Raw genomic sequence first — 56,523 nt, forward strand, 5'->3', positions numbered from 1 at the left:
CCACTCCTCGGCCAGCTCGCGCAGCAGCGCCTCGTCGCCACGGGCGTACGCGGTGTTCACGCGGGTGATGAACTCCTCACGCCGCTTGCGCTCGTCCTCCTCCTGCGCCAGGTCGGGGTGGGCCTTGCGGGCCAGCTCGCGATAGAGGCGGCGGGCCTCCTCGCTGGGGCGAACCCGCTGCGGGGGCCGAACCGGCTGGTCGGTGAGCATCGCGGCGGCCTCCGGGAACAGGCCGTCGCCGTCCATCCAGCCGTGGAACAGCTCCTCCACGCTGGGCATCGGCACCACCCGGGCCCGCAGTTCCTGCGCGCGCCGCAGATCCTCGGGGTCGCCGCTCCTCGCGGCCCTGGCCTCCGCTATCTGCGCGTCCAGCTCCTCGAGCCGGGCGTACATGGGACCGAGCTTCTGGTGGTGCAGCCGGGAGAAGTTCTCGACCTCGACACGGAACGTCTCGACCGCGATCTCGTACTCGATCAGCGCCTGCTCGGCCGCCCGCACCGCCCGCTCCAGCCGTTCCTCGGGCCGGGGCGCACCGTCCTCGGGCGTCGCCCGCTCATCACCGGCGACACCACCCTGCTCAGCTTCCGGGGTAGTCACCCGACCAGCGTAGGCCACGCCCTCACCCGCACCGCCGCCCGAGGATCGCCTCAGCGCCACCGACGCCACGGTCAGCCGACACCAAGCCTCGGTCAGCCGCCGCCGACCCGTCGGTCAGCCAACCACGTTCGGCCAAACCCCGTCGCAACCGAACCCCGCCCGAGCCCGACCCCTTACCGACCGTCGCCTTACCGACCGCCCCTTCCCGACCGGCGCCTCCCGACCGCCCCGCCGCCCGCCACCGTCCTTCGCTCTCCCCGAATCACCCTCACCCAGCCTTCACCGGCCCCTCACCAGCCCCACTAGCCCCCCATCTCCGCCGCGACCCGCCCCGCCCGGACCGCCGCCACCAGTTCGGCGTGATCGGCCTCGGTGCGGTCGGCGTAGGCGACGGCGAAGGCGGCCACGGCCTCGTCGAGTTCCTCGTTCTTGCCGCAGTAGCCGGCGATCAGGCGGGGGTCTGCGCTGTGGGAGTGGGCGCGGGCCAGGAGGGCGCCGGTCATGCGGGCGTAGTCGTCCAGCTGGTCGGTGGAGAGGGCGGCGGGGTCGACGCTGCCCTTGCGGTTGCGGAACTGCCGCACCTGGTAGGGCCGGCCGTCGACGGTCGTCCAGCCCAACAAGATGTCGCTGACGACCTGCATGCGCTTCTGCCCGAGGACGACCCGGCGGCCCTCGTGCCCGGCCGGGGGCGCGTCGAAGCCGGCGGTCAGCAGATGGGGGACGAGCGCGGACGGCCGGGCCTCCTTGACCTGGAGTATCAGCGCCTCGCCCCGGTGGTCCAGAAGGAGCACCACGTAGGAGCGCGTGCCCACGCTGCCGGTGCCGACGACGCGGAAGGCGACGTCGTGCACCGCGTAGCGGGCCAGCAGGGGGAGCCGGTCCTCGGAGACCGTCGTCAGATACTCGGCGAGGGACGCCGCCACGGCCGCCGCCTCCGCGTCCGGCACGCTCCGCAGCACCGGCGGGGCGTCGACGAAGCGCCGGCCGCCGTCCTCGGTGGGCTCCGTCGACTTGGCGGCGAAGCGCCCGCTGGTGTTGGCGCGGGCCTTCTCACTGACCCGCTCCAGCGTGCCGAGCAGGTCGTGCGCGTCGGTGTGGGAGACGAGTTCCTCGTCCGTGATGGCGTTCCACGCGTCCAGGACCGGCAGCCTGGCCAGCAGCCGCATGGTCCGGCGGTAGGCCCCCACCGTGTCGTGCGCCGCGGCCCGGCAGGTGTCCTCGTCCGCGCCCGTCTCCCGGCCCGCGAGAACGAGCGAGGTCGCGAGCCGCTTCAGGTCCCACTCCCAGGGGCCGTTCACCGTCTCGTCGAAGTCGTTGAGGTCGATGACCAGGCCGCCGCGGGCGTCGCCGTAGAGGCCGAAGTTGGCCGCGTGGGCGTCGCCGCATATCTGGGCGCGTATGCGCGTCATCGGGGTGCGGGCCAGGTCGTGGGCCATGAGGCCGGCCGAGCCGCGCAGGAAGGCGAACGGCGACGCCGCCATGCGCCCGATCCGCAGCGGCGCCAGCCCCGGGATGCGTCCTCGGCTCGACTCCTCGACGGCGGTCACCGCGTCCGGGCGGGAGCCGTCGAGGTCCAGGGTGGCGTGCTCGCGCCGTGGCACCCGGCCCCGCAGCGCCTTGCCCTCGTCCTTCGGCGACCGGGCCCCCTTGAAGGGCCACTCGGCGAAGCCCGGCACCGCCGGCAGCCGACGCGGCACGAGGCCGTGCCCGGCCTCCTGCCCGCCGCCCGCGGCCCGCGCCCGCGCACCCTCCACGCCGCCCTCAGCCATCCCTGCGCCGGTGTCCGTCACACCGATCGCCTCCCCCCGTACCAGCGGCACTCGCCGAACATCAAGCCGAACATCAATGCGTGCCGACCGTACAGCGACCGGCCGAAATGCGTCAGACCCTGTGGACAACTCCACACCTGTGGAAAACCGTCGTCGCCGAGAACGGGGACCTGCCATGAGTGCGGGGGTGGCGCGCCCGTTCGGCGGCCTGGCCGAACTTGCCGAACCGCCCCCGCCGGGGCCCTCGCCGCGTGAGGCTTGACCCGTGCGGTGAGGCGACGAGGGAGGAGGCACCGTGCTGCGCGTGCTGCTGCTCGGGCTCGGGGCGCTGTCGGTGGGGACCGACGCCTATGTGACGGCGGGTCTGCTGCCCGCGATCGGCGGGGACCTGCACGAACCGGCCTCGGTGACCGGTCAGCTCGCGACGGTCTTCATGCTCTGCTACGCGTTGCTCGCACCCCTGGCGGGCGCGGCGCTGGGACGTCTGGGCGTGCGGCAGGTGCTGATCGGGGCGCTGGGCCTGTTCTGTCTGGCCAACGCCGCCAGTGCCGTGGCGCCCTCCATGCCCGCGCTGCTCGTGGCGCGTGGTGTCGCCGGGGTGGCCGCCGGGGTGTTCGTCCCGGTCGCGGCGACCGCGGCGGCGGCGCTGGCCGCACCGGAGCGCCGCGGCCGGGCGCTGTCCGTGGTGCTGGGCGGGCTGAGTTCGGGCACCGTCGCCGGGGTGCCGGCCGGACTGTTCCTGTCCGGGCACTTCGGGTGGCGGGCGGCGCTGTGGCTGGTGACCGGGCTGGGCGTGGTGTCGCTGACCGGGATCCTGGCCCTGCTGCCGGACGTGCCCGGCGCCCGGATGCCCGGGCTGCGCGCGCGGGCCGCGGAGCTGGCGGACCGCAGGGTCGCCCTCGCGGTGCTCACCGCCTTCCTCCAGGCGGTGGCCAGCCTGGGTCTCTACACGTACCTGACGACGGTGCTCGACGCGGCGGAGTTCGCCGGACACCGGACGGGTCTGTGGCTGTGGGGCGCGGGCGGGGTCGCGGGCAGCTTCCTGATCGGACCCCTGCTGGACCGCACGGGCCGGCCCGGCGTGCAGGTGGCGGTGCTGCTGGCCGCGCTGTCCCTGTGCCTGGCCGCGCTCCCGCTGCCGACCGGCGCGGCCGTGCTTCCGCTGCTGGTGGTGTGGGGAGCGGTCGGCTGGGCGTTCGTGGTGCCCCAGCAGCACCGGCTGCTGGCCCTCGGGGCGTCCGGCGGCACGGCCGTCCTCGCGCTGAACAGCTCCGCCACCTATCTCGGCGGCTCGGCCGGCTCGGCGCTCGGCGGGGCCGGGCTGTCCGCCGGCGTCCCCGCGGACCACCTGCCGCTGCTGGCCTCGGCCGTCGCCGCGGTGGCCTGCGCGCTGCACCTCCTCGGCCATCGGCGCCGGCGAGGCGTGTCCCATCCGGCCCCGGACGCGACGCCGCGCCCGGGATCCGAGCAGAACGGAGAACTCGTATGAGGTTCGGGGCCGACCTGCCCGACTGCGGACCGGCGACCGCCCCCCGAGTCCCTGCCGCCGGCGTGCCGGTCACCGTCCCGGAATCCGCCCGGGACCTTGACCTGTCGACGGCCTCCCGCGCCTCCGCCTTCCACCCCGCGCCTTGGCCTGCTCGACGAACTGGGCGTCGCGGCGCCCCTGCGCGACTGGGGCGTCACCGCTGACCTCCGCCGCCCGGCGGCCTGAGACTCTCGTCACACCCGGCCCCGGACACAGCAGAACGGGCGGATCGTGAATCACGATCCGCCCGTTCCGGCGATGTGCGCGAGGGGGGAGTTGAACCCCCACGCCCTTGCGGGCACTGGAACCTGAATCCAGCGCGTCTGCCTATTCCGCCACCCGCGCATTGGGTGTGTCCTCGGGCTGTCCCCTGGGGGGCCTGCGCCTTCCGACACGCAGAACATTAGCACGCTGGCCGGGATGGATTCACATCCCTTTCCCCCGCGCGGGAGGGAGGCCGCCCCGACTGTCGCCGCCGCGCCCCCGGCACGTATCAACCTCGTACCGGTCCCCGCCCGCCTCCCGGGAGCGGACCCGGCGCACAGTCCGGTGCGGGACACTTGACCGCGCCCGCCTCTACGATCCATGGCAGGAGTTCGAAGGGCGGCCCGGCAGGGAACCTCGTCAGTCGTCGGCATCCGCCGACGGGGCCGACAGGGGGAACCAGCCGATCCACCGGCGCGTGGATACGATCAGTAAGCAGTACCTGTACACAGGACGGCAACGACGGAGGAGGTGCCCCATGGGAGTCCTGAAGAAGTTCGAGCAGCGTCTCGAAGGTCTGGTCAACGGCACCTTCGCCAAGGTGTTCAAGTCCGAGGTCCAGCCCGTGGAGATCGCCGGCGCGCTCCAGCGCGAGTGCGACAACAACGCCACCATCTGGAACCGCGACCGCACCGTGGTCCCCAACGACTTCATCGTGGAGCTGAGCACGCCCGACTTCGAGCGGCTCAGCCCCTACTCGGGCCAGCTCGGCGACGAGCTGGCCGGCATGGTCCGCGACTACGCCAGGCAGCAGCGCTACACCTTCATGGGACCGATCAAGGTCCACCTGGAGAAGGCGGACGACCTGGACACCGGCCTGTACCGGGTGCGCAGCCGCACCCTGGCCTCCTCCACCAACCAGCAGAGCCCCGAGGCCGCACCGCCGGCCGCCGGCGCCCGCCGTCCCGGCGGCTACGGCTACCCTCAGCCCGGCGCGCCCGCCGGCGCTCCTCCCATGCCCGCCGCGCCCCCGCCCGGCGGGCGCCCCGGCGGCTACGGCTATCCGCAGCCCGCCGCCCCCCACACCCCCCCGGCCGTCGCGCCCGGTGCGCGCACCAGGTACTGGATCGAGATCAACGGCACCCGCCATCAGATCTCCCGCCAGACGCTCGTACTCGGCCGCAGCACCGACGCCGACGTGCGGATCGACGACCCCGGCGTCTCCCGCCGGCACTGTGAGATCCGGACCGGAACGCCCTCGACGATCCAGGATCTCGGGTCCACCAACGGCATCGTGGTGGACGGGCAGCACACCACCCGCGCTACGCTCCGCGACGGCTCGCGGATCGTCGTGGGCAGTACCACCGTTATCTATAGGCAAGCCGAAGGGTGATCCGGGGGCAATGTCAGAGCTGACCCTCACGGTCATGCGGCTGGGTTTCCTGGCCGTACTGTGGCTGTTCGTGATCGTGGCCGTGCAGGTCATCCGCAGCGACCTGTTCGGAACGCGCGTCACTCAGCGCGGGTCCCGACGGGAAGCCGCCCGGCCGCAGCAGGCCGCGCGGCAGGCGCCCCCGCAGCAGCGCCAGCAGCAGCCGGCGGGCGGCGGTCGGGCGCGCCGCAACGCCCCCACCAAACTGGTGGTGACCGAGGGCACACTCACCGGCACCACCGTCGCGCTCCAGGGCCAGACCATCACGCTGGGCCGCGCGCACGACAGCACGATCGTGCTGGACGACGACTACGCCTCCAGCCGGCACGCCAGGATCTACCCGGACCGGGACGGCCAGTGGATCGTCGAGGACCTGGGGTCCACGAACGGCACGTTCCTCGACCGGACCCGCCTCACGACCGCGACGCCGATCCCGCTCGGAGCACCGATCCGCATCGGCAAGACCGTCATCGAGCTGCGGAAGTAGTGCTGCATCATGAATGAGCGCGAGCGGAGCGAGCACGCAGCGGCGGTCCACACCCGGGGCCCCGGCGCGCTCCCGACCGGAGGGTGGGCAGTGTGGCTCGACACGATCGGCTGTACCCGGAGCCGACGGGCGAGGTGCGCATGAGTCTGTCACTGCGCTTCGCCGCCGGTTCGCACAAGGGCATGATCCGCGAGGGCAACGAGGACTCCGGATACGCCGGTCCGCGCCTGCTCGCCATCGCCGACGGCATGGGCGGCGCCGCGGCCGGCGAGGTCGCCTCCTCCGAGGCGATCTCCACCATCGTCGCGCTCGACGACGACGTGCCCGGCTCCGACATCCTCACCTCGCTCGGCACGGCGGTCCAGCGGGCCAACGACCAGTTGCGCCAGATGGTCGAGGACGACCCGACCCTGGAGGGCATGGGCACCACGCTCACCGCCCTGCTGTGGACGGGCCGGCGCCTCGGCCTGGTGCACGTCGGCGACTCGCGCGCGTATCTGCTGCGCGACGGGGTGCTGACCCAGATCACGCAGGACCACACCTGGGTGCAGCGGCTGGTGGACGAGGGCCGCATCACCGAGGAGGAGGCCACCACCCACCCGCAGCGCTCCCTGCTGATGCGCGCGCTGGGCAGCGGCGACCACGTCGAGCCGGACCTGTCGATCCGCGAGGTGCGGGCCGGCGACCGCTATCTGATCTGCTCCGACGGGCTGTCCGGAGTCGTCTCGCACCAGACGATGGAGGACACCCTCGCCAGCTACCAGGGCCCCCAGGAGACCGTGCAGGAGCTGATCCAGCTCGCGCTGCGCGGCGGCGGCCCCGACAACATCACCGTGATCGTCGCCGACGTCCTCGACCTGGACACCGGGGACACCCTCGCCGGGCAGCTGTCCGACACCCCGGTGGTGGTCGGCGCGGTCGCCGAGAACCAGAACCAACTGCAGGACAACGGCATCATGCAGACCCCGGCCGGCCGAGCCGCGGGCCTCGGCCGCCAGGTGCCCGGTCAAAGCGGCGGCGGGGGCGGCGAGTTCGGCCCGCCCGGCTCCGGCGACACCACCGGCTTCATTCCGGCGGGCGGCTTCGGCGCGTACGACGAGGGCGACTTCGTCAAGCAGCGCGGCGGCCGCCGGTGGCTGAAGCGGTCCCTGTACGGCGCGCTGGCGCTGGCCGTGGTCGGCGGCGGCCTGTACGGCGGCTACCGCTGGACGCAGACGCAGTACTACGTCGGCACGAACGGCGAGCACGTCGCCCTGTACCGCGGCATCAGCCAGGACCTCGCCTGGGTGTCGCTCTCGAAGGTGGAGAAGGACCACCCCGAGATCGAACTCAAGTACCTGCCGCCGTACCAGCGCAAGCTGGTCGAGGCCACGATCGCGGAGGGCGACCGGAAGAACGCCCAGGCCAAGATCGACGAACTGTCGGTCCAGGCCTCCGCGTGCAAGAAGGAGGCCCAGCGACGGGCCGCCGAGAACCGGAACAGCGCGAAGCCGGGCGAGGACGAGGACGGCGGAACCAGCCGGACGTCCCTCGCGTCCAAGGCCACGCCTAGCCCCACGGCGTCCGCGTCCCCGAACCCGTCCAAGTCCCCGTCCGCGACCGCCACTCCCAGCCCCGGGCCCAGCCTCTCGGAGGAAGAGCAGAAGGTCGTCTCGATGTGCGGTAAGCAGTAGGCAAGCCGTGAGAGGCCCCGTCACACGATGAGCAGTTCTACGAACACGCCGACGCACCACACGTCCACCATCGGCTCCATCGGCGCGCCGAGCCGGCGCAACACCGAGCTGGCGCTGCTGGTGTTCGCGGTCGTCATCCCGGTCTTCGCCTACGCCAACGTGGGCCTCGCCCTCAACGACGAGGTCCCCACCGGACTGCTGGGCTACGGCCTGGGCCTCGGCCTGCTGGCCGGCGTCGGCCACCTCGTGGTCCGCAGGTTCGCGCCGTACGCCGACCCGCTGATGCTCCCGCTGGCCACGCTGCTCAACGGCCTCGGGCTGGTCGCCATCTGGCGGCTGGACCAGTCGCCGCTGCTCCAGGACATCGGCCAGGCAGGCGGCGCGGCCCCGCGTCAGCTGCTCTACACGGCGATGGGCATCGCGCTGTTCGTGGTGGTGCTGATCTTCCTCAAGGACCACCGCGTCCTGCAGCGCTACACGTACATCTCGATGGTCGGCGCGCTGATCCTGCTGCTGCTGCCGCTGGTGCCCGGCCTCGGCAAGGACCTTTACGGCGCGAAAATCTGGATCTCGGTCGCCGGATTCTCCATCCAGCCCGGCGAGTTCGCGAAAATCGTCCTCGCGGTGTTCTTCGCCGGCTATCTGATGGTCAAGCGGGACGCCCTCGCGCTGGCCAGCCGCCGCTTCATGGGCCTGTACCTGCCGCGCGGCCGGGATCTCGGCCCGATCCTCGTGGTGTGGGCGATCTCGATCCTGATCCTGGTCTTCGAGACCGACCTCGGCACGTCGCTGCTGTTCTTCGGAATGTTCGTCATCATGCTGTACGTCGCCACCGAGCGGACCAGCTGGATCGTCTTCGGTCTGCTGATGTCCGCGGTCGGCGCGGTCGGCGTGGCCAGCTTCGAGCCGCACATCCAGACGCGTGTGCAGGCCTGGCTGGACCCGATGCACGAGTACGAGCTGAGCCGCGCCGGCGTCCAGGACGGCATCGTCCACTCCGAGCAGGCCATGCAGGCCCTGTGGGCGTTCGGTTCCGGCGGCACCCTCGGCACCGGCTGGGGCCAGGGCCACTCCGACCTGATCCGGTTCGCCGCCAACTCCGACTTCATCCTCGCCACCTTCGGCGAGGAACTGGGCCTGGCCGGCGTGATGGCGCTGCTGCTGCTCTACGGCCTGATCATCGAGCGCGGCATCCGCACCGCCCTGGCGGCCCGCGACCCGTTCGGCAAGCTGCTCGCCGTCGGCCTGTCCGGCGCCTTCGCGCTGCAGGTCTTCGTGGTCGCGGGCGGCGTCATGGGGCTCATCCCGCTGACCGGTATGACGATGCCGTTCCTGGCCTCCGGCGGCAGCGCTGTCATCGCCAACTGGGCGCTGATCGGCATTCTGCTGAGAATCAGCGACACCGCGCGCCGTCCGGCGCCCGCCCCCGCCCCCAACCCCGACGCCGAGATGACCCAGGTGGTCCGACCGTCATGAACAAGCCCCTGCGCCGGATCGCGATCTTCTGCGGACTGCTCATCCTGACCCTGATGATCCGCAACAACTATCTCCAGTACGTCAAGGCGGACGAACTGGCCACCGACACCGAGAACCGCCGGGTCGCCATCGAGCGCTATGCCACCCCGCGCGGCAACATCATCGTCGAGGGCAAGGCGATCACCGGCTCCAAGCGGGCCACCAGCGGCGACTTCGACTACGTGCGCACCTACAAGAACGGCCCGATGTGGGCGCCGGTCACCGGCTACGCCTCGCAGGCGTTCGGCACCAACCAGTTGGAGAGCATCGAGGACGGCATCCTCACCGGCAACGACGACCGCCTCTTCTTCCGCAACACCCTCGACATGCTCACCGGCAAGGACAAGGAGGGCGGCAACGTCGTCACCACCCTCAACGCCGCGGCGCAGAAGGCCGCGTACGAGGGTCTGGCCCAGCGGGGCAAGGGGGCCGTCGCCGCCATCGAACCGTCCACCGGCAAGATCCTGGCCCTGGCCTCCTACCCGTCGTACGACCCGTCGACGTTCGCCGGGTACTCCGCCGAGGACCAGAAGGCCTGGAACAAGCTCCAGAAGAAGAACAACCCCGACGACCCGATGCTGAACCGGGCGCTGCGCGAGACCTACCCGCCGGGCTCCACGTTCAAGGTGGTCACCGCGGCGGCGGCCCTGGAGCACGGCCTGTACGAGGACGCGGACGAGAAGACCGACACCCCGCTCCCGTGGGTCATGACGGGCACCCGCACCGAGCTGAAGAACGACGGCAACCTGCCCTGCGAGAACGCCACCCTGCGCGTCGCCCTGCAGTGGTCCTGCAACACCGTCTTCGGCAAGGTCGGCGCGGACCTCGGCAACGACAAGATGCTGGAGACGGCGAAGGAGTTCGGCTTCACCAGCGAGCAGTTCACCCCGGTCCGCGCCAACGCCTCGGTGTTCTCCGACGACATGAACCCGTCGCAGACCGCGCTGTCCTCGATCGGCCAGTTCAACACCGCGGCGACCCCGCTGCAGATGGCCATGGTCGCCTCGGCCGTCGCCAACGACGGCACGCTGATGAAGCCGTACATGGTCGACAAGCTCCAGGCGTCCGACGTGGACACCATCGAGCAGACCGACCCGGAGGAGCTCAGCCGGCCGCTGTCCTCGGACAACGCCCAGATCCTGCAGTCGATGATGGAGACGGTCGTCGAGAAGGGCACCGGCTCCAACGCCAGGATCGACGGCGTCACCGTCGGCGGCAAGACCGGCACCGCGCAGCACGGCGTCGACAACAGCGAGAAGCCGTACGCCTGGTTCATCTCCTACGCCAAGCTGGACGACGGCAGTTCGCCGGTGGCGGTGGCCGTGGTGGTCGAGGACGAGAACGCCGACCGCGGCGACATCTCCGGCGGCGGCCTCGCCGCCCCCATCGCGAAGAGCGTGATGGAGGCGGTCATCAACAGCAAGGGGTGAGACGCCCGTCACGTCGCCTTCACATCGGTGCACGTTGCGATACCGGTCCTGTATCGGGTGACGGGCTTGGCCAGGTCCCACAAAGCGAGCCGGGTACGGTAGGCCCGGACGGGCAGCCTCCGACCGCACACACCGTGCCGGTCGGGACCGACGGAGAGGGCTGGTAGGAAGCTATGGAAGAGCCGCGTCGCCTCGGCGGCCGGTACGAGCTGGGCCCGGTGCTCGGCCGTGGTGGCATGGCGGAGGTCTATCACGCGCATGACACCCGGCTCGGTCGCCAGGTGGCGGTGAAGACGCTGCGCGCCGACCTCGCGCGCGACCCGTCCTTCCAGGCCCGGTTCCGCCGGGAGGCCCAGTCGGCCGCCTCGCTGAACCATCCCGCGATCGTGGCGGTCTACGACACGGGCGAGGACTACATCGACGGGGTCTCCATCCCGTACATCGTGATGGAGTACGTCGACGGCTCCACGCTCCGCGAGCTGCTGCACAGCGGCCGCAAGCTGCTGCCCGAGCGGGCCATGGAGATGACCATCGGCATCCTCCAGGGCCTGGAGTACGCCCACCGCAACGGCATCGTGCACCGGGACATCAAGCCGGCCAACGTCATGCTGACCCGCGGCGGCCAGGTCAAGGTGATGGACTTCGGCATCGCCCGCGCCATGGGCGACTCCGGGATGACGATGACCCAGACCGCGGCCGTCATCGGCACCGCCCAGTACCTCTCCCCGGAGCAGGCCAAGGGCGAGCAGGTGGACGCCCGTTCCGACCTGTACTCCACCGGCTGCCTGCTCTACGAACTGCTGACCGTGCGCCCCCCGTTCGTCGGCGACTCCCCGGTGGCGGTGGCCTACCAGCACGTCCGCGAGGAGCCCCAGCCGCCGTCGGTCTTCGACCCGGAGATCACGCCGGAGATGGACGCCATCGTCCTCAAGGCGCTGACCAAGGACCCGAACTACCGCTACCAGTCGGCCGACGAGATGCGCGCCGACATCGAGGCCTGCCTCGACGGCCAGCCGGTAGCCGCGACGGCCGCGATGGGCGCGGTCGGCTACGGCGGCTACCCCGACGACCAGCAGACGACGGCCCTGCGCGCCGACGCGGGCGGCGGCGCCACGACGATGCTGCCCCCGATGAACCCGGACGACGGCGGTTACGGCTACGACGAGCGCCCCGACCGGCGCCGCCAGAAGAAGTCCAACACCTCCACGATCCTGCTGGTCGTGGCGGCCGTGCTGGTGCTGGTGGGCGCGGTGCTGATCGGGCGGTGGGTCGTCGGCGGCGACGGCGTCGGCAGCGACAACGTGCCCGTTCCGAACTTCGTCGGCCTGTCCAAGGGCGACGCGGAGGCACAGGCCGTCAACAGCGACCTCAAGGTCACGTTCGACCCGAAGCCCTGCGAGGACCAGCAGAAGGACCACGTCTGCGACCAGGACGTCAAGGCCGACGAGAACGTGGCGAAGGGCTCCACGATCAACCTGGTGCTCTCCACGGGCGCTCCCAAGGTCGCCGTGCCCAGCGTGATCGGGCTCTCGCTGGACGAGGCCAAGTCCAAGCTGGAGGGCGACGACTACGAGTTCGTGGTCAAGACGGAGACGCGCGAGGCGTCGGAGGACCCGGGCACGGTCCTGGAGCAGGACCCGGTCTCCGGCAAGGAGCTCGAGAAGGGCTCCACGATCACCCTCACGGTCGCCAAGGCCGAGGAGAAGGCCACGGTCCCGGACGTGGTCGGCCAGACCTGTGAGGCGGCCCAGAAGCAGCTGGAGGCCAGCGACCTCACGGGCACGTGCACCGAGGTGCCGACCGAGGACCAGAACCAGAACGGCAAGGTCCTGGAGAGCACGCCGGGGGCCGGCACCGAGGTCGACAAGAACTCGACGGTCGCCCTCAAGGTCGGCAAGTTCGAGCAGAAGCAGAAGGTCAAGGTCCCGGACGTCCGCAACAAGCCGGTCGCCCAGGCCAAGGCCGAGCTGGCCGCGGCCGGCTTCACGAACATCCAGTTCGCGGGCGGCAGCGACCAGAGCGACACGGCCCTCGTGGTGAACCAGAACCCGGGTCCGAACCAGGAGGTCGACGACCCGGCCGCGACGCAGATCACGCTGCAGTCCATCGGCTTCGGCGGCGGCGGGAACAACAACGGCGGCGGCGGGAACGGCGGCGGCGGCGGCCTCTTCGGAGGCGGCGGCGACTAGCGCCGGGACATGAGCGCAGGACAAGAGCGGGGCCCCACCGGTGAGCACCGGCGGGGCCCCTCGTCCGTCGCGGACCGGCCGTTCAGCGGATCTCCTCCGGCGGCGTCCGCCGCTCGTCCACCTTCTCCACCCGGTCCAGCTCGCCCCAGACCACGTAACGGTGGCGGCTGGTGAAGACCGGCGTGCAGGTCGTCAGGGTGATGTAGCGGCCGGCCTTCGTGCGGCCCGACTCCTTCGGGACCGGGTCGAGCACCGCGACGTTGTACTTCGACGTCTCGGGGAGGACGGCGTACACCTTGTAGACGTACCACTCCTCCTTCGTCTCGAAGACGATCGGGTCGCCCTTGCCCAGCTTGTGGATGTTGTGGAACTTGGCGCCGTGGCCGTCGCGGTGGGCGGCGAGGGAGAAGTTGCCCTTCTTGCCGCTGGTCGGGAGGACGGCCTTGACGGGATCGGTGTAGTAGCCGGCGACGCCGTCGTCGAGCAGGCCCGCCGAGGTGCCCTTCTTGACGAGTATCTCGTCGCCGGTCATCGCGGGGACGTGCAGGAAGCCGATGCCGTCCCTGCTGTCGTACGCGGCCGGTCCCGAGCCGCCGTCCCGGGCCCAGCCGTCGCGGACCCGGTCGCCCTCGCGGTCGGCCTTGCGGTCCGCAACAACGTTCGTCCACCACAGGGAGTAGACGACGAACAGGCCGAGGACCAGGCCCGCGGTGATCAGGAGTTCGCCGAGGACGCTGACCGCCAGGGCCAGCCGGCCGGGGCGGCGCCGCCCGGGCTCCGGTACGGGCGGGGACGTCCCGGCGTCGTCCTCGCGCTCTTCACGATCGGTGGTCGCTGCCACGTTCATCCGCCCTTGCCACGTTCATCCGCCCCGACCGACGCCCTAGTCGACGAGCGCATCCGGCTTTCCCTTGCTGCGCGGCCGTTCCTCGGCCATCTTTCCCCAGACGATCATCCGGTACTTGCTGGTGAACTCCGGCGTGCACGTCGTCAGCGTGATGTAGCGGCCGGGCCGGGTGAAGCCCGATCCCCGTGGGACGGGATCCAGGACGCCGATGTTGCCGGGCGAGGTCACCGGGAGGATGGACGCCATCTTGTAGACGTAGTACCGGTCCTGCGTCTCCACGACGATCGGGTCGCCGGGTTCGAGGCGGTTGATGTAGCGGAACGGCTCGCCGTGCGTGTTGCGGTGGCCGGCGAGCCCGAAGTTGCCGGTCCTCGCGTCGGGCATCGCGGTCTTCAGCGCGCCCTCGGCGTAGTGGCCGACCATCCCGCGGTCCAGCACCTTCTCGCTGTCGATGCCCTCGGCGATCGGGACCACCACGTCCAGCCGCGGGATGTGCAGCAGGGCGAAGCCCTGGCCCGGCTCGAAGACGCCCGGGTTGCGCTTGCCGCTCGCCCAGTCCTCCTTGAGCTGGCTGGCCTCGCTGCCCGCCTGGGCGTGGGCGCGGATGTTGGTCCACCACAGTTGGTAGGTGACGAACAGCAGCATCAGCACGCCGGTCGTGATGAAGACCTCGCCGATGACCCGGCTGGCGATCACTCCGGGGCTGGGCCTGCGGGCGCGGGCGAGGCGGCGGGCCTCGACGCGGGAGAGGGGGGCTCGGGGCTCCTCGACGACGCCGGACGGTTCCGGGGGCAGGGCCGTGACGCCGCGGCGGCCGTGACGCCGCCTGGCCGCCCTTCTGCGGGCCGCTCGCCCGCCCGGCGCGGGTCCGTCGGCGGGGGAGCCCGCAGGGCCCTGGGAGGGCCGCTGAGGGCCGCCCGGCGGGTCGGGGACGCGCAGGGCCATCGTCTCGTCGTCGCGGAGCGTCCCGTACGACTGCGGTTGCGCCCGGTGCGGCTGAGGCTGTGCGCGGTGTGGCGGGGGCTGCGCGCCGTGTGGCTGCGGTGACTGGTGTGGCTGCGGTGACTGGTGCGGCTGCGGTGACTGGTGCGGCTGGGGAGACTGGTGCGGCTGCTGTGGCCGGTCCTGCTCCCCGAACGTGCCCGGGGCCCCGTACGGCTGCCCGTACGAGGTGCCCTGGTCGCGGGCGCCCGCGCCGGACTCACGCTCGGGGCGCAGCGCGGTCACGCCGTGGCCCTGCCCACCACCGGGGCGAGCCCCGTCGATCTCGCCACCGCGCCGTGGTCGCCGCACTCCGTGAGCCAGTTGGCCAGCATCCGGTGGCCGTGCTCGGTGAGCACCGACTCGGGGTGGAACTGGACGCCCTCGACGGGCAGCTCCCGGTGGCGCAGGCCCATCACGATGCCGTCCGGCGTGCGGGCGGTGACCTCCAGCTCGGCCGGGACGGTCAGGGGCTCGGCGGCCAGCGAGTGGTACCGGGTCGCCGTGAAGGGCGAGGGAAGGCCGGCGAAGACGCCCTTGCCCTCGTGTTCGACGGGTGAGGTCTTGCCGTGCAGCAGCTCGGGGGCGCGGTCGACGACGCCGCCGTAGGCGACCTGCATGGACTGCATGCCGAGGCAGACGCCGAAGACGGGGACGCCGGTGTCCGCGCAGTGGCGGACCATCTCGACGCAGACGCCGGCCTCCTCGGGGGTGCCGGGACCGGGCGACAGCAGCACGCCGTCGAAGCCGTCCTGGGCGTGCGCGGTCGACACCTCGTCGTTGCGCACGACCTCGCACTCGGCGCCCAGCTGGTACAGGTACTGGACGAGGTTGAAAACGAAGCTGTCGTAGTTGTCCACGACCAGAATGCGCGCGCTCACTGGTTGTCCACCGTCACATCGTTGAAGGGCAGCAGCGGTTCGGCCCACGGGAAGACGTACTGGAACAGGATGTAGACCACGGCCACGACCAGCACGAGCGAGAGCAGGGCCTTCACCCACGCGTTCCCCGGCAGATGCCGCCAGATCCAGCCGTACATGCCGTCCCTTCCGTCGCACCACGGCACCAGACACACGCCGTACGTCACCAGACTAACGGCGCTGCTCCAGGGGTTCGGCGTACTGCAGGTCGACGGTGCCCGAGTAACCCGGGAGGGTGACCTCGCCGTCGTCCTCGACCTTCCAGCCGAGGCCGTAGACGTTGACGTAGACCATGTAGTTCTTGATCGCCGGGGAGGCGGAGAGCGCCTTCTTGAGCTTCCCGGGGTCGCCGACGGCCTGGATCTTGTAGGGGGGCGAGTAGACGCGGCCCTGGAGGATCAGGGTGTTGCCCACGCAGCGGACGGCGCTGGTGGAGATGAGCCGCTGGTCCATCACCTTGATCCCCTTGGCGCCGCCCTGCCACAGGGCGTTCACCACGGCCTGGAGGTCCTGCTGGTGGATGACCAGGTAGTCGGGCTGCGGCTCGGGATAGCCGGGGAGCCTCGCTGTGGCGCCGGGCGGGGCGTCGTCCAGGGTGACGGTGATCGCCTCGCCGGTCAGCTCCTGGGTGCCGGCGCTCTTCTCCAGGGCGGCGAGCCGGTCGTCCTCCGCCCTGCTGCTGCCGTCGTCGCGTTCGGCGAGGGACTCCACGTCCTCGCGCAGGGCGGCGTTGGACTCGTCCAGGGCGGCGTTGTCGCGGCTGCGCTCGTGGATGAGGTCGGACAGCCGCAGCAGGGAGGCGTCCGTGCGGATGTCGGTGCCCCTGGCGGTGTCGAAGCTGAGGAAGAAGAGCAGCCCGGCGAGCGCGAAGACGCCCGCGGTGAGCACCCGTACCGGCCGGAACCGGACGGCGCGGACATTTCCGGGGGCAGGGCTGGATCCGGTCCCGGGAGAGTCGGCAGAATTGCTCAACGTACCCTTATCTCCTTCGGCGCCACGGAAGCACTACGCTAACGGACGCCCGGGGGAGCACTCAGTGTCCCCTTGTACGCTGCCCCGAGCCCGACCCAGTTACCTGCGCGGCCACGCAGCGCATCGACAGGAGAGACCCTCGTGCCGAAGTCACGTATCCGCAAGAAGGCAGATTTCACTCCGCCGCCGTCGAAGCAGGCGACCAGCATCAAGCTGAACAGCCGCTCCTGGGTCGCACCGGTCATGCTCGCCCTGTTCCTGATCGGGCTTGCCTGGATCGTCGTCTTCTATGTCACCGACGGTTCGCTTCCGATCGACTCGCTGGGCAACTGGAACATCGTGGTGGGCTTCGGCTTCATCGCGGCCGGGTTCGGCGTCTCCACGCAGTGGAAGTGAGTTATCCACAACCGTTGTCCACAGTGGGGAAAAAGAAAGACCATCTGTGGATAACCAATCGAGCGTTGACGCCGGTGTGACAGACACACCGGTGCCCGAAAGCTTGTTCGCCCCCTGCCTGACCTGCGCCAACACGGGTCGGTGGCAGGGGGCACAGCTGTTCCCGCACACTGTGCACAAGATCGGCCACCCGCTGTGGACAACGCCTGGTGAGCGGCCCGGCGCCCCCTTCAGCGGCCCTGCCGCCGACTTCAGGTGAGCTGGACCGTGCGCAGCAGGACCATGCCCGCCACCACCGCCAGGACCAGGGCACAGGCGCCGTACTGCACCAGCGCCCGCCGCTCGCGCGGGGCGTGCACCATGGCGTGGCCGACGACCACTCCGGCCACCAGTCCCCCGATGTGGGCCTGCCACGCGATGTTGAAACCGGGGGTGAAGGTGAAGATCAGGTTGATCGCCAGCAGAGCGATCACCGGCCGCATGTCGTAGTCGAGCCGCCGCATCAGCACGGCGGTCGCGCCGAACAGCCCGAAGACCGCGCCCGAGGCGCCGAGCGAGGCCGCCGAGGGCGCCGCCAGCAGATACGTCAGCGCGCTGCCGGCGAGCCCGGAGACCAGGTAGAGCGCGAGATAGCGGACCCGGCCGAGGGCGGCCTCCAGGGGTCCGCCGAGCCACCACAGGCTCAGCATGTTGAAGGCGATGTGCCAGATCTCCTCGTGCGTGAACATCGAGGTGACCAGGCGGTACCAGTCGCCGCCCGCGACGCCCTCCGTGGGAGTCCAGGGGGCGGGCGGCCAGGCGCCGATCAGGACCAGGTCGTTCAGCAGCGACGACGACGCGTGGACGGCGACGAACACCGCGAGGTTGATACCGATGAGGATCTTGGTGAGCAGCCGCGGGTCGGCCGTCACCGCGCCGCCCGCGAGGGTGCGGGGGCGGGCGGCGCCCGGTGCGTGGCCGGTGCCGGCGCCCTCCCGCACGCACTGCGGGCACTGGAAGCCGACGGAGGCGCTGACCATGCACTCGGGGCAGATCGGGCGCTCGCAGCGGGTGCAGCGCACGCCGGTCTCACGGTCCGGGTGCCGGTAGCAGACAGGGGTGCTCCGGGCGTCCTGCTGACTGTCGTGCGCCTGGTCCATGCGGTCCCCTCGGTCGTCACCCGGTCTTCCTCGACACTCCAACGCCCCGCTCATCTTTACGGACGAGCGGGGCGTTCGGTTCCCTGCGGGAGATGTCGGACCGGTCCGGCCGGCGCCGTCCGTCCCGGACCGGTCCGGCGGATCAGCCCTGGCGGCTCTCCACGACGACCGACTCGATGACGACGTCGTTGACCGGACGGTCGGTGCGCGGGTTGGTGTCCGTCGTCGCGATGGCGTCCACGACCTTCTGGCTGGGGCCCTCGACGACCTCGCCGAAGATGGTGTGCTTGCGGTTCAGCCACGCCGTCGGGGCGACGGTGATGAAGAACTGCGAGCCGTTGGTGCCCGGGCCGGCGTTGGCCATGGCCAGCAGGTACGGCTTGTCGAACCGCAGGTCCGGGTGGAACTCGTCCTTGAACTGGTAGCCGGGGCCGCCCGTGCCGTTGCCCAGCGGGTCGCCGCCCTGGATCATGAAGCCGCTGATGACCCGGTGGAAGACCGTGCCGTCGTACAGCTTGGCCGCGGCCTTCACGCCGGTGGCCGGGTGCGTCCACTCCCGCTCGCCCTTGGCGAGCTCGACGAAGTTCTTGACCGTCTCGGGCGCATGGTCCGGGAAGAGCCGGATCTCGATGTCGCCCTTGTTGGTCTTCAGGGTGGCGTAGAGCTGCTCAGCCACGATCTGCCTTCCGTTGTCTTCCTGTGACACCCCGATCCTCGCACGCCCCACGCCGTACGTCGCCCGGCACGGGCGCCGGGCGACGATCCGTGGCATTGTCGACGACAGGTTCGTCTTGTCCACGCTCACCCGGTTCGTTCTGTCGTCCCGTTCCGTCGTCGCAGGAGCCGTTTCGTTCCGTCGTCGCGCGATCCGTCCCATGTCCGCCGTCGCACGGTCCGTCCCGCTCCGTCGTCGCACGGTCCGTCCCGCTCCGTCGTCGCACGATCGCGTGACCCGGATGCCCGCTTCGCATGCCCGACCGCACACCGGGAGGCATGATCCGTAAAAGGGTGGAAAGTCGAAATACCGTACGCCACCGAGGAGGAGGAAACCCGTGACCCGCATCGACAGCGTGCGCGCCGCGACCGGCTCGGCGAAGGACAGCGTGCTGCACGCCGCGGAAGTGGTGGCGCCCTACGCCGACACGGCCAAGGACCGGGCCGCGCACTACACGAAGGAGGCGCGGGTACGGCTCGCGCCGAAGGTGTCCCAGGCCCGCGTCCAGTACGCGGCCCTTGTCGCCCCGCGGCTGGAGCAGGCCCGTTCGCATGTGCCGCCGAAGGTCGACATCGCCGCCCAGGAGGCCGCCGTCCGCGCCCAGGAAGCCGCTCTCCGCGCCCGTAAGGCAGCACTTCACGCCGCCGAGTTCTCCCGGCCCAGGATCGAGCAGGCGGTGGCCGTCGCCGGTCCCGTCAAGGACGAGGCCGCGTCGCGGGGTGCCGCCGCGCTGGCCGCGCTGCGCGGTCAGGTCTCGGCCGAGGAGATCCAGAAGCTGGTCCGCAGGCAGCAGCGGCGGGCCAGGCGGGGCAAGGCCGTGAAGACCCTCGTGCTGCTCGGCCTCGCCGCGGGCGGCGCCGTCGCCGCCTGGAAGTGGTGGGACAAGCAGGCCAACCCCGACTGGCTGGTCGAGCCGCCCGCCGCGACCGAGGTCCCCGAGGGCGGCCGGCTGACGTCCGTGGACGGCAGCGGCGCCACCTCGCTCGATCCCGAGGTGCAGGCCAAGGAGGCCGACGAACAGGCGACCGACCGCGAGGACCGCGGCTGAGCGGCCCTCACGGCCCTCGGGGTGCCGAGGACGGCGGGAGGCCGTGATCGCCGCCGAGCGTGATCACGGCTGACCGCGGCTGATTCCCGACGGCGCGCGGGCGCTCCGGAAAGACGGCGCGGGGCGGGAGACCCAAGGGTCTCCCGCCCCGCGGTCGTGTTCCGTTTGCAACGTCCGGATGTGGAGGTCGTGCGCAGATTTCGCCTACGGAACGTGTCGGTCCGGTTACCCTCATTCCGCTCGCGCAGCTCACACCCGCCCCGCACTCCCCGGCGCGCCGGCGCACCACCGCCGCGCCCGCAGCGCCCCGCCCTTCGCACACACCCCGTCACACCCGTTTGCGCAAACAATCGCAACGAGTCCCCCGCCGTCCGTCCGCCCTCGGGCGTGACACAGGTCATGGTCGACGAGGACGCCGGGACCCCGCGCACAAGAACGGCCGGACGCCCACGGAAGGACGTCCGGCCGGTCGCGATCCGGTGGAGCCTAGGGGAGTCGAACCCCTGACATCTGCCATGCAAAGACAGCGCTCTACCAACTGAGCTAAGGCCCCGGGAAGAGGAGCTGCCGGCCGGCTGAACCGCGTGCCGATCGGCGCCGCAGACCAGAGTAGCGGGTCGCCGCCCGGTTCTCGCAAAAGATTGGGGGGTCCCCGTGGACGACCACTCTCCGTAAGATGCTCGGCGTGGTTCGCTACAGCGAACCGCGGTTCTGGGGAAGCGATGGGGAGACGCAATGGACGCCGCACAGCAGGAAGCCACCGCAAGAGCGCGGGAACTGCAGCGGAACTGGTACGGGGAGCCGTTGGGGGCGCTCTTCCGTAAGCTGATCGACGATCTTGGACTCAACCAGGCTCGTCTCGCGGGGGTACTGGGACTGTCGGCGCCGATGCTGTCGCAGCTGATGAGCGGTCAGCGCGCGAAGATCGGCAACCCGGCCGTGGTCCAGCGGGTGCAGCTGCTCCAGGAGCTGGCCGCGCAGGTCGCGGACGGCAGCGTGAGCGCCGCCGAGGCCACCGACCGCATGGAGGAGATCAAGAGGTCCCAGGGGGGCTCGGTGCTCAGCAACGCCACGCAGACGACGAACAGTTCGGGCGCGCCCACGGTCAAGCGGGTGGTGCGCGAGATCCAGTCGCTGCTGCGCTCGGTCGCCGCCGCGGGCGACATCATCGAGGCCGCGGACACCCTCGCCCCGAGCCACCCCGAACTGGCAGAGTTCCTCCGGGTCTACGGCGCCGGCCGCACCTCCGACGCCGTCGCCCACTACCAGTCCCACCAGAGCTGACCCCCGTCGGCCCGGTCGCCGCGGGGGGACACGGCACACCGGGCCGACGGCCGAGCGGGGGAGGAGCGGCGCACAGCGATGGGTGAGGTCTTCGCCGGACGGTACGAACTGGTCGACCCGATCGGGCGCGGAGGGGTCGGCGCGGTCTGGCGCGCCTGGGACCACCGGCGCCGCCGCTACGTGGCCGCCAAGGTCCTCCAGCAGAGCGACGCGCACTCGCTGCTGCGGTTCGTCCGCGAGCAGGCCCTGCGGATCGACCACCCGCATGTCCTGGCGCCCGCCAGCTGGGCCGCCGACGACGACAAGGTCCTGTTCACCATGGACCTGGTCGCCGGGGGCTCACTGGTCCACCTCGTCAACGACTACGGCCCCCTGCCGTCCGCCTTCGTCTGCACGCTGCTCGACCAGCTGCTGTCCGGGCTGGCGGCCGTGCACGCCGAGGGCGTCGTCCACCGGGACATCAAGCCCGCCAACGTCCTCCTGGAGGCCACCGGCACCGGCCGGCCCCGGCTGCGCCTGTCCGACTTCGGCATCGCCATGCGGTTCGGCGAGCCGCGGCTGACCGAGACCAACCTCGTCGTGGGCACGCCCGGTTATCTCGCGCCCGAGCAGATGATGGGCGCCGAACCCGACTTCCCCGCCGACCTGTTCGCCGTGGGCCTGGTCGCGCTGTATCTGCTGGAGGGCGCGAAACCCGACGCCAAGGCGATCATCCAGTACTTCGCGGAGCACGGGACGCCCGGCGCTCCCCAGGGCATCCCCGAGCCCCTGTGGCAGGTCGTGGCGACCCTGCTGCAGCCCGACCCCGAGGCGCGGTTCCGCACGGCCACGGGGGCGCGCAAGGCCCTCGCCGCGGCCGTGGAGCTGCTGCCCGAGCCGGGGCCCGAGGACGACGACCGGATCGAGATCTTCGACCAGATCGGTCCGCTGCCTCCCGGGTTCGGTCCGCGGGGGCCGGAGCTGATCTCGGGCGCGGTGCGGGCGGAGGCCGCCGGGGCGTCGCGCGGGGACGGGCAGGGGGGTACGAGGACGGGCGGCGGTGCCGGGACGGGTGCGGGTGCCGGCGCCGGTGTTGCTGGCGGTGCGGGCACTGGTGCGGGTGGCGGTGCGGGCACTGGTGCGGGTGCCGGCGCCGGTGCGGGCGCTGGTGGCGGCACGGGAGCCCAGGCGGCGGGCACGTCCCGTGCGCCGGCGATGTCGGACACGGGCAGCTTCCCCTTACCGCCTCCGCAGCCGGCGTTCACCCCGCCCGGCGCCCGGGACCAGCGGCCCACGCCGTCTCCGGCGCCCGCCCCCGCGTTCGGCCATGAGCCGACGTACGCCCCGCCGCCGTACCCCCCTCGGCTCCCGGCACCTCCGGCCCCGGTCCCGACCTCCGCACCCGCGCCGCCCCCGGCGCCGGCGTCCCGGCGCGCCGGCACGTCCACGGCCTCGTCCACAGCGTCGTACACCGCCCAGGACCCGCAGCCCCCCGCGACCGCCCGCCCGTCCCGGCACCGCCGCCGCGCCGCCCGACGCACCGGCCCGCCCGCCAAGGTCACGGTCCCGCTCCTCCTGCTGGCCCTGGCCTGCTACGCCGTGGGCTTCTGGGCGCTGACGCGCGTATGACGAGGGACGTGGGAGGGCGGCCCCGCCCCTACCGCGGAACCGCGCCCTTCCTCCGCGCGACGGCCGTCCACACCCCGAGCCCGGCGAGGATCACGGTCCCGCCTCCGATGCCGCCCACGGCGAGCATCCGCATCACCCCGTCGTCGCCCCCGGCCGCGCCCCGGACCGCCGTCCCCCCGTCGTCGCCGCTCCCCGCGGTTCCGAACGGTCCGCCGTCCTCCGCGGCCTCGAACACCCCCTCGGGCACGGACTCCCCCGCGTACTCCGGTCCCGCCTCGGCCTCCCCCGTGACCCGCACGCGCAGCGTCACGGCGAAGGGCCCCTGTCCGAACGTCCCGGCCACCTGCCCGGCGAGGTGCACGGCCAGGTAGTAGGAGCCGGCGAACCGCGTCCCGGACACGCGCCCGGTGAAGGAGCGGCGGTTGTCGTGGGCGACCGGCGGCAGGGGAGCGGGGGCGGCCGAGCGCGGCCTGCCGCCGTAGCCGACGCTCACGTCCTCGACGTATCCGCGCACGGGGTTGTAGACGGCGAGTTCCAGGGCTCCGACGACGTATCCCGAGCCCTCGCCGCCACCGCCGAGTTCGGCCGTGGCGTACAGCTGCCGGCCCCAGTCGACCGGCACCTCGTAGAAGAGGGTCTGTCCGGGGCGCAGGTCGGCGGTCCAGACGCCGTCGCCGATGCGGGCGGCGGAGGAGAAGCCGGTGCCGCCGGGTCGCCGTCGCGGGCTGTCGGTGGGCGGCCGGGGCGTGGCCGAGTCCCAGTCGTCGGGCGGGGGCGTGGAGCCGGCCCGGGCTGAGGCGAGGGGCGGCTCCTCGGTCACGGCGAGTTCGAGGTCCCAGGCGTCGGGTGCGGGGGCGTTCGCGCCGACGCGCTCGACGACGACGTAGTGGACGCCCGGCGCCCGGCACCGCCTGGTCCCGGCCTCGCGCGCGGCCCACGCGGCGATCGGGTGGGGGCTTCGGCCGCTGCCGAACGTCGTGCTGCCGGAGTCGCACAGCCCGCCCTCGGCGTCCCGCACGGTCACCTTGATCCCCTCGACGGCGGCGACGGCGGCGTCCGGCGCGGGCACGGCGGTGGCCGAGACGTAGGCGCTGGAGTCGGCGCCGAGGTCGAGGCGGTAGTACGCGGCGCCGCCGGCCGGAAGGCTGCTGCGGTACGGCGTGCCGGGCTCCAGCGGGGCGGCGTCCGCGGTGCCGGCGCCCGCCTCGACGGTCCGGGCGTCCTCGGCGAAGCCGTACGCACCGGGCGCCTCGTCGGCGGCGGCGGGCGGCGCGGCCGACGCCGAGCACATCACCGCCCCCACCGCAACCGCACGCACGACGCCCGCCCACCGCCTCATCACGCGCCACCCCTGCAAGTCCCGGCGTTCCGCTGCCCGTGCCCGCGCCCATCCTGCCCCGCCGCCCGCCCCCGTCAACAGCGCGTCCCCGCCCGTCCCGCGCCGCGCGGCCCCGGACACACGAAACCCCGACCGCGAGGGGCGGCCGGGGCCTGTCGCGCCCGGTGCGGGACCGGGCGTCACCACCGGGTGTCAGTGGATCGGTGGCTGTCTGTGGATGTCAGGACTCACGAACCCGTGGGCACGGAGTCGGTCGCCTCCGTCCACAGATCCTGCTCGGCGCGATCCGCCTGGATCTGGCGGTACACGAGGAGCCCGCCGATGGCGGCCAGTGCGACCAGGAGGAGCTTCTTCACCGCGCGACCTCGTCTTTCCTTGACGTTGGGGACCTCTGCCGCCCGACTATACACACCGACCGATACCGATCGGTGACCTGCGCCGGGCCCTCAACTCACCATCCAGGCAGCCCAGAAGGTCCGCAATCCGCCCCGCCCCCTCTCCTCCGGTTCACCCCTCCTCTCGCCTTTTGTGCCTTTTTCTCCCTCTTGCGGCCATCCGAGTGGTGTTCATCGGAACATCGACGCGCCATGGGCGTCGGTCCACCACTTCGCGAGCCGCATACACATCATGAGGAAAGTACGCAAATCGCCCAACCCGAAAGTGAGGGGCCATGGCCCGGAACACGGTCATGAAGCTGTGGAACGTCCTCGTCACCGCCTTCCTCGCGCTGTTCACGGCGCTCGGACTCGTCACGACGACGGCCGCCGCGGCGGTACCGCAGACCGAGACGACGCGCAACAGCGCCGGGGAACGCACCGCACCCGCGACGGCGCCGACGACGTTGTCCCCCTGGTCCTGGTCCCACGCCAGGTCACTGCCCCCCACGATGAAGCAGCGCATCCACGCGGAAGCCCACGGAAAGTCCCCCAGCTGCCGCCACCTCCCCCTGGACGACGCGGAGCCGGCACCCGCCGAGTGCTCGCCGGCGACCTCCGCCCCGTCGGCGCCGGTCGCCGAGGCCCCGCTCCAGCGCTGAGGGCCCCGGGCCCTGCGGTCGGCAACGCACGTTACGGCGAATGCGAAGTCGCGTACGCCGCCATACCCCTCCAGCAGCACCGACGCACCGACCGAAGGCGGGCGCCTCCCTCTGGGAACGCGTCCGCCTTGCCATGCCCACCGCGGCTCCCGCGCGGCCATGATCTCCGTCTCGTACCGGTCGATGTCCTGCTCGGCGGTGCGGCCGGTGTGCCGGGCGACGTCGTCGACGGCCGCGACGGCCCAGTTCGCCGGCGACAGCGCGAAGGCCATCAGGCCGTCGTCACCATGGGCGCGCTCGACCCCCAGCAGGCAGGCCGTGTTCAGGTAGGGCGCGAGGTGGGGCTCGGAGATCTGGTTCGTGCTCGTCCTGAGCATCGCGATCGTGGTCCGCGTCGCCCCCTCCCGAGCGTCGGTTAGCGCTCCCCCCGAGCGCCGTGCCGCTGTACGCAGCCATGGACGCCAAAGACCCCCAGCCGGTACCGGCTGGGGGTCTTTACGCTGGTGGGGCTAACAGGATTTGAACCTGTGGCCTCATCCTTATCAGGTCGATCACATTGGCACTGCAACGCCCATCAACCAGTCCTGCGCCTCGGTCGATCGTCCACCATGGTCCGCCCCCAATCGCGGCTGTTCGCCCCTGTTGGTGTCAGGCGTTGGTGTCAGAAACCTAGGCGCCCTTGACAGATCAGCTAGAGGGGGGCTCAGGCTCCACGGTTCCAACCCCGGTCAGTCGACGAAGCTCTTGGCCGGCCCACTCAAGTCCGCTAGCAAGCAACGCCATCTCCATGTCGCCCCCGGCCTTGACGATAAGGCGTTCCTTGTTGCCCGACTCATCTCCTAGGTCCATCATCGCGAGGTTTGTCAGCACGATTTCGACCCAACCACCGTTCCCTGCGTCTCCTCCTTGAGGGCCGTTGGTCGACACCTCGACCCCGAGGATGGCTCCGTGGTGGAATTCAGCACCCGTACGCCGCACTTCACTCATAATTTCAATGTAACCACAAAGCGGACATCATAGAGTGGCCTGCCCCATCACCTCAACCCATCACCCTCCCCAGCTCCCATCCCGTCCGCCGTCGACCCACACACCGTGGAGCGGGCGTGGTCCATGGCGTCCAGGTGGAGCGCGCCACTGTACGAACGACCTGGACGCCATGGGCCGCGTCTGCTCGGCTTTGCCTGGGTCGACGGTGGACGGGATGGGAGCTCCCCGCGCACGCCACCTACGGGCCCGCGGTCGGCGACGGCGCCCCCTCCATCCCGGTGCCGGCCGATCCCCCGCCGGAGGCATCGTCTCTGACCGTGCGCTGCGCTTTGCGGTGATCGCTTCATGGCCTCGGCCCTATCCACGTGTGGGCGCGCGTCGGCGCAGCGCGGGCGGAGCGGGCCGAAGGCAGGAGCGTCGCCCGCGGCGGAGCCGGGAAGCGCGCCCGGCGGAGCGGAGCGCAGCCGGGGCTTGATGAGGTAGAGAAACCTGTAACAGCTCTCGTTTCGCTGGTCAGGTCGAAGATGTCGCGGCGGTCGTGAGTCGGCTCGTGTACCCGGCTTGGCACAGGCGCTCGTATGCCTCGGCTACGTCGCCGGGTACTGGCTGGCGGATCATGAATCCCTGATCCGGATAGATCATCAGCCGTTGCAGGGCGCCGACAAGCATGTCGATCACCAAGCGGGCGTCGCCGATGGAGTCGACGTACTCGGCGAGGGTCATGGGCGTGGAAGCGCTGACGACTTCGACCTCAGGCCAAAGCTTGCGTGCCGTGGCGTACGCGCGCCGCTCCTCGTACGGCTTGCTGATCAGCAGTACAGAGGAGACTGCCACCCCCTCCCCCTCCAACAGTTGCCGGGAGAAGCGGATGTTCTCCCCGGTGTTCCGGGCGTGCGGCTCCACGAGAATGGCCGTGCTGGGAACCTCCAGCTTCAATGCCCGCTCGCGGTAGTGGACGGCTTCGCCGCGAGGCATTCGCTCCCGTGTCGTCGGGCTCGTGGCTCCGGTGAAAACGAGCAGAGGGGCCATGCCGCGCTTGTACAGGTCCACGGCGGTGTCAGCCACTCCCAGGTCGTGACTGCCGAGTCCGATGGCCACCGAGCACGGCCGAGGCGCATGGCCCATCTGGTGGTAGTCCCATACGCGCCGGGCGTCGGCCCAATCCTGCGTCGAGATCACTGCTGTCCTTCTCCGTCCCTTGCCGAGTCGGGCACCTTGAAGTCGTACTCCCACGCGAAGCGTGATGCCGCGTGCACCCCGATGGCGAACTCCACGACGGTGCCGTCCGCCGTGTAGGTCGTCCGATGCAGTTCGACCACCGGTTCGCCCGGCGGCAACTGGAGTTGCTTCACCTCGTCCGGTGTGGCGGCGCGAGCGAACAACTGCTCCTTCATGTGGTCGATCTCGTAACCCGCGTCGTACAGCACGCGGAATCCGCCGCCTCGGCCGGCGGGGCCCGGGGTGGGATCGACCAGTCGCGTCCCTTCCACGTGCTCGGGCCGGTAGTAGCTGGTCAGCGTGTGTGTCGGTTGGTCGCCTTCTTTGACCAGGCGGGCGCGTGCGTAGACCTCCGCGCCTTCCGGCAGCCCGTGTGCGGCTGCGACCTCCGGCGGTGCCACGACACGGCTCACCGTCTGGGTCTGCTCGTTCCGGCGGTAGGTGCGGCCCGATGCCACGCGGTCCGCGATGAACGCGACCTCGTCGCCGTCTCGCCACTTGGCCTTGTCGTAGCGGGCAATGCCCAAGCGCTTGAGGGGGACCTGCTGGCGCACGACAGTGCCGTGGCCGCGTGAAGAGGTGACCAGACCCTCGGCCTCCAGTGCTTTGTAGGCGGCGTGCACGGTTGCCTTGGAGCCTTCGCCGGCGTCGACGAGTTCTCGGATGTGAGGCAAACGCTGGCCAGGGGCGTAGTCACCCCTTCTGATCTGCTCGGCCAGCTTGTCCGCCAGCTCCCGCCACTTGGACGCCATCTCGAACCCCTCTCAACGAGGTCTAGTGAAACATAGTCCTAGGACTGTTGACAGTCCTAGGACTGCGGTGCACTATCTCTACCAGCGGCTCGCAGTCCTAGGACAGCGAGCGTCATGCAGTCCGGTTTGGGCTGCCACGTCTTCAACGCTGGGAGAACTGATGCCGTCCTTCAAGATCGACACTTCGACCGCTGTGGTGTTCGTGGCGACCGCGCCGGTACCGAAGCTGGCCAACGCCAAGACCGGGGAGCGGGCGATGGACCGGGAGACCGGGGCTCCGCTGTCGACGGTGGGCCTGCTGGTCTCGGACGAGGGGGAGGGGAACCTCTACCAGGTGACCATCCCGGAGACGGGCCTGCCGGAAGGGCTCCAGCCGGGCATGCCGGTGCGAGTCGTCGGGCTCAAGGCGCGGGACTGGGAGAACGAGTTCAACGGCCAGAAGCGGCACGGGATCTCCTTCCGCGCGGTCGCGATCACCCCGGCGGCCTGACCATGAGCGACTGGACGTTGTGGCTGGAGGCCACGGGGGCGTTAGCGGGGGCCGGCGGTGTCGGCTACGCCAAGGCTCGGGCTCCGCGCGTGTACTGGTCGACGGTGGGTCTGCCGCTGACGTGGGGCCGCTTCGCCTGGTCCTACCGGTCCACGATGGAGGTGTGCGGGCTGACCGTGCAGCCGACGAGGCTGCGGGCGTTCATGACCCGCAACCTGGCCCGGCGTGAGGTCCGGCCCGTCGCGCCGAAGGTCCGCCGCATCCGCCCGACCTCGACGGGCCTGCGGGTGACGCTGCGGCTGCCGGCCGGTCTGGAGCCGGTCGACGTGGCGGCGTCCTCGGAGCGGCTGCGGCACGCCTTCGGGGTGCAGTCGGTGACCGTGGCGGAGACCAAGCCGGGCTATGTCGAGCTGCGGATGACGGGCTACGACGTGCTGCGCCGGGTGCGTCTGCCGCGCAAGGCCCGGCCGCGTGACCTGGTGGTGCCGGTGGCGCTGCGGGAGGACGGCACGGTCTTCGAGCGGGACTACCGCAAGATGCCGCACGCCCTGACCCTGGGGGCGAACTCGTCGGGGAAGTCCATGTACCAGCGCAACCTGGTGATGGGCCTGGCGAAGCTCCCGGTCGGCCTGGTGGGGATCGACTGCAAGCGCGGTGTCGAGCACAGCCGGTACCTGCCCCGCCTGTCGGCGCTGGCCACCGATCCGGACATGGCCGGCCGTCTGATAGACGCGCTGGTGCTGGAGATGAGCGAACGGTTCGATCTCCTCGCCCTGCACGGGGTCTCCGACCTGTGGGACCTGCCCGAGAAGCTGCGGCCGGTGCCGCTGGTCGTCCTGGTCGACGAGGTGGCGGAGCTGTTCTTCGTCACCTCCAAGAAGGACGAAGCGGCGCGGGACCGGACCGTCATGCAGCTCGTGCGGCTGGGGCAGATGGCCCGCGCGGTCGGGATCTACCTGGAGGTGTGCGGACAGCGCTTCGGCTCCGACCTCGGCCGCGGTGCGACCGCGCTGCGGGCTCAGCTCACCGGCCGTGTGGTGCACCGCGTCAACGACAAGCAGACCGCCGAGATGGGCCTGGGCGACATCGCCCCTGAGGCGGTGATGTCCGCGACCTCCATCCGGGTGGACCGTCCCGGTGTCGCGGTGGCCGGTGACACCTCCGGTGGCTGGTCGCGCATCCGCACCCCGGAGACCACGCCGGCGCAAGCGGCGGCCGTCTGCCGGGAGTACGCCCACCTGACCCCGGACCTGCCCTTCCTGGCCTCGTTCCGCCCGCCCGTGGCGGTCCCGCCGATGCCCACCACACCGCCGTCCGTCCCGCAGTCCTGACCACTGAGGGGAGGTGAGGACGTGTTCCGCTCGATCCGCATCGATGCCGTGCTCATCCAGGCCGTGATCGCCGGTGCCCTGTCCTTCGCCCACCTGCACGACCTCGCCGAAGCGGCCGGACAGTCCGGCTGGAAGGCGTGGGCCTACCCGGTCTCCGTAGACCTGCTGCTGGTAGCGGCCTGGCGTCGACTGCGCGGCGCCCGACGGGACCGCTCGGCCTGGACCTGGTTCGTCATCGCCCTGGTCGCCTCCCTCGGCGCGAACGTCGCGACCGCCGGACTCCTCGACCTGGCCAACGTTCCGGCCTGGCTGCGCATCCTCGTCGCGGGCTGGCCCGCGCTGGCCTTCCTCGGCGGAACCCTCCTCGTCCACCAGCCCACCGAACTCGCACCGTCACCCGCGCCCGCGGCTTCTGCCGATCCCGCGCCGGTCATCGACCGCCCCAACGTGGCGGACGAGGGACCGGAGATCGCCCCGGCCGAACCGGTCCCGGCTCTGCCGGAAGCCCCGGCCCCGGCCCCGGTGGTGCCCCCGGCTCTGGTCGACCACGCACGCAAGGTCGCCACCGAGCACCGCACCCGCACCGGGACCGACATCGACACCGCCACCCTGCGCGCTCGCCTCGGCATCCCGGAAGACCTCGCCGGCGCGATCGTCGCCCAACTCGCCTGAAAGGAGGTGACCAGGTGCGCCCGAACCGCTTCTACGACGTGATCCGCATCGGACCCGTGAGGGTCGGCACGTTCAACAACGGACGTGGCCAGACCCGTCACACCGCCGCCTGCACCGCCCCAGAGTGCGGCTTCTCCACCGAACACCGCGACCGCTCGGCGGCCGAACTCGCCGCCCGCACCCACCGCTGCATCTGAGAGGAGGGCACCGCCATGCAGCTCCCTGAGGACCAGCTCCGCGCCGGACACATCCCCGCTGACGTCTACCGGCGGCTCCCGCCCGGCACCGATGTGCGACGTGTCGTGATCGTGCAGGAAGCACCCCGCTCCTACACCGGGCCGATCGTGCTGACGCTCGTCGTCGTCACCGGGTCGATCGCGGTGCTGCTGGTCATCGCCTTCGTCGCCCAGGTCGTGGCCGGTGCCGCCGTCGCGGTCCTGTCGGCCACCAGCGGACTCACCTACTCGATCAACCGCGCGGCCAAGCGCCGCGCTGTCAGCAAGTAACGCCCTCCGGGGCGGCCTCGGTCGCCAAACTTCCGCCGCCCCGGACGGCTCCACCCATCCAGATCCAACGGACCCGAAGGGGAAGCCTCATCATGCCCCAGCACGCCCAGAACACGCGTGTCTGCCGCGACTGCGACGGCTTCGCCACCGCCGCGATCACCACTGGAGTCCCCCGCCCGGACGGCTCTCGCGCCACTCTCCGCGTCACCTGCCCGACCTGCAAGGGCACTGGCACCGCCCGCCGTGTGCGCCCGTTGGGGGCGGTGATCAAGTGACCGACACCGCCACGATGGCGGGCCTGGACCCGGCCACCCTCGCCGACGTGCTGAGGCTGGCCGGGTCTCCCGGCTTCGACCGCATCCAAGACCAGATCCGCCGTACCGGCGGCTGCACCGACCCGATCCGCCTGACCGGCCTGACCGTCACCCGCGACGCAGCCACGGGACAGGTGCTGCACTCCTACTCCACCGACACCGAGCCCGGTGGGGTCCTGCGCGTCGCCTGCGGCAACCGCCGCGCCTCTCGCTGCCCGGCCTGCGCCTGGACGTACGCGGGCGACACCTACCACCTGATCCGCGCCGGTCTCGTCGGCGACCCCGCCAAGGGCACCCCGGAGACGATCCGCGACCACCCGCGGGTGTTCGCCACGCTGACCGCGCCGTCCTTCGGACCGGTCCACAACCGGCCCGGCAACCGGCCCTGCCGCTGCGGTACCTGGCACGCCGAGGACGCCCCCGAGCTGGGCACTCCGCTCGACCCGGACGCCTACGACTACGCGGGCGCGGTGCTGTGGAACAACCACGCCTCCGAGCTGTGGCGCTACTTCACGATCTACCTGCGCCGGGAGATCGCCAAGCGGGCCGGACTCACGCAGAAGGCCGCACGCGAGCAGTCGCGGGTGTCGTTCGGGAAGGTCGCCGAATACCAAAAGCGCGGGGCCGTGCACTTCCATGCCGTGATCCGCTTCGACGGCCCGGCCGGCCCCGACGACCCGCCCCCGGCGTGGGCCACCCTCGACCTGCTCACCGACGCCATCCATGCCGCTGCCGCCCGCGTGGAAGTCGACGTACCCCCGTCCGGGGACCAACCGGCCCGGACCCTGCGATGGGGCACACAGCTCGACGTACGCCCGATCCGCGCCTTCGGCGACGGCGAGGACATCACCGAGCAGGCGGTCGCCTCCTACGTCGCCAAGTACGCCACCAAAGCCGCCGAGACCACCGGCACCGTCGACCGCCGCATCGGCAACAAGGAAGCTCTCGGCCTGCTCGGCGTCCCCGACCACACGGCCCGGCTCATCGCCGCATGCCTCGACCTGCACCCGCTCTACCCGGACCGGAAGCTGCGCGACTGGGCCCACATGCTCGGCTTCCGCGGCCACTTCTCCACCAAGTCCCGCCACTACTCCACCACTCTCGGCGCTCTCCGCCAGGTCCGCGCCGACTACCGCGCCGCCCAGCAACGCGCCGCCCTCGGCCTGCCCGACCCCGACGACGAGGAGGCAACCACGCTCACCCTCGCCCACTGGGCCTACGCCGGCCACGGCCACACGCCCGGCGAATCCTGGCTCGCCGCCAACATCCGCCGCGACATCCAGCACAACCGTGAGATCGCACGCGAGGAACTACCCGCCCTGCTCGACCTGGAAGGAGCCGCAACATGACCACCGCCACCCCCGAGCTGCTGACCGTGCCCGAGGTCATGGCGCGGCTGAAGGTGGGCCGAACCAAGGTCTACGACCTGATCCGTACGCACCGCCTCGTGTCCATCAAGGTCGACGGATGCCGCCGTATCCCGGACCACGCGCTCCGCGACTTTATCGCCGGCCAGATCGGGGAGGCTGCCTGATGGCGAAGCGTCGGCCCAACGGCGGCGGCACGATCACGAAGCGGTCCGACGGCCGGTACCAGGGTGCCGCATACGTGACCGACACGGACGGCAACCGAGTGCGCAAGTACGTGTACGGCCGGACATGGGACGAAGCCAACGAGAAGCTCGGCAAGCTCCAGGACCAAGAGCGCAACGGCATCCCGGTGCCGTCCCGGGCCTGGACGCTCGGCGAGTGGCTGGCCTACTGGCTGGAGCACATCGTCGCCCCGGAGCGCGAGCACAACACGTACGTCAAGTACGAGTCCAAGGTGCGGCTCTACCTGGTGCCCCACCTCGGTAAGAAGCCGCTGGTCAAGCTCACCCCGGCACAGATCCGCGTCTTCATGGCCACGCTGACGCGGGAGAAGGTCGGCGCCTCGGCCCGCTTCGAGGTGCTCCGCGTCCTCCGTAACGCGCTCAACCGGGCCATGCGCGAGGAGCTGGTCACGCGCAACGTCGCGCTGCTGGTTGACATGCCCAAGGTGACCAAGGACAAGGGCACGGCGTGGAACGCGCGGGAAGCGATCGCGTTCCTTCGCTCGGTCCGCGCTCACCGCCTCTACGCGGCCTGCGTCCTGGTCCTGGTCCTCGGCCTCCGCCGCAGCGAGGTGCTCGGGCTGCGCTGGCAGGACATCGACTTCGAGGCCGGCCGCTTCGTCCCGGTCAAGCAGGTGCAGCGGGTCAAGGGCGTGGGCCTGGTCCTCAAGGACCTCAAGACGGAGTCCTCCCAGGCGGTGCTCCCGCTCCCGGAGTTCTGCGCCCGCGTCCTCAAGGAGCGCCGGGAGCTCCAGGAGCTGGAACGGAAGATCGCCGGTGAGCGCTGGGCGCAGGAGCAGGGCCAGGACCTGATCTTCTCCTCCGAGCACGGCGGAATGATCGACCCGGTGGGTTTCTCCCGCACCTTCGACCGGCTCGTCAAGCGGGCCGGTGTGCGCCGGATCACGGTCCGTCTCGCCCGGCACACCTGTGGGACCCTGCTCGCCTTCCTGAAGGTGCACCCGAAGGTCGCCCAGGCGATCCTCCGGCACAGCCAGATCAGCATGACCATGGACGTCTACACGCACGTGGTCGGCGACAGTGAGCGAGAAGCAGTCGGCATGCTCGCCGAACTTCTGGAAGATCCACTCATCGGCTGATGTCAGCCATGGATGTCAAAGACCCCCAGCCGGTACCGGCTGGGGGTCTTCTCGCTGGTGGGGCTAACAGGATTTGAACCTGTGGCCTCATCCTTATCAGGGATGCGCTCTAACCAACTGAGCTATAGCCCCGCCGCGCTCTGCGGTGTGTGTCCCGCGCGCTGACTCCTGAAGATTAGCGCACCACAGCGGCAGTCCCAAAATCGATAGTCGGGAGAGCGCAGGTCACTCGTCCTCGGCCAGGGTCAGCTCCACGCCGCCGACGAAGCCGGCGGAGAGGTTGTAGATGAACGCGCCGAGCGTCGCCAGGGCCGTCGCCAGGACGACGTCGATGACGGCGATGATCGTCGTGAACATCAGGACGTTCGGGAGCGACAGGAAGGCCTGCAGGTCGAAGCCGTTCGACTCGTTGGAGCCGGTCGCCTCCGAGATGGTGCCGCCGACCGACGAGAAGACGCCCATCGCGTCCATGACCATCCACAGCACCGCCGACGCGACGATCGTGCAGATGCCCAGGGCGATGGAGAGCAGGAAGCTGACCTTCATCACCGACCACGGGTCGGCCTTGGCCACCCGCAGGCGCGCCTTGCGCACGCGCGGGGTGGTGCGTGCGCCGGTGCGAGGACGGCGTACGGCGCCCGCGGGCGTCTGGTAGGCCTGCGGCGGGTGGTAGGGCCCGGCGGGCTGCTGCGTGGGCCGCTCGCCGGGCAGCGGGGAGGCTCCCTGAGCGGCGGGGTCCGCTTCAGCCGCGTACTGCTGGGTCTGCGGGCCTCGGGTGTCCGTCACAGTTCCCCCCTGGGATCCATGCGTGTCGAAAGGGGTCGAGTGCGCGTCCGCTGCGTCGGTCGCGGCGGAGCCACGGCCGCCGCCCGTCTCCGAACCGGTCGTGGGACCGGTCGAGGTACCGGCAGATCCGGCGCCCGTGGCTCCGCTCACGCTGACTCACTCCTCGTGCTACTCGGAGGAGGGCGCCTCGCCCTCGTCCGTGCCGGTGGTCACGGCACCCTCGGCGGCCTCGTCGACGGCCACGTCGCCGTCGACCTCCTCCGCCTCGCGTCCCGCCTCGGCGTTACGTGCGATACCGACCACGGCATCGCGCTTGCCCAGATTGATCAGTTGGACGCCCATGGTGTCACGGCCCGTCTCCCTGACCTCGTTGACTCGCGTACGAATCACACCACCGGACAGCGTGATGGCGAGGATCTCGTCGGTCTCCTCGACCACCAGCGCGCCGACGAGCGATCCGCGGTCCTCGACGATCTTGGCGGCCTTGATGCCGAGGCCGCCGCGTCCCTGGACGCGGTACTCGTCGACGGGGGTCCGCTTCGCGTACCCGCCGTCTGTGGCAGTGAAGACGAACGTACCGGGTCGGACGACATTCATCGAGAGCAGTTCGTCGCCCTCGCGGAAACTCATGCCCTTCACACCCGAGGTGGCACGGCCCATCGGGCGCAGCGCGTCGTCCGTCGCGGTGAACCTGATCGACTGCGCCTTCTTGCTGATCAGCAGAAGATCGTCCTCGGACGAGACGAGTTCGGCGCCGATCAGTTCGTCGTCGGAGCCGTCCTCCCGCTCGCGCAGATTGATCGCGATGACGCCGCCCGAGCGCGGGGAGTCGTAGTCCTTCAGCGGCGTCTTCTTCACCAGGCCCGCCTTCGTGGCCAGCACCAGGTACGGCGCCGCCTCGTAGTCGCGGATGGCGAGGATCTCGGCGATCGCCTCGTCGGGCTGGAAGGCCAGCAGGTTGGCGACGTGCTGGCCGCGCGCGTCCCGGCCGGCGTCGGGCAGCTCGTAGGCCTTGGCGCGGTAGACGCGGCCCTTGTTGGTGAAGAAGAGCAGCCAGTGGTGGGTGGTGGAGACGAAGAAGTGGTCGACGATGTCGTCTTCCTTCAGCTTCGCGCCCCGCACGCCCTTGCCGCCGCGCTTCTGCGCCCGGTAGTCGACCGTCTTGGTGCGCTTGACGTAGCCGCCGCGCGTGACGGTGACGACGATGTCCTCCTCGGCGATGAGGTCCTCGATGGACATGTCGCCGTCGTAGGGGATCAGCTGGGTCTTGCGCTCGTCGCCGTACTTCTCGACGATCGCGGCCAGCTCCGCGCTGACGATGCCGCGCTGGCGGACCGGCGAGGCGAGGATCTCGTTGTACTCGTTGATCTTCGCCTGGAGCTCGTCGTGCTCCTGGACGATCTTCTGGCGCTCCAGGGCGGCGAGCCGGCGCAGCTGCATCTCGAGGATGGCGTTGGCCTGGATCTCGTCGATCTCCAGCAGCTCCATCAGGCCCGTGCGCGCGATGTCGACGGTGTCGCTGCGCCGGATCAGCGCGATGACCTCGTCGATGGCGTCCAGAGCCTTCAGCAGGCCGCGCAGGATGTGCGCCCGCTCCTCGGCCTTGCGCAGCCTGAAGCGCGTACGGCGGACGACGACCTCGATCTGGTGGGTCACCCAGTGGCGGATGAACGCGTCGAGGGAGAGGGTGCGCGGGACGCCGTCGACCAGGGCCAGCATGTTGGCGCCGAAGTTGGTCTGCAGGTCCGTGTGCTTGTAGAGGTTGTTCAGCACCACCTTGGCGACCGCGTCCCGCTTGAGCACGATGACCAGGCGCTGTCCGGTGCGCGAGGACGTCTCGTCGCGGACGTCGGCGATGCCGCCGACCTTGCCGTCCTTCACCAGGTCGGCGATCTTCTGCGCGAGGTTGTCGGGGTTGACCTGGTAGGGCAGCTCCGTGACCACCAGGCACTGGCGGTTCTGGATCTCCTCGACCTGGACGACCGCACGCATCGTGATGGAGCCGCGGCCGGTGCGGTACGCCTCCTCGATGCCCTTGCGGCCCACCACCAGCGCGCCGGTGGGGAAGTCGGGGCCCTTGATGCGCTCGATGAGGGCGTCGAGCAGTTCCTCGTGCGAGGCCTCGGGGTTCTGCAGGTACCACTGCGCGCCCTCGGCGACCTCGACCAGGTTGTGCGGCGGGATGTTGGTCGCCATGCCGACCGCGATGCCGGCCGAGCCGTTGATCAGCAGGTTCGGGAAGCGGGACGGCAGGACGGTCGGCTCCTTGGAGCGGCCGTCGTAGTTGTCCGTGAAGTCGACGGTCTCCTCGTCGATGTCGCGGACCATCTCCATCGACAGCGGCGCCATCTTGCACTCGGTGTAGCGCATGGCCGCCGCCGGGTCGTTGCCCGGCGAGCCGAAGTTGCCGTTGGAGTCGACGAGCGGCATGCGCATCGCCCAGGGCTGGGCGAGGCGGACCAGCGCGTCGTAGATGGAGCTGTCGCCGTGGGGGTGGTAGTTGCCCATGACGTCGCCGACCACGCGGGCGCACTTGTAGAAGCCGCGCTCGGGGCGGTAGCCGCCGTCGTACATGGCGTACAGCACCCGGCGGTGGACGGGCTTGAGACCGTCCCGCACGTCGGGCAGCGCGCGCGAGACGATGACGGACATCGCGTAGTCGAGGTACGAGCGCTGCATCTCGGTCTCGAGCCCGACGGGCTCGATGCGCATCGCGATGTCGCCGCCCTGTTCAGGGGTGACGGGAGTGTTCTCGTCGGCCATTGCTGGTGAAGATCCTTCCTGGTGCGGTCAGCTGAGACCGACTCAGATGTCGAGGAAGCGGACGTCCTTGGCGTTGCGCTGGATGAACTGGCGCCGGGCCTCCACGTCCTCGCCCATCAGGACCGAGAACAGCTCGTCGGCCTGGGCGGCGTCGTCGAGGGTGACCTGGCCGAGGACGCGGTGCTCCTGGTCCATGGTCGTCACGCGCAGCTCCTCGGCGTTCATCTCGCCGAGACCCTTGAAGCGCTGGATGGAGTCCTCGCGGATGCGCTTGCCGCGCTGGCGGCCCATCTCGATCAGCGCGTCGCGCTCGCGGTCCGAGTACGCGTACTCCACGTCCTCGCGGCCCCACTTGATCTTGTACAGCGGGGGACGGGACAGGAACACGTGGCCCGCCTCGACCAGGGGCCGCATGAAGCGGAACAGGAACGTCAGCAGGAGGGTGTTGATGTGCTGGCCGTCGACGTCGGCGTCCGCCATCAGGATGATCTTGTGATAGCGGAGCTTCTCGATGTCGAAGTCCTCGTGGACCCCGGTGCCGAAGGCGGAGATCAGCGCCTGGATCTCCTGGTTCTGCAGGATCTTGTCGATCCGCGCCTTCTCCACGTTCAGGATCTTGCCGCGGATCGGGAGGATCGCCTGGTACTCCGGGTTGCGGCCGGACTTGGCCGAGCCACCGGCGGAGTCGCCCTCGACGATGAAGATCTCGCACTTGACGGGGTCGTTCGACTGGCAGTCGGACAGCTTGCCCGGCAGCGACGCCGACTCCAGCAGGCCCTTGCGGCGGGTGAGGTCGCGGGCCTTGCGGGCCGCCACGCGCGCGGTGGCCGCCTGGATGCCCTTGCGGACGATGTCGGCCGCTTCGTTCGGGTTGCGGTCCAGCCAGTCGTTGAGGTGTTCGTAGACAGCCTTCTGCACGAAGGTCTTCGCCTCGGTGTTGCCCAGCTTGGTCTTGGTCTGGCCCTCGAACTGGGGCTCGCTGAGCTTGACCGAGATGATCGCGGTCAGACCTTCGCGGATGTCGTCGCCCGTGAGGTTGTCGTCCTTCTCACGGAGCAGCTTCTTGTCGCGCGCGTACTTGTTGATCAGGTTGGTCAGCGCCGCGCGGAAGCCCTCTTCGTGGGTGCCGCCCTCGTGCGTGTGGATGATGTTGGCGAAGGAGTAGACGCCCTCGCTGTAGCCGCTGTTCCACTGCATCGCGACCTCGAGGGACAGGCTGCGGTCCTTGTCCTCCGCCTCCAGGTCGATGACCGTGGGGTGCACCACGTCTCCCTTGCGGGAGTTGAGGTACTTCACGAAGTCGACGATGCCGCCCTCGTAGTGGTACGTGACGGTCTTCGGCTCGTGCTTCTCGTCCGCCCCCGCCTCGTCCGCGCCTGCGGTGGCCTTGGCCGACTCCCGCTCGTCGGTGAGTCTGATGGTCAGTCCCTTGTTCAGGAACGCCATCTCCTGGAAGCGCCGCGAGAGCGTCTCGAAGGAGTACTCGGTGGTCTCGAAGATCTCGCCGTCGGCCCAGAAGGTGACCGAGGTGCCGGTCTCCTCGGTCGCCTCGTGCTTGGCCAGCGGGGCGGTCGGCACGCCCATCTTGTAGTCCTGCGTCCACCGGTGGCCGTCGGTCCTGACCTCGACGGAGACCCTGCTCGACAGCGCGTTCACGACCGAGACGCCGACACCGTGCAGACCACCGGAGACCGCGTAGCCGCCGCCGCCGAACTTGCCGCCCGCGTGCAGCACGGTCAGCACGACCTCGATGGCCGGCCTGCCCTCCGAGGGGACGATGCCGACCGGGATGCCACGACCGTTGTCGACCACGCGCACGCCGCCGTCGGCGAGGATCGTGACGTCGATCGTGTCCGCGTGGCCGGCCAGGGCCTCGTCGACGGAGTTGTCGACGACCTCGTACACGAGGTGGTGCAGGCCGCGCTCACCGGTGGAACCGATGTACATACCGGGTCGCTTGCGGACCGCGTCCAGACCCTCGAGGACGGTGATGGCGCTGGCGTCGTACGAGGCCGTGACCTCGCCGTTCGAGGTGTTGGCCGCGATGTTCGCGCCGGCGTCGGTGGACGGGATGTTCTCGTTGGGGTTGCCGGAATCGGCCACGAAGCGCCCTTTCTGGCACAGCACGAGCCGGGCTCCTAGAGCCCTCCCGGGGAGGGTTGCCGGAGCGGCTGCGGCATGTTGCGTTGGTAAGCCCTGATCAGCGTTGCTCAGCTTTTCCCGGACGTCCCCTCGAAAGGGGCGGGATTGTCTTCCAGTCTACCGGTAGCTCCGACAGTGATGGGGGTTTGCGGGTACCTGCGTCCGCATGTGCCGCCCTCAACCGGTCTCGGCCGGGTACCGATATACGGATGGGGGCTCCAAGAGGCTCACGGAGGCACTCAGCGCTTCCGGATGTCAACCCTTGGCTACTCATGGGTCAGCTCGAAATTCGCAAACGCGTGCGGCTGCGGGGGTGCGGTGGGCGCGGGGCGGGTGTGACGGGGACGATCGGGGGTCGTACGGCGGCCGTACGCCCGTTTACGTGATGTCTGTCACTTTTTTCGGGGAGGGGTCCAGGTCGCGTTCCGGGCGGGCCGGGCACGGGTCGGGGGGGCGGTTTCGGGGCCGTCCGAGGACGGGCCGGTGACGTCCCCGAAAGGGTCGGTCAGGAGGGTCGGTCACCCGTACGTGTCGCCGGGCCCCGTGCTGCCGGGGGCACGCAGGGGGCCGTAGCGGCGGGCGGGGCCGCCGGGGCCGAGCACCTTGATCAGGCGGACAGCGCCGTGGCCGAGGTCCTCGTTGAGGCGGGCGACCAGGGCGGGGGCCAGCAGGCGCAGGTTGGTCGCCCAGGCCGTGGAGTCGCAGCGCACGATCAGCACCCGCTCGTCCTCGTCGTACCGCTCGGGCACACAGTGCTTGGCCAGGTCCTCGCCGACGATCTCCGGCCAGCGCCCCATCACGCCGCCGACGGCGGCCGGGGCCTCCCAGCCGCGCTCGCTGATCAGCCGGTTGATGGCCGCGCCGAGTGCCATCGGGTCGCGGCCGTCGGCGCGCGCCCCGGAGCGCAGGCCGCCGCGCCGCGCCTGCTTCTTCTGCCGTGCCACGTCTCCACGCGCGCGTGCCGCCTCCTTCGCCGCGCGCAGGGCCACGCGCGCGAGGTCCACGCCGGAGGGCTCGGCGGCGGCACGGGCCGGCGCGGGGTCGCCGATGACGGGGCTTGCGGGGCGGGGTGCGCGGTCCTGGGCGGTCATACCCGCTCCACCTCGCCGTCCGCGACCGCGAACCGCGCCCCCGCCAGGACGTGCGGTACGTCGTCGTCGACCGCGGCCGTCACCAGGACCTGCTCGCCGGGCGCCACCAGCTCGGCGAGCCGCTCCCGGCGGCGGGCGTCCAGCTCGGCGAAGACGTCGTCGAGGATGAGCACCGGTTCGTTGCCCTCGGCGCGCAGCAGGTCGTACGAGGCCAGACGCAGCGCCAGCGCGTAGGACCAGGACTCGCCGTGCGAGGCGTAACCCTTGGCGGGCAGCCGGCCGAGGCCCAGCACCAGGTCGTCCCGGTGCGGTCCCACCAGGGTGACGCCGCGCTCGATCTCCTGCTTGCGGGCGTCGGCGAGGGCGGCCGTCAGCTGCTCGAACAGGTCCTCGCGCGTGTGCGCCTCGCCGGGGGCCGACGGCTTGTACTCCAGGGCGATGGGGCCGCCGCCGGGGGCCAGTTGCTCGTAGGCCTTGTCGGCGAGCGGCTGGATCGCGCCGATCAGGTCGAGGCGCTGGGCGAGGAGTTCGGCGCCCGTGCGGGCGAGGTGCTGGTCCCAGACGTCGAGCGTGGACAGGTCCATGGCACGGCCGCCGTGCCGCCGGGCCAGCGCTGCCGTCTTCAGGAGGGTGTTGCGCTGTTTGAGGACCCGGTCGTAGTCGGAGCGGACGCCGGCCATGCGCGGGGAACGGGCCGTGATCAGCTCGTCCAGGAAGCGGCGGCGCTCCCCGGGGTCGCCCTTGACCAGCGCGAGGTCCTCCGGCGCGAACAGCACGGTGCGCACGATGCCGAGCACGTCACGCGGCCTGACCTGGGAGGACCGGTTGATACGGGCGCGGTTGGCGCGGCCCGGGTTCAGTTCGAGCTCGATCAGCTGCTGCCGCTCGCCCTGCCGGACCTGGGCGCGGATCACCGCCCGGTCGGCGCCCATGCGGACGAGGGGGGCGTCGGAGGAGACGCGATGGCTGCCGAGGGTGGCGAGGTAGCCCACGGCCTCGACCAGGTTCGTCTTGCCCTGGCCGTTGGGGCCGACGAACGCCGTGACGCCCGGGTCGAGCGGGACTTCGACCCGGGCGTACGAGCGGAAGTCGGCCAGCGACAGATGCGTGACGTGCATGTCGTCCGCCGACCTCCGCCCGTGCCGTCGAGTACTGCTGCCTACCGCTTCGGTCCGCTGCCCGCGGACCGCGTACTACTTCTTCTCCACCGCGTGCCCGCCGAACTGGTTGCGCAGCGCGGCGATCATCTTCATCTGCGGGGAGTCCTCCTGCCGCGAGGCGAACCGCGCGAACAGCGAGGCCGTGATCGCGGGCAGCGGCACGGCGTTGTCGATCGCCGCCTCCACCGTCCAGCGGCCCTCGCCGGAGTCCTGTGCATAACCGCGCAGCTGCTCCAGGTGCTCGTCCTCGTCGAGGGCGTTGACCGCGAGGTCCAGCAGCCAGGAGCGGATGACGGTGCCCTCCTGCCAGGAGCGGAACACCTCCCGGACGTCGGTCACCGAGTCGACCTTCTCCAGCAGCTCCCAGCCCTCGGCGTAGGCCTGCATCATGGCGTACTCGATGCCGTTGTGGACCATCTTCGCGAAGTGGCCCGCGCCGACCTTGCCGGCGTGCACAGAGCCGAAGTCGCCCTCGGGCTTGAGCGCGTCGAAGATCGGCTGCACCTTGGCGACGTTCTCCGCGTCGCCGCCGTACATCAGCGCGTAGCCGTTCTCCAGGCCCCAGACGCCGCCGGAGACGCCGCAGTCGACGAAGCCGATGCCCTTGGCGGCCAGCTCCTCGGCGTGCTTCTCGTCGTCGGTCCAGCGGGAGTTGCCGCCGTCCACGACGACGTCGCCGGGCTCCAGCAGCTCGGCCAGCTCGTCGATCGTCGACTGGGTGGGGGCGCCGGCCGGCACCATCACCCAGACGACGCGCGGGCCCTTGAGCCTGCCCACGAGCTCTTCGAGGCTCTGGACGTCCGCGAGGTCCGGGTTGCGGTCGTATCCGACGACGGTGTGGCCTGCGCGGCGGATCCGCTCGCGCATGTTGCCGCCCATCTTGCCGAGGCCGACGAGACCGAGCTCCATCAGTTGTGTTCCTTAAAGGTCGCTGTGTGGCGTGAGAGGCACCCTCGTACCCGTGTACGAGCCTAAACCCGGACCGTCACGCACAGCTGTGGGCATACGCGCTCATACGTACGCCGTCACCTGCGGCTTCCGTCCACAGGCCAGTGCGCTGTCCGCACCGGTGTGGACGGAGGGGCGAACCGCCGACGGCTCAGCCGCTCAGCCGCACCGGCATGATCAGGTACTTGTATGCCTCGTCCGCCTCGGCGTCCACCGCGGGCCTGCCGCTGAGCAGCGCGGGCTTGGTGGAGGTCGTGAAGGACAGCTGGGCCACCGGGGAGTCGATGGCGCTCAGGCCGTCCAGCAGGAAGGTCGGGTTGAAGGCGATGGAGATGTCGTCGCCCTCCAGCTGGCAGTCGACCCTTTCCACAGCCTGTGCGTCGTCGCTGGAGCCGGCCTCCAGGATCAGCACGCCCTGCTCGAAGCTGAGGCGCACCGGGGTGTTGCGCTCGGCGACCAGGGCCACGCGCTTGACGGCCTCGACGAACGGCGCGGTCTCGATGACGGCGACGCTGTTGAACTCCGTCGGGAACAGCGTGCGGTACTTCGGCAGGTCGCCCTCCAGGAGGCGGGTGGTCGTCCGCCGGCCGGCGCCCTCGAACCCGATCAGACCTTCGCCCGCGCCCGAGCCGGACAGGGCGAGGATCACGCTGTCGCCGCTGGTCAGGGACTTGGCGGTGTCCAGGAGGGTCTTGGCGGGCACCAGGGCGACCGCGGAGGCCTCCGGGTTCTCCGGCTTCCACAGGAACTCGCGGACCGCGAAGCGGTAGCGGTCGGTGGAGGCCAGCGTCACCGTGTCGCCCTCGATCTCGATGCGCACGCCGGTGAGGACGGGGAGCGTGTCGTCGCGGCCTGCGGCGATGGCCACCTGCTGCACGGCGGAGGCGAAGACCTCGCCGGGGACGGTGCCCGTCGCGTTGGGCATCTGCGGCAGCGCCGGGTACTCCTCCACGGGCAGGGTGTGGAGGGTGAACCGCGAGGAGCCGCAGACCACCGTCGCCCGTACACCGTCTGTGGAAATCTCCACCGGCCGGTTGGGCAGGGCCCGTGAGATGTCGGCGAGCAGCCGGCCGGAGACGAGGACCGTGCCCTCCTCCTCGACCTCGGCCTCGACGGAGACCCGCGCGGAGACCTCGTAGTCGAAGCTGGACAGGCTCAGCTGGCCGTCCTCGGCCTTCAGCAGCAGGCCGGCGAGGACCGGCGCCGGCGGACGGGCCGGGAGGCTGCGTGCCGCCCAGGCCACTGCCTCCGCGAGTACGTCGCGTTCCACCCGGATCTTCACCGTAAGCCGCCTCCTGCTGTTGCCGGCGCTTCTCGCCCTGCTTCGCTTCGTCGTCTGTCCCGGTGTCGTCGGCCCGTGGGACGGGAAGGACACCGGGGAACAGTCTGACGCACCGCACTGACAGTAGGCGCCTCTCGGGGTCAAGTCGTGACGAGGGGCAGCCGGGCGTCGAGGGCCGAGTTGTGCACAGGACCCGCTTCGAAACGAATTCCCAGCTCTCTCTAGTCGGGAGTAGTAGTAGGGCCTGTGGATACCGTGGATAACCGCGTTTGCGCAGCTCAGGGCGGAAATTTTGTCCACGGGGCCTGTGGGCGGCGGCGGTGGACAACCGGGGCCCGCTGTGGAGAACGGAAAGTTCTGCACACCCCGTGCACAGGCAGGGGCGACTTCTCCCCAGCGCCGTCCCCAGCTTTACCCGTCTTTCCCACAGCCCAACCCGGCGCCTTGGTGTGACGCCTTTCACTCGACCCGGTGAGGACGGGCGTCGGGTTGCCGAACAGTGGACAGAGGTGTGGAGAAGCCGGGGATCGCTGGGGACAACCGGCCTCGGCCTGTGGGTCGGCGGTGGACAACTCTGTGCACAGGGTGTGGACCCGTTGGTCGTCCACAGTCTGTGGAGGGCGTTCGTCCACCAATCCACAGGCTGTTGACCTGGCCCGATGGTGTCTCGGCGGGGGCGGCTGTGGACGGCGTATGGACAACTTCCCGCTCCCCAGGGTGTGGACGGAAGAAAGTCGCCGAATCTGTGGAGACAGGCCGTAACCAGGCAGTTAATCGAACAGCGACGTTCCGGCGTCGGCTCGGAAAACGGTCGTTGCGGCCCCAGCAACGGCGGTGACGGCACCGGGAACGGCGAACGGCGAAGGGGCGCCCCCAGGGGACGCCCCTTCGAAGCGGCTTCAGCAGCCGGGCCCGGCCGCCTCCTGCCGTCCTCAGCCGTTCTTGATGCGGTTCGTCAATTCGGTCACCTGGTTGTAGATGGACCGCCGCTCGGCCATGAGGTTGCGGATCTTCCGGTCGGCGTGCATGACCGTCGTGTGGTCGCGTCCGCCGAACAGCGCGCCGATCTTCGGCAGCGACAGGTCCGTCAGCTCGCGGCACAGGTACATCGCGATCTGCCTGGCTGTGACGAGCTGGCGCCCGCGGGAGCTGCCGCACAGGTCCTCGACCGTGAGGCCGAAGTAGTCGGCGGTCGCGCTCATGATGGCCGTGGAGGTGATCTCCGGCGTCGAGTCGTCCCCGCCCGGGATCAGATCCTTGAGCACGATCTCCGTCAGACCCAGGTCCACCGGCTGCCGGTTCAGCGACGCGAACGCCGTCACCCGGATCAGCGCGCCCTCCAGCTCGCGGATGTTGCGCGAGATCCGCGAGGCGATGAACTCCAGCACCTCCGGCGGCGCGTTCAGCTGCTCCTGCACCGCCTTCTTGCGCAGGATCGCGATCCGCGTCTCCAGCTCGGGCGGCTGGACGTCCGTGATCAGACCCCACTCGAACCGGTTGCGCAGCCGGTCCTCCAGCGTCACCAGCTGCTTGGGCGGCCGGTCGCTGGAGAGCACGATCTGCTTGTTGGCGTTGTGGAGCGTGTTGAAGGTGTGGAAGAACTCCTCCTGCGTCGACTCCTTGTCCGCCAGGAACTGGATGTCGTCGACGAGCAGGATGTCCATCTCGCGGTAGCGCTTGCGGAAGCTGTCGCCCTTGCCGTCGCGGATGGAGTTGATGAACTCGTTGGTGAACTCCTCCGAGCTGACGTACCGCACGCGCGTGCCCGGGTAGAGGCTGCGCGCGTAGTGGCCGATCGCGTGGAGCAGGTGCGTCTTGCCGAGCCCGGACTCCCCGTAGATGAACAGGGGGTTGTACGCCTTCGCCGGCGCCTCGGCGACGGCCACCGCGGCCGCGTGCGCGAAGCGGTTCGAGGCGCCGATGACGAAGGTGTCGAAGAGGTACTTGGGGTTCAGCCGCGCGGTGGGCTCGCCGGGACCGGTCGCCGGAGCCGGCTGGGCGGCCAGCGGGCCGGGGGCTCCGCTGGAGGCGTTCGCGCCGACCGGGCCGCCGCGGTGCACATGCCCGCCGCCTCCGGGCGGCTCGCGCCGGCCGTCCTGCTGGTCGTACCGGCCGTCCTGCTGGTCGTAGTCGCCGCGGGCCTGCTCGTAGTCGGAGCGCGGCTGCTCGTACGACGGACGCTCCATGTTCTGCGGGCGGTAGTCCTGGGAGGGCGCGCCGCCGTAGCCGTCGGGGCCCTGCGAGCCGTAGCCGTCGCGCGAGCCGTACGTGTCCTGTGCGCCGTAGGAATCCGAGCCGTACGCGTCCTGTGACGGCGACGCGTAGGGGTCGCGCTCGGGGAAGCCGAGGCGCTGCTGCTGCCAGCCGTACTCGTCCTGCGAGGGGCGCGGCCAGGCGCCCGGCTCCGGGCGCTGGTACTCCGACGGGTATGCGGGGCGCGCGGTCGGCAGGTGGTCGCCCGGCGAAACGGGGAGCGGCTCGGCGCGGTGGCGGCCGTACCCCTGGTACGGGTCGGTGCGGCGCTCGGGCTCCTCCCGGCGCGGCTCGGACCGGGCGGCCGGCGGAGCGGCGGACTCGCCCACGGAGTCGTCGACGGTGATCGCGATACGGATCGGCCGGCCGCACTCGCGGCTCAGGGTGTCGCTCACGATCGGCGCCAGACGGCCCTCGAGCACGCCCTTCGCAAACTCGTTCGGCACTGCGAGCAGGGCGGTGTCGGCGACCAGGGCCAGCGGCTGACAGCGCCGGATCCAGTGTTCGTCCTTGGACTCGACGCCCTGCCCGCGTCCCTCGCCGAGAAGCTGATCGAGTACTCGTGGCCACACTGCGGCAAGATCGGCAGGTACGTCAGCCACAGGGCACGCTCTCTCACAGGTCCCACGAACGTGTGGTTGCGGGACGGGTCGGGATTCAACTCGGGTGGGGCCAGGGACAAGGAACGGATCGGAGTCCAGCCACGGTAGTCAGGGCGACCCGTGCGGTTCAAGTTGTTGTCCCCAGCCTGTGGATAGTGTCCCCCAGGCTCGCCGGTTTGACCGAATGGCGTAGCCGCGCGTACCGTAACCAGGTCGAGTTGTCGATGGCTGCTGCCGCCTGCCTCCGATGGGCACAGATCGCGTCAGGTGATCGGAAAGCGGTGCACTCGGGCGTAACGCGAGCTACTCGTGGGCGCACGGTGACAGCCAGGACGGCACCCCGCAAACACCGATTCTTTTCTGGAGCCCCCGAGTGAGCAAGCGCACCTTCCAGCCGAACAACCGTCGTCGCGCGAAGACCCACGGCTTCCGGCTGCGTATGCGCACCCGTGCCGGCCGCGCGATTCTCGCGTCCCGCCGCAGCAAGGGTCGCGCCCGTCTGTCCGCCTGATCCCGGTCAGGTCATGACGTCGTGCTGCCCACCGAGAACCGGCTGAGGCGGCGCGAGGACTTCGCGACCGCGGTACGACGAGGACGCCGGGCCGGACGCCCACTCCTCGTCGTCCACCTTCGTAGCGGTGCCACGGACCCGCACGCGCCTGGGGAGAGCGCTCCCCCGACGCGTGCGGGTTTCGTCGTGAGCAAGGCCGTGGGCGGTGCGGTCGTCCGCAACAAGGTCAAGCGCAGACTGCGCCACCTGATGCGGGACCGGGTCGCCCAGCTGCCCCCCGGTAGCCTGGTAGTCGTACGAGCGCTGCCCGGTGCGGGTGACGCCGACCATGCACAGCTGGCCCGAGACCTGGACGCCGCCCTCGAGCGGCTACTGGGAGGGGGCGCGCGATGAAGTACCCGCTGCTGGCGCTGATCAAGCTGTACCAGTGGACCATCAGCCCGCTGCTCGGGCCGGTGTGCAAGTACTACCCGTCGTGTTCCCACTACGGCTACACGGCCATCGACCGGCACGGGGCCCTCAAGGGCACCGCACTCACGGCCTGGCGCATCCTGCGTTGCAATCCGTGGTCGCTGGGCGGCGTGGACCACGTCCCGCCGCGCAAGCGTCCGCGGTGGCACGAGATGCTGCGCAGCACATGGCGCGCACGCAAGGGCGGGCCCTCCGCCGCCGACTCGGCCACCGAGGGGCAGCCCCCCTCCAGCCCGGCCGCAGAGACCCCGTCCCATGCCCAAGGAGCATGATTAGTGGACACGATTGCCAGCTTCTTCAGCTTCATCACGACACCCGTTTCCTGGGTCATCGTGCAGTTCCACACGCTGTACGGCGCGATCTTCGGCCCTGACACGGGCTGGGCCTGGGGCCTGTCCATCGTGTCCCTGGTGATCCTGATCCGTATCTGCCTGATCCCGCTCTTCGTGAAGCAGATCAAGGCGACCCGGGCCATGCAGACGCTCCAGCCCGAGATGAAGAAGATCCAGGAGCGCTACAAGAACGACAAGCAGCGTCAGTCCGAAGAGATGATGAAGCTGTACAAGGAGACGGGCACCAACCCGCTCTCCTCGTGCCTTCCCATCCTGGCGCAGTCGCCGTTCTTCTTCGCCCTGTACCACGTGCTCAACAGCATCGCCTCGAACGACACCGTCGGCGTGATCAACGAGCGGCTGCTGGAGAGCGCCCAGAAGGCGCACATCATCGGCGCCCCGCTCGCCGCGAAGTTCACCGACAGCTCCGACAAGGTCGAGGCGCTCGGCTCCTCGATCACCGACGTCCGGATCGTGACCGCGGTCATGATCATCCTGATGTCGCTGTCGCAGTTCTACACGCAGCGCCAGCTGATGACGAAGAACGTCGACACCACGGTGAAGACGCCGTTCATGCAGCAGCAGAAGATGCTGATGTACGTCTTCCCCATCATCTTCGCCGTCTTCGGCATCAACTTCCCCGTCGGTGTCCTCGTCTACTGGCTGACCACCAACCTGTGGACCATGGGCCAGCAGATGTACGTCATCCACAACAACCCGACCCCGGGTTCCAAGGCCCAGGCCGCCTACCTGGACCGTCTGTACAAGCACGTCACCAGCCACGGCAGGACCCGTCGCCGCAGCGAGCGTGCCATCGTCAAGGCCATCGTCGCCAAGGGCCGCGACCGCAACGAATACGAGCGCAAGTTCATCAACGGCCTGCACAAGGCCGGCCTCACGGCCCAGGCGGACGGCACGGTCGTCAAGAGTGAGAGCACCGTGGCCACCCTCACCGAGGACGGCACGCCGGCCACCACCGCGGCCGCCCCGAAGCGCCAGCAGCCCAAGCGGCAGCCCAAGGCCAAGCGCCAGGCCGCGCCGAAGACGGCGGGCGGCGACGCGAAGACCTCTTCGACCGCGTCCGGTGCCTCCGGCGCGACGTCGCTGAGCAAGTCCGACGAACCGGAGGACGCGGCCCCCGTGGAATCCGCCGGGAAGAAGCCGGCGCCCAAGTCCGGCGGCGGTCGCAGCCGCGCCCAGTCCGGCCAGCGCAAGGGTCCGCAGCGGCCCAAGTCCTCGTCCAAGAAGTAAGAAGGAGTCCATCCCGTGACGGAAGGCACCACCTCCGCCGCTGCCGAGGGTGCAGACACCCTGACCCGCCTGGAGCAGGAGGGCGACATCGCGGCGGACTACCTCGAGGGTCTGCTGGACATCGCCGACCTCGACGGCGACATCGACATGGACGTCGAGGGCGACCGCGCCGCTGTCTCGATCATCAGCGACACCGGAAGCCGTGACCTGCAGAAGCTCGTCGGCCGGGACGGTGAGGTGCTGGAGGCGCTCCAGGAGCTCACCCGTCTGGCCGTGAACCGGGAGACCGGGGACCGCAGCCGCCTGATGCTGGACATCGCGGGCTACCGTGCCAACAAGCGCTCCGAGCTCTCCGAGCTGGGCGCCAAGGCCGCCGCCGAGGCCAAGAGCAGCGGTGAGCCCGTGAAGCTGAAGCCGATGACGCCGTTCGAGCGCAAGGTCGTGCACGACGCGGTCAAGGCCGCCGGGCTGCGCAGCGAGTCCGAGGGCGAGGAGCCGCAGCGCTTCGTCGTCGTGCTGCCCGCCTGATTCGGCCCCACGCTTCCACCGGCCCCGTCTGTTGAGCAGACGGGGCCGTACTTTGTCAGCCTGATAGTTCTGGTGGTTCTGAGGTCGGCGCCCGGTGCGCCGACGCGGTACGGAAGGACGGTCCCCCGTGACGGAGGCAGCGGAGCTTCCCCCCGCGCCCGAGGAGGCGCGCGAGGTTTTCGGCGATCGCTTCGCGGACGCGGTCCGATACGCGGAGCTGCTCGCCGAGGCGGGCGTGCAGCGCGGTCTCATCGGCCCGCGCGAGGTGCCCCGCCTGTGGGAGCGGCACCTGCTGAACTGTGCCGTGCTCTCGGAGGTGGTCCCCGAGGGCGTGACGGTGTGCGACGTCGGGTCGGGCGCCGGACTGCCCGGCATTCCCCTGGCCCTGGTCCGTGAGGACTTGAAGATCACTCTCCTGGAACCGCTGCTGCGGCGCACCAACTTCCTGACCGAGGTCGTGGAGCTGCTGGGCCTGGATCACGTGACCGTGGTCCGCGGTCGTGCCGAGGAGGTCATGGGCAAACTCCCGCCCGTCCAGGTCGTGACGGCACGAGCCGTGGCGCCCCTGGACCGGCTGGCCGGCTGGGGCATCCCCCTGCTGCGGCCCTACGGCGAGATGCTCGCGCTCAAGGGAGATACCGCCGAGGAGGAGCTGAAGGCTGCGGCCACGGCGCTCAGCAAGCTCGGCGCGACGGAGACGTCCGTCCTCCACGTCGGCGAAGGCGTGGTGGATCCGCTCTCCACGGTCGTGCGGGTCCAGGTCGGCGAGAGCCCCGGCGGAGTGCGTTTCGCCGCCAAGCGGGCCAAGGCGGCGCGCACGGGGCGGACGCGCCGACGGCGTTGACGTCCTCTTCGTCTTCGTCCCTCATCGTCTTTTGCGGACAGACGTACTCCACACAAGCTGCCCGCCCTCTGTGCGCCGGAGTGTCGCGGCAGTCCGGCCTCGGCGGCTGTGCATCGTGTTTCACGTGAAACGTCGCTCACTGTTGCACGGCATCATCAGCCGCGGCCGGGCCGCGGCCGAACCCCGCGACCGAAAGCCTCTCGGTTCTCTGGGAGAGGCTCCCACTCCAAAGTTGTCCACAGAGGTGGATTTCTCCACAGATCGCCAGGCCTCACTGGTTCATCACCCCGAAGGCATGGGAGGCTCTGTTCATTGCGAGCCTGAAGTCGAGGAGAGTGAATCCTTGCGGTCCGACGCCAACATCGCGGGACCGATGACCGATCCGGTCCCCGGTCCCCGTACCGAGTCGCCAGGGGACGATGTTTCACGTGAAACACCGCCTCCGATGGACGACACTCCCATCGGTCGTGCTGCCCAGCTGGCGGTCGAGGCTCTGGGCCGGGCCGGAGAAGGGCTGCCACGACCCGAGCAGACGCGTGTCATCGTCGTCGCCAACCAGAAGGGCGGGGTGGGCAAGACGACGACGACCGTCAATCTCGCCGCCTCGCTGGCTCTGCACGGCGGCCGTGTCCTGGTGATCGACCTCGACCCCCAGGGCAACGCGTCCACCGCGCTGGGCATCGACCACCACGCCGAAGTCCCGTCGATCTACGACGTACTGGTGGAGAGCAAGCCGCTTTCCGAGGTGGTCCAGCCGGTCACCGACGTCGAGAGTCTCTTCTGCGCCCCCGCCACCATCGATCTCGCCGGTGCGGAGATCGAGCTGGTGTCCCTGGTGGCGCGGGAGAGCCGGCTCCAGCGGGCCATCCAGTCCTATGAGCAGCCGCTGGACTACATCCTCATCGACTGCCCGCCCTCCCTCGGCCTGCTGACGGTCAACGCCCTGGTGGCCGGCCAGGAAGTTCTCATCCCGATCCAGTGCGAGTACTACGCGCTGGAGGGACTGGGCCAGCTGCTGCGCAACGTCGACCTGGTGCGGGGACACCTCAACCCCACGTTGCACGTCTCGACGATCCTGCTCACTATGTACGACGGCCGGACGCGGCTCGCCTCGCAGGTCGCGGAAGAGGTGCGCACCCACTTCGGCGACGAGGTGCTGCGGACGAGCATCCCGCGCTCGGTCCGTATCTCCGAAGCGCCGAGTTACGGGCAGACGGTGTTGACCTACGATCCAGGTTCGAGCGGTGCCCTCTCCTATCTGGAGGCGGCCCGGGAAATCGCGTTGAGGGGGGTCGGCGTCCGGTATGACGCGACGCGGGCCCATCTCGGCGCAGGCAATGATCAGAGCATGGTGGAGGGGATCCAGTGAGTGAGCGACGAAGGGGGTTGGGCCGTGGGCTCGGCGCACTGATCCCTGCGGGACCGCCGGAAAGGGCCACGGTTCCCGCCCCGGCCCCGGCGGGAGGCGGAGCTTCCACGTCTCCCGCGACCGTGCCGGTGCTGACGGGCGAGCGGGGCGTGGCCGCGGCGAAGCTGACGACGCTTCCTCCTGTTCCACGTGAAACAGAGGAGTCCTCGCCGACCGGCGCCCCGGAGACGCCCGCTCCGCCTCTGGGCGTGCATTTCGCCGAGATCCCCCTCGACGCCATCACGCCGAACCCGCGGCAGCCGCGCGAGGTCTTCGACGAGGACGCGCTGCAGGAACTGATCACCTCCATCAAGGAGGTCGGTCTGCTGCAGCCGGTCGTCGTGCGGCAGTTGGGGCCTGGCCGCTACGAGCTCATCATGGGCGAGCGGCGCTGGAGGGCGTGCCGTGAGGCCGGGCTCGAAGCCATCCCGGCGATCGTGCGGGCCACGGACGACGAGAAGCTCCTCCTGGACGCGCTCCTGGAGAATCTGCACCGCGCCCAGCTCAACCCGCTGGAAGAGGCGGCTGCCTACGACCAGCTGCTCAAGGACTTCAACTGCACCCACGACCAGCTGGCGGACCGCATCGGCCGGTCCCGTCCGCAGGTCTCCAACACCTTGCGTCTGCTGAAGCTGTCGCCGACGGTGCAGCGCCGGGTGGCCGCCGGAGTGCTCTCCGCCGGCCACGCCCGTGCCCTGCTCTCCGTCGAGGACGCGGAGGAGCAGGACCGGCTGGCCCACCGGATCGTGGCCGAGGGACTGTCCGTGCGGGCCGTCGAAGAGATCGTGACCCTGATGGGTTCGCGGCCCAAGGCGGCGCAGCGTTCCAAGGGGCCCCGGGCCGGGACGCGGATCTCGCCGGCGCTGAGCGATCTGGCCACGCGGCTCTCGGACCGCTTCGAGACGCGGGTGAAGGTCGACCTGGGGCAGAAGAAGGGCAAGATCACCGTCGAGTTCGCCTCCATGGAGGACCTCGAGCGGATCCTGGGCACGCTCGCTCCGGGCGAGGGCCCGGTGCTCCAGCGGAGCCTTCTGGAGGACGATGCCGAGGACCCGGAGGACTGAACCGTCGGCCGACGGAATGTGGTTCCGCTCGGCGGGCCACGCACGCGGGCCGTGTCCGGTGATGCCGGGACACGGCCCGTGTTCTGCTGTGGGGCCGTGCCGGGGCCAGACAACGCGGATACGATGCGTTCGGGTGCGGAGTGCTTTGACGGCAGCCCGCCACGGCGGGCGAGGGAAGCGAGGAACAGCCTTCATGGGGCGTCGGCTCGTACCGCTCACGCTGGACAACCTTCAGGATCTTCCCCAGCGCTGTCGCACCTGTGTCTTCTGGGAGCTGGACCCGGTCAGCGGTGAGGCCGCAGTGAGAGCGGGCACGGCGGCCGAGGAGAAGGAGGCATGGATCTCCGGCGTGCTGCTGGACTGGGGCTCCTGCGGGCGGGTCGTCTATGTGGACGAGGTGCCGGTGGGCTTCGTGCTCTACGCGCCGCCCGCCTATGTGCCCCGCTCGACGGCGTTCCCCACGAGTCCGGTGTCCCCGGACGCCGTGCAGCTGATGACCGCGTTCATCCTTCCCGGGTACCAGGGACAGGGACTGGGCCGGGTGATGGTGCAGACCGTCGCCAAGGATCTTCTGCGACGGGGCTTCAAGGCGATCGAGGCGTTCGGGGACGCCCGCTGGAAGGAGCCTGCCTGCGTCCTGCCGGCCGACCATCTCCTCGCCGTCGGGTTCAAGACGGTGCGCTCCCATCCGACGCACCCGAGGATGCGGCTGGAACTGCGGACGACGCTCTCCTGGAAGGAAGACATGGAGCAGGCGCTGGACCGGCTTCTGGGCGCGGTGCAGAAGGAGCCGGCGCTGCGGCCGTTGTAGCGGCACAGGAAAAGACGGAGTGGGCCGACCCGAAGGGGTCGGCCCACTCCTGTTTCACGTGAAACATACGCCGTCCACGGGACGACGGCGCCTACGTCACTCGGCGATGAAGTCCGCGAGGTCGCGCACGATCGCGGCCTTGGGCTTGGCGCCGACGATGGTCTTGGCGACCTCCCCACCCTGGTAGACGTTCAGGGTCGGAATCGACATCACGCCGTACTTCGCGGCCGTGCCCGGGTTCTCGTCGATGTTCAGCTTGACGACCTCGATCTTGTCGCCGTACTCGGCGGCGATCGCCTCGAGGGACGGAGCGATCTGGCGGCACGGACCGCACCAGGCGGCCCAGAAGTCCACCAGGACGGGCTTGTCGCTCTTGAGGACGTCCTGCTCGAAGGAGTCGTCGGTCACGTTCTTCAGGGTGCCGGCCACGGCGGGCTCCTAACTTGTTGGTGCGTGAGGGGTGAGGGGGATCAGACGGTGGTCTTCTCGGGCTCGGCCTGCTCGGTGTCGGCGAGGGCGGCGAGGTAGCGCTCGGCGTCGAGGGCGGCGGAGCAGCCGGTGCCGGCGGCGGTGATGGCCTGGCGGTAGGTGTGGTCGACCACGTCGCCGGCGGCGAAGACGCCCGTGACGTTCGTCCGGGTGGAGGGAGCGGTGACCTTGAGGTAACCCTCTTCGTCCAGCTCCAGCTGGCCCTTGAACAGCTCGGTGCGCGGGTCGTGGCCGATGGCGATGAACAGGCCGGTCACCGGCAGGTCGGACAGTTCACCGGTCTTGACGTTGCGCAGCTTGAGGCCGGAGAGCTTCTGTTCGCCCAGGACCTCGGCGACCTCGCTGTCCCAGACGAATGTGATCTTGGGGTCGGCGAAGGCACGCTCCTGCATCGCCTTGGAGGCGCGCAGGGTGTCCCGGCGGTGGACGATCGTCACCGACTTGGCGAAGCGGGAGAGGAAGGTGGCCTCTTCCATGGCGGTGTCACCGCCGCCGATGACGGCGATGTCCTGGTCCTTGAAGAAGAACCCGTCACAGGTGGCGCACCAGGAGACACCGCGTCCGGAGAGGGCGTCCTCGTTGGGCAGGCCGAGCTTGCGGTGCTGGGAGCCGGTGGCGACGATGACGGCCTTCGCCCGGTGGACGGTGCCCGCGGTGTCGGTGACGGTCTTGATCTCGCCGGTGAGGTCGACGGAGACGATGTCGTCCGGGATCAGCTCGGCGCCGAACCGCTCGGCCTGGGCGCGCATGTTGTCCATGAGCTCGGGGCCCATGATGCCGTCCTGGAAGCCGGGGAAGTTCTCCACCTCGGTGGTGTTCATCAGCGCGCCGCCCGCGGTGACGGCACCCTCGAAGACGAGGGGCTTCAGCGACGCGCGTGCGGTGTAGAGCGCCGCGGTGTACCCGGCGGGCCCGGAGCCGATGATGATCACGTTTCGGACGTCGCTCACGGCTAGATTCCTCGTCTCTGGACTGCGTCTTCGACCGGTGGGAGCCCTCCGAGGCCCTCACCCACCCAACGGATACTAAGGGGCGTACATTCCCGCGGAGCCCGGGCTCACAGGGAAGCCGTTCTCCGGCTCTCAGGGACGGTCGTACGACTGCGTCAGGAGTACCTCGGCCGGGGCGGAGGAGGAGTCCGTCACGCACGTCGCGTCGACGACGTACGCCGTGATCCGCGAGGCGTCCGTGGCGTCGGGGAGTACCACGAGCAGGGCGGTCGTGCCCTCGTAGGTGCCGTTGTCCGTCGCGAGGGCGCCGTCGGCGCGGCCGATCCCCTTGCGGACGCAGTCGGGGACGGGGACCGAGGTCTGCCGGAAGACACGGGCGTCGTCGTTTCCGAGAGGGGACTCCCCCTCGGACGCCGGGCTGCGCCGGTCGCCGCGCCGCTCGCCGTCATCGAGCAGCTCCGACACCTGGCCCTTCAGATTGTGCCGGGTGAAGGCTGCCGCCGACGTGGCCTGCTCCTGGTGGCCCGGTCCGGCGGGCTCCGAGCCGGTCAGCGTGGAGACCAGCACGGCGCCGAGGCCCAGGGCGGCGGCCGAGAGAGCGGCGGTGAGCACGGCGACACGGCGACGTCCACCAGGCCGCCGCTCGCGCTCCTTGCGCCCCTTGCTTCCTTTGCGTCCCGGTCCGGTGGTGGAGGCAGGGACGCGGCCGGAGGGGCGATCCGTCGGCGTCGATGTTTCACGTGAAACACGCGGGTCGTGGTCCGTGC

55 protein-coding genes and 3 tRNA genes (2 of these 58 running past the window's edge) are annotated in these 56,523 nt (G+C 70.5%); 30 read left to right on the plus strand and 28 right to left on the minus strand.

The window, feature by feature from the left end; all coding sequences use genetic code 11:
* On the minus strand, positions 1-597 hold the 5' portion of the coding sequence (locus tag ABZY13_RS11515; RefSeq protein WP_356629291.1) for a hypothetical protein. The gene continues 252 nt to the left of window position 1, outside the view; 597 of the gene's 849 nt are visible here — the first part of the coding sequence; the start codon lies at positions 595-597; its stop codon lies off the left edge, out of view.
* 302 nt (positions 598-899) lie between these two features.
* Positions 900-2,366: a DUF2252 domain-containing protein gene (locus ABZY13_RS11520; protein ID WP_356629521.1), complete on the minus strand. Its 1,467-nt coding sequence runs from the start codon at positions 2,364-2,366 to the stop codon at positions 900-902.
* Positions 2,367-2,661: 295 nt separating this feature from the next.
* Between ABZY13_RS11520 and ABZY13_RS11525 the strand changes: the two genes are divergently transcribed.
* Positions 2,662-3,855, plus strand: a complete 1,194-nt coding sequence (locus tag ABZY13_RS11525; RefSeq protein ID WP_356629293.1) for an MFS transporter — start codon at positions 2,662-2,664, stop codon at positions 3,853-3,855.
* A gap of 300 nt (positions 3,856-4,155) precedes the next feature.
* Here ABZY13_RS11525 and ABZY13_RS11530 read toward each other — a convergent pair.
* Positions 4,156-4,239, minus strand: a tRNA-Leu gene (locus ABZY13_RS11530).
* 397 nt (positions 4,240-4,636) lie between these two features.
* Here ABZY13_RS11530 and ABZY13_RS11535 point away from each other — a divergent pair.
* From ABZY13_RS11535 to pknB, 6 genes are all read left to right on the plus strand, one after another.
* On the plus strand, positions 4,637-5,491 hold the full coding sequence (locus ABZY13_RS11535; RefSeq protein WP_356629295.1) for a DUF3662 and FHA domain-containing protein: 855 nt from the start codon (positions 4,637-4,639) through the stop codon (positions 5,489-5,491).
* Between the two features lie 10 nt (positions 5,492-5,501).
* Positions 5,502-6,017 carry an FHA domain-containing protein gene (locus ABZY13_RS11540; RefSeq protein WP_356629297.1) on the plus strand — a complete coding sequence of 172 codons (516 nt, stop codon included), beginning with the start codon at positions 5,502-5,504 and terminating at the stop codon, positions 6,015-6,017.
* 140 nt (positions 6,018-6,157) lie between these two features.
* Positions 6,158-7,690: a Stp1/IreP family PP2C-type Ser/Thr phosphatase gene (locus ABZY13_RS11545; protein ID WP_356629299.1), complete on the plus strand. Its 1,533-nt coding sequence runs from the start codon at positions 6,158-6,160 to the stop codon at positions 7,688-7,690.
* Positions 7,691-7,717: 27 nt separating this feature from the next.
* Positions 7,718-9,166: an FtsW/RodA/SpoVE family cell cycle protein gene (locus tag ABZY13_RS11550; RefSeq protein WP_356629301.1), complete on the plus strand. Its 1,449-nt coding sequence runs from the start codon at positions 7,718-7,720 to the stop codon at positions 9,164-9,166.
* Positions 9,163-10,635: a penicillin-binding protein 2 gene (locus ABZY13_RS11555; protein ID WP_356629303.1), complete on the plus strand. Its 1,473-nt coding sequence runs from the start codon at positions 9,163-9,165 to the stop codon at positions 10,633-10,635. The genes ABZY13_RS11550 and ABZY13_RS11555 overlap by 4 nt, the downstream gene beginning before the upstream one ends.
* A 173-nt stretch (positions 10,636-10,808) precedes the next feature.
* A complete protein-coding gene (pknB, locus tag ABZY13_RS11560) occupies positions 10,809-12,824 on the plus strand; it encodes a Stk1 family PASTA domain-containing Ser/Thr kinase (RefSeq protein ID WP_356629305.1) in 2,016 nt (671 codons plus the stop codon).
* Between the two features lie 82 nt (positions 12,825-12,906).
* Here pknB and ABZY13_RS11565 read toward each other — a convergent pair whose 3' ends face one another.
* Genes ABZY13_RS11565 through ABZY13_RS11585 form a run of 5 tightly spaced genes read right to left on the minus strand, consistent with a single transcriptional unit; the run spans position 12,907 to position 16,544 of the window.
* Positions 12,907-13,671, minus strand: a complete 765-nt coding sequence (locus ABZY13_RS11565; RefSeq protein WP_356629307.1) for a class E sortase — start codon at positions 13,669-13,671, stop codon at positions 12,907-12,909.
* A gap of 36 nt (positions 13,672-13,707) precedes the next feature.
* The gene (locus tag ABZY13_RS11570; protein WP_356629309.1) at positions 13,708-14,898 is read right to left on the minus strand and encodes a class E sortase; all 1,191 of its coding nucleotides are present in this window, start codon (positions 14,896-14,898) and stop codon (positions 13,708-13,710) included.
* Positions 14,895-15,533 (minus strand): aminodeoxychorismate/anthranilate synthase component II, encoded by a 639-nt coding sequence (locus ABZY13_RS11575; protein ID WP_356629311.1) that lies wholly within the window; start codon positions 15,531-15,533, stop codon positions 14,895-14,897. The genes ABZY13_RS11570 and ABZY13_RS11575 overlap by 4 nt, the downstream gene beginning before the upstream one ends.
* Positions 15,530-15,691, minus strand: coding sequence for a hypothetical protein (locus tag ABZY13_RS11580; RefSeq protein WP_356629313.1), 162 nt, complete (start codon positions 15,689-15,691; stop codon positions 15,530-15,532). The genes ABZY13_RS11575 and ABZY13_RS11580 overlap by 4 nt, the downstream gene beginning before the upstream one ends.
* A 52-nt stretch (positions 15,692-15,743) precedes the next feature.
* The gene (locus tag ABZY13_RS11585) at positions 15,744-16,544 is read right to left on the minus strand and encodes a DUF881 domain-containing protein (RefSeq protein ID WP_356629315.1); all 801 of its coding nucleotides are present in this window, start codon (positions 16,542-16,544) and stop codon (positions 15,744-15,746) included.
* 141 nt (positions 16,545-16,685) lie between these two features.
* On the opposite strand from ABZY13_RS11585, the gene crgA reads away from it, so the two are divergent.
* The gene (crgA, locus tag ABZY13_RS11590; protein ID WP_356629317.1) at positions 16,686-16,940 is read left to right on the plus strand and encodes a cell division protein CrgA; all 255 of its coding nucleotides are present in this window, start codon (positions 16,686-16,688) and stop codon (positions 16,938-16,940) included.
* Between the two features lie 251 nt (positions 16,941-17,191).
* On the opposite strand, the gene ABZY13_RS11595 is transcribed toward crgA, so the two are convergent.
* Positions 17,192-18,079 (minus strand): rhomboid family intramembrane serine protease, encoded by an 888-nt coding sequence (locus ABZY13_RS11595; RefSeq protein ID WP_356629319.1) that lies wholly within the window; start codon positions 18,077-18,079, stop codon positions 17,192-17,194.
* Positions 18,080-18,221: 142 nt separating this feature from the next.
* On the minus strand, positions 18,222-18,755 hold the full coding sequence (locus tag ABZY13_RS11600) for a peptidylprolyl isomerase (protein ID WP_356629321.1): 534 nt from the start codon (positions 18,753-18,755) through the stop codon (positions 18,222-18,224).
* Between the two features lie 376 nt (positions 18,756-19,131).
* Between ABZY13_RS11600 and ABZY13_RS11605 the strand changes: the two genes are divergently transcribed.
* A complete protein-coding gene (locus ABZY13_RS11605; protein ID WP_356629323.1) occupies positions 19,132-19,842 on the plus strand; it encodes a DUF5324 family protein in 711 nt (236 codons plus the stop codon).
* A gap of 480 nt (positions 19,843-20,322) precedes the next feature.
* Here ABZY13_RS11605 and ABZY13_RS11610 read toward each other — a convergent pair.
* Positions 20,323-20,395: transfer RNA gene (locus ABZY13_RS11610), tRNA-Ala, on the minus strand.
* 182 nt (positions 20,396-20,577) lie between these two features.
* Here ABZY13_RS11610 and ABZY13_RS11615 point away from each other — a divergent pair.
* Together ABZY13_RS11615 and ABZY13_RS11620 are read left to right on the plus strand one after the other, a co-directional pair.
* Positions 20,578-21,126, plus strand: coding sequence for a DNA-binding protein (locus ABZY13_RS11615; protein ID WP_356629325.1), 549 nt, complete (start codon positions 20,578-20,580; stop codon positions 21,124-21,126).
* Positions 21,127-21,204: 78 nt separating this feature from the next.
* Complete coding sequence (locus ABZY13_RS11620) at positions 21,205-22,734, plus strand: serine/threonine-protein kinase (RefSeq protein ID WP_356629327.1); 1,530 nt, start codon at positions 21,205-21,207, stop codon at positions 22,732-22,734.
* Between the two features lie 28 nt (positions 22,735-22,762).
* Here ABZY13_RS11620 and ABZY13_RS11625 read toward each other — a convergent pair whose 3' ends face one another.
* Together ABZY13_RS11625 and ABZY13_RS11630 are read right to left on the minus strand one after the other, a co-directional pair.
* On the minus strand, positions 22,763-24,052 hold the full coding sequence (locus tag ABZY13_RS11625) for a hypothetical protein (protein WP_356629329.1): 1,290 nt from the start codon (positions 24,050-24,052) through the stop codon (positions 22,763-22,765).
* A gap of 248 nt (positions 24,053-24,300) precedes the next feature.
* On the minus strand, positions 24,301-24,429 hold the full coding sequence (locus tag ABZY13_RS11630; RefSeq protein ID WP_003999697.1) for a DLW-39 family protein: 129 nt from the start codon (positions 24,427-24,429) through the stop codon (positions 24,301-24,303).
* Positions 24,430-24,743: 314 nt separating this feature from the next.
* On the opposite strand from ABZY13_RS11630, the gene ABZY13_RS11635 reads away from it, so the two are divergent.
* Positions 24,744-25,109, plus strand: a complete 366-nt coding sequence (locus ABZY13_RS11635) for a DUF6344 domain-containing protein (protein WP_356629331.1) — start codon at positions 24,744-24,746, stop codon at positions 25,107-25,109.
* A 687-nt stretch (positions 25,110-25,796) separates the two neighbouring features.
* On the opposite strand, the gene ABZY13_RS11640 is transcribed toward ABZY13_RS11635, so the two are convergent.
* The 3 genes from ABZY13_RS11640 to ABZY13_RS11650 all read right to left on the minus strand — a co-directional run bounded on the left by ABZY13_RS11640 (position 25,797) and on the right by ABZY13_RS11650 (position 28,066).
* Positions 25,797-26,096, minus strand: a complete 300-nt coding sequence (locus tag ABZY13_RS11640; RefSeq protein WP_356629333.1) for a hypothetical protein — start codon at positions 26,094-26,096, stop codon at positions 25,797-25,799.
* Positions 26,097-26,609: 513 nt separating this feature from the next.
* A complete protein-coding gene (locus tag ABZY13_RS11645; RefSeq protein ID WP_356629335.1) occupies positions 26,610-27,275 on the minus strand; it encodes a YdcF family protein in 666 nt (221 codons plus the stop codon).
* On the minus strand, positions 27,272-28,066 hold the full coding sequence (locus tag ABZY13_RS11650) for a GntR family transcriptional regulator (protein WP_031018266.1): 795 nt from the start codon (positions 28,064-28,066) through the stop codon (positions 27,272-27,274). Before ABZY13_RS11650 ends, ABZY13_RS11645 begins: the two co-directional genes overlap by 4 nt.
* A 160-nt stretch (positions 28,067-28,226) precedes the next feature.
* Between ABZY13_RS11650 and ABZY13_RS11655 the strand changes: the two genes are divergently transcribed.
* The 9 genes from ABZY13_RS11655 (at position 28,227) to ABZY13_RS11695 (ending at position 34,070) form a co-directional block, all read left to right on the plus strand.
* Complete coding sequence (locus ABZY13_RS11655) at positions 28,227-28,556, plus strand: hypothetical protein (RefSeq protein WP_031018264.1); 330 nt, start codon at positions 28,227-28,229, stop codon at positions 28,554-28,556.
* Positions 28,557-28,558: 2 nt separating this feature from the next.
* Positions 28,559-29,887 (plus strand): FtsK/SpoIIIE domain-containing protein, encoded by a 1,329-nt coding sequence (locus tag ABZY13_RS11660; protein ID WP_356629337.1) that lies wholly within the window; start codon positions 28,559-28,561, stop codon positions 29,885-29,887.
* A gap of 21 nt (positions 29,888-29,908) precedes the next feature.
* Positions 29,909-30,559, plus strand: coding sequence for a DUF2637 domain-containing protein (locus ABZY13_RS11665; protein WP_356629339.1), 651 nt, complete (start codon positions 29,909-29,911; stop codon positions 30,557-30,559).
* A gap of 14 nt (positions 30,560-30,573) precedes the next feature.
* The gene (locus ABZY13_RS11670) at positions 30,574-30,756 is read left to right on the plus strand and encodes a mobile element transfer protein (RefSeq protein WP_356629341.1); all 183 of its coding nucleotides are present in this window, start codon (positions 30,574-30,576) and stop codon (positions 30,754-30,756) included.
* A gap of 15 nt (positions 30,757-30,771) precedes the next feature.
* Positions 30,772-31,065 carry a hypothetical protein gene (locus ABZY13_RS11675; protein WP_037640540.1) on the plus strand — a complete coding sequence of 98 codons (294 nt, stop codon included), beginning with the start codon at positions 30,772-30,774 and terminating at the stop codon, positions 31,063-31,065.
* Positions 31,066-31,157: 92 nt separating this feature from the next.
* Positions 31,158-31,340 carry a hypothetical protein gene (locus ABZY13_RS11680; protein WP_189405601.1) on the plus strand — a complete coding sequence of 61 codons (183 nt, stop codon included), beginning with the start codon at positions 31,158-31,160 and terminating at the stop codon, positions 31,338-31,340.
* A complete protein-coding gene (gene repSA, locus ABZY13_RS11685) occupies positions 31,337-32,728 on the plus strand; it encodes a replication initiator protein RepSA (protein WP_356629344.1) in 1,392 nt (463 codons plus the stop codon). Before ABZY13_RS11680 ends, repSA begins: the two co-directional genes overlap by 4 nt.
* Positions 32,725-32,913 (plus strand): helix-turn-helix domain-containing protein, encoded by a 189-nt coding sequence (locus tag ABZY13_RS11690; protein ID WP_356629346.1) that lies wholly within the window; start codon positions 32,725-32,727, stop codon positions 32,911-32,913. Before repSA ends, ABZY13_RS11690 begins: the two co-directional genes overlap by 4 nt.
* Positions 32,913-34,070 (plus strand): tyrosine-type recombinase/integrase, encoded by a 1,158-nt coding sequence (locus ABZY13_RS11695; RefSeq protein ID WP_356629348.1) that lies wholly within the window; start codon positions 32,913-32,915, stop codon positions 34,068-34,070. The genes ABZY13_RS11690 and ABZY13_RS11695 overlap by 1 nt, the downstream gene beginning before the upstream one ends.
* Before the next feature lie 55 nt (positions 34,071-34,125).
* Here ABZY13_RS11695 and ABZY13_RS11700 read toward each other — a convergent pair.
* The 9 genes from ABZY13_RS11700 to dnaA all read right to left on the minus strand — a co-directional run bounded on the left by ABZY13_RS11700 (position 34,126) and on the right by dnaA (position 47,097).
* Positions 34,126-34,202 (minus strand) — tRNA-Ile (locus tag ABZY13_RS11700).
* 93 nt (positions 34,203-34,295) lie between these two features.
* Positions 34,296-35,006: a DUF3566 domain-containing protein gene (locus ABZY13_RS11705; protein ID WP_356629350.1), complete on the minus strand. Its 711-nt coding sequence runs from the start codon at positions 35,004-35,006 to the stop codon at positions 34,296-34,298.
* Positions 35,007-35,024: 18 nt separating this feature from the next.
* Positions 35,025-37,619, minus strand: coding sequence for a DNA gyrase subunit A (gyrA, locus tag ABZY13_RS11710; RefSeq protein WP_356629352.1), 2,595 nt, complete (start codon positions 37,617-37,619; stop codon positions 35,025-35,027).
* Between the two features lie 42 nt (positions 37,620-37,661).
* Positions 37,662-39,746, minus strand: coding sequence for a DNA topoisomerase (ATP-hydrolyzing) subunit B (gene gyrB / locus ABZY13_RS11715; RefSeq protein ID WP_356629354.1), 2,085 nt, complete (start codon positions 39,744-39,746; stop codon positions 37,662-37,664).
* A gap of 533 nt (positions 39,747-40,279) precedes the next feature.
* Entirely contained in the window at positions 40,280-40,852 is a 573-nt protein-coding gene (locus ABZY13_RS11720) for a DciA family protein (RefSeq protein WP_356629356.1), read from the minus strand.
* Positions 40,849-41,970 (minus strand): DNA replication/repair protein RecF, encoded by a 1,122-nt coding sequence (recF, locus tag ABZY13_RS11725; protein WP_356629358.1) that lies wholly within the window; start codon positions 41,968-41,970, stop codon positions 40,849-40,851. The genes ABZY13_RS11720 and recF overlap by 4 nt, the downstream gene beginning before the upstream one ends.
* 75 nt (positions 41,971-42,045) lie before the next feature.
* Positions 42,046-42,921 (minus strand): phosphogluconate dehydrogenase (NAD(+)-dependent, decarboxylating), encoded by an 876-nt coding sequence (gene gnd / locus ABZY13_RS11730; RefSeq protein WP_356629360.1) that lies wholly within the window; start codon positions 42,919-42,921, stop codon positions 42,046-42,048.
* Between the two features lie 190 nt (positions 42,922-43,111).
* Positions 43,112-44,242, minus strand: a complete 1,131-nt coding sequence (gene dnaN, locus ABZY13_RS11735; RefSeq protein WP_356629362.1) for a DNA polymerase III subunit beta — start codon at positions 44,240-44,242, stop codon at positions 43,112-43,114.
* 932 nt (positions 44,243-45,174) lie between these two features.
* A complete protein-coding gene (dnaA, locus tag ABZY13_RS11740) occupies positions 45,175-47,097 on the minus strand; it encodes a chromosomal replication initiator protein DnaA (RefSeq protein WP_356629364.1) in 1,923 nt (640 codons plus the stop codon).
* Positions 47,098-47,470: 373 nt separating this feature from the next.
* On the opposite strand from dnaA, the gene rpmH reads away from it, so the two are divergent.
* The 9 genes from rpmH (at position 47,471) to ABZY13_RS11785 (ending at position 54,317) form a co-directional block, all read left to right on the plus strand.
* The gene (rpmH, locus tag ABZY13_RS11745) at positions 47,471-47,608 is read left to right on the plus strand and encodes a 50S ribosomal protein L34 (RefSeq protein WP_003956500.1); all 138 of its coding nucleotides are present in this window, start codon (positions 47,471-47,473) and stop codon (positions 47,606-47,608) included.
* A gap of 21 nt (positions 47,609-47,629) precedes the next feature.
* Complete coding sequence (rnpA, locus tag ABZY13_RS11750; protein WP_356629366.1) at positions 47,630-48,001, plus strand: ribonuclease P protein component; 372 nt, start codon at positions 47,630-47,632, stop codon at positions 47,999-48,001.
* Positions 47,998-48,351 carry a membrane protein insertion efficiency factor YidD gene (gene yidD, locus ABZY13_RS11755; RefSeq protein WP_356629368.1) on the plus strand — a complete coding sequence of 118 codons (354 nt, stop codon included), beginning with the start codon at positions 47,998-48,000 and terminating at the stop codon, positions 48,349-48,351. Before rnpA ends, yidD begins: the two co-directional genes overlap by 4 nt.
* Positions 48,352-48,354: 3 nt before the next feature.
* Positions 48,355-49,662 carry a membrane protein insertase YidC gene (yidC, locus tag ABZY13_RS11760; RefSeq protein ID WP_356629370.1) on the plus strand — a complete coding sequence of 436 codons (1,308 nt, stop codon included), beginning with the start codon at positions 48,355-48,357 and terminating at the stop codon, positions 49,660-49,662.
* Positions 49,663-49,677: 15 nt separating this feature from the next.
* Positions 49,678-50,190, plus strand: coding sequence for a R3H domain-containing nucleic acid-binding protein (locus ABZY13_RS11765; protein ID WP_356629372.1), 513 nt, complete (start codon positions 49,678-49,680; stop codon positions 50,188-50,190).
* A gap of 127 nt (positions 50,191-50,317) precedes the next feature.
* Positions 50,318-51,034, plus strand: coding sequence for a 16S rRNA (guanine(527)-N(7))-methyltransferase RsmG (gene rsmG, locus ABZY13_RS11770; protein ID WP_356629374.1), 717 nt, complete (start codon positions 50,318-50,320; stop codon positions 51,032-51,034).
* 295 nt (positions 51,035-51,329) lie between these two features.
* Positions 51,330-52,403 (plus strand): ParA family protein, encoded by a 1,074-nt coding sequence (locus ABZY13_RS11775; protein WP_356629523.1) that lies wholly within the window; start codon positions 51,330-51,332, stop codon positions 52,401-52,403.
* Positions 52,400-53,506: a ParB/RepB/Spo0J family partition protein gene (locus tag ABZY13_RS11780; protein WP_356629376.1), complete on the plus strand. Its 1,107-nt coding sequence runs from the start codon at positions 52,400-52,402 to the stop codon at positions 53,504-53,506. The genes ABZY13_RS11775 and ABZY13_RS11780 overlap by 4 nt, the downstream gene beginning before the upstream one ends.
* A 193-nt stretch (positions 53,507-53,699) precedes the next feature.
* Positions 53,700-54,317 carry a GNAT family N-acetyltransferase gene (locus ABZY13_RS11785; protein WP_356629378.1) on the plus strand — a complete coding sequence of 206 codons (618 nt, stop codon included), beginning with the start codon at positions 53,700-53,702 and terminating at the stop codon, positions 54,315-54,317.
* 96 nt (positions 54,318-54,413) lie between these two features.
* Here ABZY13_RS11785 and trxA read toward each other — a convergent pair whose 3' ends face one another.
* The 3 genes from trxA to ABZY13_RS11800 form a co-directional block, all read right to left on the minus strand.
* A complete protein-coding gene (gene trxA, locus ABZY13_RS11790) occupies positions 54,414-54,746 on the minus strand; it encodes a thioredoxin (RefSeq protein ID WP_228966305.1) in 333 nt (110 codons plus the stop codon).
* Positions 54,747-54,787: 41 nt separating this feature from the next.
* Positions 54,788-55,756: a thioredoxin-disulfide reductase gene (trxB, locus tag ABZY13_RS11795; RefSeq protein ID WP_356629380.1), complete on the minus strand. Its 969-nt coding sequence runs from the start codon at positions 55,754-55,756 to the stop codon at positions 54,788-54,790.
* A 132-nt stretch (positions 55,757-55,888) separates the two neighbouring features.
* On the minus strand, positions 55,889-56,523 hold the 3' portion of the coding sequence (locus tag ABZY13_RS11800; RefSeq protein ID WP_356629382.1) for a zf-HC2 domain-containing protein. It continues 313 nt past the right edge of the window; the window shows 635 of its 948 coding nt (coding positions 314-948); the start codon falls outside the window, past its right edge; it ends in the stop codon at positions 55,889-55,891.

This window comes from Streptomyces sp. NPDC006610 (genome assembly GCF_040611575.1).
GTDB lineage: Bacteria > Actinomycetota > Actinomycetes > Streptomycetales > Streptomycetaceae > Streptomyces.

Coding starts and splice junctions, on each gene's coding strand:
- ABZY13_RS11650 (WP_031018266.1), bottom strand. CDS start 28,066: ATGGCGTCCAAGTGGCGGGAGCTGGCGGACAAGCTGGCCGAGCAGATC.
- ABZY13_RS11520 (WP_356629521.1), bottom strand. CDS start 2,366: ATGGCTGAGGGCGGCGTGGAGGGTGCGCGGGCGCGGGCCGCGGGCGGC.
- ABZY13_RS11785 (WP_356629378.1), top strand. CDS start 53,700: ATGGGGCGTCGGCTCGTACCGCTCACGCTGGACAACCTTCAGGATCTT.
- yidD (WP_356629368.1), top strand. CDS start 47,998: ATGAAGTACCCGCTGCTGGCGCTGATCAAGCTGTACCAGTGGACCATC.
- ABZY13_RS11555 (WP_356629303.1), top strand. CDS start 9,163: ATGAACAAGCCCCTGCGCCGGATCGCGATCTTCTGCGGACTGCTCATC.
- ABZY13_RS11565 (WP_356629307.1), bottom strand. CDS start 13,671: ATGAACGTGGCAGCGACCACCGATCGTGAAGAGCGCGAGGACGACGCC.
- ABZY13_RS11640 (WP_356629333.1), bottom strand. CDS start 26,096: ATGAGTGAAGTGCGGCGTACGGGTGCTGAATTCCACCACGGAGCCATC.
- ABZY13_RS11535 (WP_356629295.1), top strand. CDS start 4,637: ATGGGAGTCCTGAAGAAGTTCGAGCAGCGTCTCGAAGGTCTGGTCAAC.
- ABZY13_RS11550 (WP_356629301.1), top strand. CDS start 7,718: ATGAGCAGTTCTACGAACACGCCGACGCACCACACGTCCACCATCGGC.
- ABZY13_RS11545 (WP_356629299.1), top strand. CDS start 6,158: ATGAGTCTGTCACTGCGCTTCGCCGCCGGTTCGCACAAGGGCATGATC.
- ABZY13_RS11720 (WP_356629356.1), bottom strand. CDS start 40,852: ATGACCGCCCAGGACCGCGCACCCCGCCCCGCAAGCCCCGTCATCGGC.
- ABZY13_RS11615 (WP_356629325.1), top strand. CDS start 20,578: ATGGACGCCGCACAGCAGGAAGCCACCGCAAGAGCGCGGGAACTGCAG.
- ABZY13_RS11675 (WP_037640540.1), top strand. CDS start 30,772: ATGCAGCTCCCTGAGGACCAGCTCCGCGCCGGACACATCCCCGCTGAC.
- ABZY13_RS11655 (WP_031018264.1), top strand. CDS start 28,227: ATGCCGTCCTTCAAGATCGACACTTCGACCGCTGTGGTGTTCGTGGCG.
- ABZY13_RS11690 (WP_356629346.1), top strand. CDS start 32,725: ATGACCACCGCCACCCCCGAGCTGCTGACCGTGCCCGAGGTCATGGCG.
- ABZY13_RS11680 (WP_189405601.1), top strand. CDS start 31,158: ATGCCCCAGCACGCCCAGAACACGCGTGTCTGCCGCGACTGCGACGGC.
- gnd (WP_356629360.1), bottom strand. CDS start 42,921: ATGGAGCTCGGTCTCGTCGGCCTCGGCAAGATGGGCGGCAACATGCGC.
- ABZY13_RS11595 (WP_356629319.1), bottom strand. CDS start 18,079: ATGGACCAGGCGCACGACAGTCAGCAGGACGCCCGGAGCACCCCTGTC.
- pknB (WP_356629305.1), top strand. CDS start 10,809: ATGGAAGAGCCGCGTCGCCTCGGCGGCCGGTACGAGCTGGGCCCGGTG.
- ABZY13_RS11660 (WP_356629337.1), top strand. CDS start 28,559: ATGAGCGACTGGACGTTGTGGCTGGAGGCCACGGGGGCGTTAGCGGGG.
- ABZY13_RS11635 (WP_356629331.1), top strand. CDS start 24,744: ATGGCCCGGAACACGGTCATGAAGCTGTGGAACGTCCTCGTCACCGCC.
- ABZY13_RS11775 (WP_356629523.1), top strand. CDS start 51,330: ATGGGAGGCTCTGTTCATTGCGAGCCTGAAGTCGAGGAGAGTGAATCC.
- ABZY13_RS11695 (WP_356629348.1), top strand. CDS start 32,913: ATGGCGAAGCGTCGGCCCAACGGCGGCGGCACGATCACGAAGCGGTCC.
- ABZY13_RS11620 (WP_356629327.1), top strand. CDS start 21,205: ATGGGTGAGGTCTTCGCCGGACGGTACGAACTGGTCGACCCGATCGGG.
- ABZY13_RS11580 (WP_356629313.1), bottom strand. CDS start 15,691: ATGTACGGCTGGATCTGGCGGCATCTGCCGGGGAACGCGTGGGTGAAG.
- gyrA (WP_356629352.1), bottom strand. CDS start 37,619: ATGGCCGACGAGAACACTCCCGTCACCCCTGAACAGGGCGGCGACATC.
- ABZY13_RS11540 (WP_356629297.1), top strand. CDS start 5,502: ATGTCAGAGCTGACCCTCACGGTCATGCGGCTGGGTTTCCTGGCCGTA.
- recF (WP_356629358.1), bottom strand. CDS start 41,970: ATGCACGTCACGCATCTGTCGCTGGCCGACTTCCGCTCGTACGCCCGG.